This window comes from Streptomyces silvae (genome assembly GCF_016745505.1).
GTDB classification, from domain to species: domain Bacteria; phylum Actinomycetota; class Actinomycetes; order Streptomycetales; family Streptomycetaceae; genus Streptomyces; species Streptomyces silvae.
Window position 1 is genome coordinate 1 of sequence record NZ_JAERUC010000152.1, and the last position, 55,315, is coordinate 55,315.

Annotated in this window: 54 protein-coding genes and 1 tRNA gene (1 of these 55 cut by a window edge); 24 read left to right on the forward strand and 31 right to left on the reverse strand. The window is 70.6% G+C overall.

Annotated elements, in window-relative coordinates:
* Window positions 1-53 precede the first annotated feature (53 nt).
* The gene (locus tag JKV81_RS24065) at window positions 54-851 is read right to left on the reverse strand and encodes a carbon-nitrogen family hydrolase (protein ID WP_129264549.1); all 798 of its coding nucleotides are present in this window, start codon (window positions 849-851) and stop codon (window positions 54-56) included.
* A 200-nt stretch (window positions 852-1,051) separates the two neighbouring features.
* On the opposite strand from JKV81_RS24065, the gene JKV81_RS24070 reads away from it, so the two are divergent.
* Window positions 1,052-1,876: a maleylpyruvate isomerase family mycothiol-dependent enzyme gene (locus JKV81_RS24070; protein ID WP_147982233.1), complete on the forward strand. Its 825-nt coding sequence runs from the start codon at window positions 1,052-1,054 to the stop codon at window positions 1,874-1,876.
* A 60-nt stretch (window positions 1,877-1,936) separates the two neighbouring features.
* On the opposite strand, the gene JKV81_RS24075 is transcribed toward JKV81_RS24070, so the two are convergent.
* From JKV81_RS24075 to JKV81_RS24085, 3 genes are all read right to left on the reverse strand, one after another.
* The gene (locus tag JKV81_RS24075; protein WP_202077742.1) at window positions 1,937-3,244 is read right to left on the reverse strand and encodes an MFS transporter; all 1,308 of its coding nucleotides are present in this window, start codon (window positions 3,242-3,244) and stop codon (window positions 1,937-1,939) included.
* Window positions 3,241-3,900: a GntR family transcriptional regulator gene (locus JKV81_RS24080; RefSeq protein WP_129264551.1), complete on the reverse strand. Its 660-nt coding sequence runs from the start codon at window positions 3,898-3,900 to the stop codon at window positions 3,241-3,243. Before JKV81_RS24080 ends, JKV81_RS24075 begins: the two co-directional genes overlap by 4 nt.
* Before the next feature lie 95 nt (window positions 3,901-3,995).
* Complete coding sequence (locus JKV81_RS24085; RefSeq protein ID WP_202077744.1) at window positions 3,996-4,142, reverse strand: hypothetical protein; 147 nt, start codon at window positions 4,140-4,142, stop codon at window positions 3,996-3,998.
* A gap of 329 nt (window positions 4,143-4,471) precedes the next feature.
* Between JKV81_RS24085 and JKV81_RS24090 the strand changes: the two genes are divergently transcribed.
* Window positions 4,472-5,371, forward strand: coding sequence for a D-alanyl-D-alanine carboxypeptidase family protein (locus JKV81_RS24090; protein ID WP_129264552.1), 900 nt, complete (start codon window positions 4,472-4,474; stop codon window positions 5,369-5,371).
* A 105-nt stretch (window positions 5,372-5,476) separates the two neighbouring features.
* Here JKV81_RS24090 and JKV81_RS24095 read toward each other — a convergent pair whose 3' ends face one another.
* From JKV81_RS24095 to pdhA (JKV81_RS24105), 3 genes are read right to left on the reverse strand one after another with little or no spacing between them, the layout of a single operon-like run.
* Window positions 5,477-6,868, reverse strand: a complete 1,392-nt coding sequence (locus tag JKV81_RS24095) for a dihydrolipoamide acetyltransferase family protein (RefSeq protein WP_129264553.1) — start codon at window positions 6,866-6,868, stop codon at window positions 5,477-5,479.
* A gap of 10 nt (window positions 6,869-6,878) precedes the next feature.
* Window positions 6,879-7,859, reverse strand: a complete 981-nt coding sequence (locus JKV81_RS24100; RefSeq protein WP_099173332.1) for an alpha-ketoacid dehydrogenase subunit beta — start codon at window positions 7,857-7,859, stop codon at window positions 6,879-6,881.
* A 2-nt stretch (window positions 7,860-7,861) separates the two neighbouring features.
* Window positions 7,862-9,016 (reverse strand): pyruvate dehydrogenase (acetyl-transferring) E1 component subunit alpha, encoded by a 1,155-nt coding sequence (gene pdhA, locus JKV81_RS24105; protein ID WP_124277840.1) that lies wholly within the window; start codon window positions 9,014-9,016, stop codon window positions 7,862-7,864.
* A 346-nt stretch (window positions 9,017-9,362) separates the two neighbouring features.
* On the opposite strand from pdhA (JKV81_RS24105), the gene JKV81_RS24110 reads away from it, so the two are divergent.
* From JKV81_RS24110 to JKV81_RS24120, 3 genes are all read left to right on the forward strand, one after another.
* Window positions 9,363-10,022 (forward strand): response regulator, encoded by a 660-nt coding sequence (locus JKV81_RS24110; RefSeq protein WP_124277841.1) that lies wholly within the window; start codon window positions 9,363-9,365, stop codon window positions 10,020-10,022.
* Window positions 10,023-10,217: 195 nt separating this feature from the next.
* A complete protein-coding gene (locus JKV81_RS24115; protein ID WP_129264554.1) occupies window positions 10,218-10,709 on the forward strand; it encodes a pyridoxamine 5'-phosphate oxidase family protein in 492 nt (163 codons plus the stop codon).
* A gap of 25 nt (window positions 10,710-10,734) precedes the next feature.
* Window positions 10,735-11,790 (forward strand): phosphotransferase, encoded by a 1,056-nt coding sequence (locus tag JKV81_RS24120; RefSeq protein ID WP_129264555.1) that lies wholly within the window; start codon window positions 10,735-10,737, stop codon window positions 11,788-11,790.
* 14 nt (window positions 11,791-11,804) lie between these two features.
* On the opposite strand, the gene JKV81_RS24125 is transcribed toward JKV81_RS24120, so the two are convergent.
* Window positions 11,805-13,385 carry a protein kinase domain-containing protein gene (locus JKV81_RS24125; RefSeq protein WP_129264556.1) on the reverse strand — a complete coding sequence of 527 codons (1,581 nt, stop codon included), beginning with the start codon at window positions 13,383-13,385 and terminating at the stop codon, window positions 11,805-11,807.
* Between the two features lie 294 nt (window positions 13,386-13,679).
* Between JKV81_RS24125 and JKV81_RS24130 the strand changes: the two genes are divergently transcribed.
* The 3 genes from JKV81_RS24130 (at window position 13,680) to JKV81_RS24140 (ending at window position 16,677) form a co-directional block, all read left to right on the forward strand.
* Complete coding sequence (locus JKV81_RS24130) at window positions 13,680-15,308, forward strand: protein kinase domain-containing protein (protein ID WP_202077745.1); 1,629 nt, start codon at window positions 13,680-13,682, stop codon at window positions 15,306-15,308.
* Between the two features lie 438 nt (window positions 15,309-15,746).
* Window positions 15,747-15,989 carry a hypothetical protein gene (locus tag JKV81_RS24135; RefSeq protein ID WP_129264558.1) on the forward strand — a complete coding sequence of 81 codons (243 nt, stop codon included), beginning with the start codon at window positions 15,747-15,749 and terminating at the stop codon, window positions 15,987-15,989.
* 142 nt (window positions 15,990-16,131) lie between these two features.
* Window positions 16,132-16,677, forward strand: coding sequence for a bacterial proteasome activator family protein (locus JKV81_RS24140; RefSeq protein WP_124277847.1), 546 nt, complete (start codon window positions 16,132-16,134; stop codon window positions 16,675-16,677).
* Window positions 16,678-16,852: 175 nt separating this feature from the next.
* Here the strand turns inward: JKV81_RS24140 and JKV81_RS24145 are convergent, their stop codons facing one another.
* From JKV81_RS24145 to pdhA (JKV81_RS24175), 7 genes are all read right to left on the reverse strand, one after another.
* Entirely contained in the window at window positions 16,853-17,839 is a 987-nt protein-coding gene (locus JKV81_RS24145) for an NAD(P)H-quinone oxidoreductase (protein WP_129264559.1), read from the reverse strand.
* A gap of 72 nt (window positions 17,840-17,911) precedes the next feature.
* Window positions 17,912-19,054 (reverse strand): potassium channel family protein, encoded by a 1,143-nt coding sequence (locus JKV81_RS24150; RefSeq protein ID WP_129264560.1) that lies wholly within the window; start codon window positions 19,052-19,054, stop codon window positions 17,912-17,914.
* Window positions 19,012-20,625: a molybdopterin molybdotransferase MoeA gene (locus JKV81_RS24155; protein WP_129264561.1), complete on the reverse strand. Its 1,614-nt coding sequence runs from the start codon at window positions 20,623-20,625 to the stop codon at window positions 19,012-19,014. Before JKV81_RS24155 ends, JKV81_RS24150 begins: the two co-directional genes overlap by 43 nt.
* On the reverse strand, window positions 20,622-21,497 hold the full coding sequence (locus JKV81_RS24160; RefSeq protein WP_129264562.1) for an NTP transferase domain-containing protein: 876 nt from the start codon (window positions 21,495-21,497) through the stop codon (window positions 20,622-20,624). Before JKV81_RS24160 ends, JKV81_RS24155 begins: the two co-directional genes overlap by 4 nt.
* Before the next feature lie 91 nt (window positions 21,498-21,588).
* A complete protein-coding gene (locus tag JKV81_RS24165; protein ID WP_202077749.1) occupies window positions 21,589-23,019 on the reverse strand; it encodes a dihydrolipoamide acetyltransferase family protein in 1,431 nt (476 codons plus the stop codon).
* The gene (locus JKV81_RS24170; RefSeq protein ID WP_202077751.1) at window positions 23,019-24,050 is read right to left on the reverse strand and encodes an alpha-ketoacid dehydrogenase subunit beta; all 1,032 of its coding nucleotides are present in this window, start codon (window positions 24,048-24,050) and stop codon (window positions 23,019-23,021) included. The genes JKV81_RS24165 and JKV81_RS24170 overlap by 1 nt, the downstream gene beginning before the upstream one ends.
* Window positions 24,047-25,210, reverse strand: coding sequence for a pyruvate dehydrogenase (acetyl-transferring) E1 component subunit alpha (gene pdhA, locus JKV81_RS24175; RefSeq protein ID WP_129264565.1), 1,164 nt, complete (start codon window positions 25,208-25,210; stop codon window positions 24,047-24,049). The genes JKV81_RS24170 and pdhA (JKV81_RS24175) overlap by 4 nt, the downstream gene beginning before the upstream one ends.
* A 224-nt stretch (window positions 25,211-25,434) precedes the next feature.
* Between pdhA (JKV81_RS24175) and JKV81_RS24180 the strand changes: the two genes are divergently transcribed.
* Window positions 25,435-25,941, forward strand: coding sequence for an Lrp/AsnC family transcriptional regulator (locus tag JKV81_RS24180; protein WP_124278187.1), 507 nt, complete (start codon window positions 25,435-25,437; stop codon window positions 25,939-25,941).
* 16 nt (window positions 25,942-25,957) lie between these two features.
* Here the strand turns inward: JKV81_RS24180 and JKV81_RS24185 are convergent, their stop codons facing one another.
* Window positions 25,958-26,548 (reverse strand): TetR/AcrR family transcriptional regulator, encoded by a 591-nt coding sequence (locus JKV81_RS24185; protein ID WP_202077754.1) that lies wholly within the window; start codon window positions 26,546-26,548, stop codon window positions 25,958-25,960.
* Between the two features lie 123 nt (window positions 26,549-26,671).
* Between JKV81_RS24185 and paaN the strand changes: the two genes are divergently transcribed.
* Complete coding sequence (gene paaN, locus JKV81_RS24190; protein ID WP_202077755.1) at window positions 26,672-28,372, forward strand: phenylacetic acid degradation protein PaaN; 1,701 nt, start codon at window positions 26,672-26,674, stop codon at window positions 28,370-28,372.
* A gap of 149 nt (window positions 28,373-28,521) precedes the next feature.
* On the opposite strand, the gene JKV81_RS24195 is transcribed toward paaN, so the two are convergent.
* The 3 genes from JKV81_RS24195 to JKV81_RS24205 are packed head-to-tail and all read right to left on the reverse strand — an operon-like array spanning window position 28,522 to window position 31,393.
* Entirely contained in the window at window positions 28,522-29,268 is a 747-nt protein-coding gene (locus tag JKV81_RS24195; protein ID WP_129264568.1) for a TrmH family RNA methyltransferase, read from the reverse strand.
* Window positions 29,265-30,533: an HTTM domain-containing protein gene (locus JKV81_RS24200; protein ID WP_202077756.1), complete on the reverse strand. Its 1,269-nt coding sequence runs from the start codon at window positions 30,531-30,533 to the stop codon at window positions 29,265-29,267. Before JKV81_RS24200 ends, JKV81_RS24195 begins: the two co-directional genes overlap by 4 nt.
* Window positions 30,530-31,393, reverse strand: coding sequence for a DUF5819 family protein (locus JKV81_RS24205; RefSeq protein ID WP_129264570.1), 864 nt, complete (start codon window positions 31,391-31,393; stop codon window positions 30,530-30,532). The genes JKV81_RS24200 and JKV81_RS24205 overlap by 4 nt, the downstream gene beginning before the upstream one ends.
* 115 nt (window positions 31,394-31,508) lie before the next feature.
* Here JKV81_RS24205 and paaA point away from each other — a divergent pair, with 115 nt between their 5' ends.
* The 5 genes from paaA to JKV81_RS24230 are packed head-to-tail and all read left to right on the forward strand — an operon-like array spanning window position 31,509 to window position 35,078.
* Complete coding sequence (gene paaA / locus JKV81_RS24210) at window positions 31,509-32,537, forward strand: 1,2-phenylacetyl-CoA epoxidase subunit PaaA (RefSeq protein WP_202077758.1); 1,029 nt, start codon at window positions 31,509-31,511, stop codon at window positions 32,535-32,537.
* The gene (paaB, locus tag JKV81_RS24215) at window positions 32,534-32,824 is read left to right on the forward strand and encodes a 1,2-phenylacetyl-CoA epoxidase subunit PaaB (protein WP_069171673.1); all 291 of its coding nucleotides are present in this window, start codon (window positions 32,534-32,536) and stop codon (window positions 32,822-32,824) included. The genes paaA and paaB overlap by 4 nt, the downstream gene beginning before the upstream one ends.
* Window positions 32,821-33,522: a 1,2-phenylacetyl-CoA epoxidase subunit PaaC gene (gene paaC / locus JKV81_RS24220; protein ID WP_129264572.1), complete on the forward strand. Its 702-nt coding sequence runs from the start codon at window positions 32,821-32,823 to the stop codon at window positions 33,520-33,522. Before paaB ends, paaC begins: the two co-directional genes overlap by 4 nt.
* Window positions 33,516-34,016 (forward strand): 1,2-phenylacetyl-CoA epoxidase subunit PaaD, encoded by a 501-nt coding sequence (gene paaD / locus JKV81_RS24225; protein WP_124277861.1) that lies wholly within the window; start codon window positions 33,516-33,518, stop codon window positions 34,014-34,016. The genes paaC and paaD overlap by 7 nt, the downstream gene beginning before the upstream one ends.
* Window positions 34,017-35,078: a 2Fe-2S iron-sulfur cluster-binding protein gene (locus JKV81_RS24230; protein WP_202077760.1), complete on the forward strand. Its 1,062-nt coding sequence runs from the start codon at window positions 34,017-34,019 to the stop codon at window positions 35,076-35,078.
* A gap of 112 nt (window positions 35,079-35,190) precedes the next feature.
* On the opposite strand, the gene JKV81_RS24235 is transcribed toward JKV81_RS24230, so the two are convergent.
* The 4 genes from JKV81_RS24235 to JKV81_RS24250 form a co-directional block, all read right to left on the reverse strand.
* Window positions 35,191-35,535 (reverse strand): rhodanese-like domain-containing protein, encoded by a 345-nt coding sequence (locus JKV81_RS24235; protein ID WP_099173306.1) that lies wholly within the window; start codon window positions 35,533-35,535, stop codon window positions 35,191-35,193.
* Window positions 35,536-35,580: 45 nt separating this feature from the next.
* Window positions 35,581-36,642 (reverse strand): J domain-containing protein, encoded by a 1,062-nt coding sequence (locus JKV81_RS24240; protein ID WP_202077762.1) that lies wholly within the window; start codon window positions 36,640-36,642, stop codon window positions 35,581-35,583.
* A gap of 59 nt (window positions 36,643-36,701) precedes the next feature.
* Window positions 36,702-38,159: a DUF2252 domain-containing protein gene (locus tag JKV81_RS24245; protein ID WP_202077764.1), complete on the reverse strand. Its 1,458-nt coding sequence runs from the start codon at window positions 38,157-38,159 to the stop codon at window positions 36,702-36,704.
* A gap of 160 nt (window positions 38,160-38,319) precedes the next feature.
* Window positions 38,320-39,405 carry an ABC-2 transporter permease gene (locus JKV81_RS24250; protein ID WP_202077766.1) on the reverse strand — a complete coding sequence of 362 codons (1,086 nt, stop codon included), beginning with the start codon at window positions 39,403-39,405 and terminating at the stop codon, window positions 38,320-38,322.
* Between the two features lie 81 nt (window positions 39,406-39,486).
* Here JKV81_RS24250 and JKV81_RS24255 point away from each other — a divergent pair, with 81 nt between their 5' ends.
* Complete coding sequence (locus JKV81_RS24255) at window positions 39,487-39,939, forward strand: MarR family winged helix-turn-helix transcriptional regulator (RefSeq protein ID WP_124277865.1); 453 nt, start codon at window positions 39,487-39,489, stop codon at window positions 39,937-39,939.
* 58 nt (window positions 39,940-39,997) lie between these two features.
* Here JKV81_RS24255 and JKV81_RS24260 read toward each other — a convergent pair whose 3' ends face one another.
* Entirely contained in the window at window positions 39,998-40,342 is a 345-nt protein-coding gene (locus tag JKV81_RS24260; protein ID WP_129264576.1) for a winged helix-turn-helix transcriptional regulator, read from the reverse strand.
* 149 nt (window positions 40,343-40,491) lie between these two features.
* Between JKV81_RS24260 and JKV81_RS24265 the strand changes: the two genes are divergently transcribed.
* Window positions 40,492-41,103: an FMN-dependent NADH-azoreductase gene (locus JKV81_RS24265; protein WP_129264577.1), complete on the forward strand. Its 612-nt coding sequence runs from the start codon at window positions 40,492-40,494 to the stop codon at window positions 41,101-41,103.
* Window positions 41,104-41,359: 256 nt separating this feature from the next.
* Here the strand turns inward: JKV81_RS24265 and JKV81_RS24270 are convergent.
* A tRNA-Leu gene (locus JKV81_RS24270) sits at window positions 41,360-41,442 on the reverse strand.
* Window positions 41,443-41,756: 314 nt separating this feature from the next.
* On the opposite strand from JKV81_RS24270, the gene JKV81_RS24275 reads away from it, so the two are divergent.
* From JKV81_RS24275 to pknB, 6 genes are all read left to right on the forward strand, one after another.
* Window positions 41,757-42,617: an FHA domain-containing protein gene (locus JKV81_RS24275; RefSeq protein ID WP_129264578.1), complete on the forward strand. Its 861-nt coding sequence runs from the start codon at window positions 41,757-41,759 to the stop codon at window positions 42,615-42,617.
* 10 nt (window positions 42,618-42,627) lie between these two features.
* Window positions 42,628-43,143, forward strand: a complete 516-nt coding sequence (locus tag JKV81_RS24280) for an FHA domain-containing protein FhaB/FipA (RefSeq protein WP_099173299.1) — start codon at window positions 42,628-42,630, stop codon at window positions 43,141-43,143.
* Between the two features lie 129 nt (window positions 43,144-43,272).
* On the forward strand, window positions 43,273-44,763 hold the full coding sequence (locus JKV81_RS24285; protein WP_124277869.1) for a PP2C family protein-serine/threonine phosphatase: 1,491 nt from the start codon (window positions 43,273-43,275) through the stop codon (window positions 44,761-44,763).
* A gap of 21 nt (window positions 44,764-44,784) precedes the next feature.
* Window positions 44,785-46,185 (forward strand): FtsW/RodA/SpoVE family cell cycle protein, encoded by a 1,401-nt coding sequence (locus JKV81_RS24290; RefSeq protein ID WP_129264579.1) that lies wholly within the window; start codon window positions 44,785-44,787, stop codon window positions 46,183-46,185.
* Complete coding sequence (locus JKV81_RS24295) at window positions 46,182-47,636, forward strand: peptidoglycan D,D-transpeptidase FtsI family protein (protein ID WP_202077767.1); 1,455 nt, start codon at window positions 46,182-46,184, stop codon at window positions 47,634-47,636. The genes JKV81_RS24290 and JKV81_RS24295 overlap by 4 nt, the downstream gene beginning before the upstream one ends.
* A 171-nt stretch (window positions 47,637-47,807) precedes the next feature.
* Window positions 47,808-49,787 carry a Stk1 family PASTA domain-containing Ser/Thr kinase gene (gene pknB, locus JKV81_RS24300; protein ID WP_202077769.1) on the forward strand — a complete coding sequence of 660 codons (1,980 nt, stop codon included), beginning with the start codon at window positions 47,808-47,810 and terminating at the stop codon, window positions 49,785-49,787.
* 108 nt (window positions 49,788-49,895) lie between these two features.
* On the opposite strand, the gene JKV81_RS24305 is transcribed toward pknB, so the two are convergent.
* The 5 genes from JKV81_RS24305 to JKV81_RS24325 all read right to left on the reverse strand — a co-directional run bounded on the left by JKV81_RS24305 (window position 49,896) and on the right by JKV81_RS24325 (window position 53,913).
* Entirely contained in the window at window positions 49,896-50,624 is a 729-nt protein-coding gene (locus tag JKV81_RS24305; protein ID WP_129264582.1) for a class E sortase, read from the reverse strand.
* Window positions 50,625-50,659: 35 nt separating this feature from the next.
* Window positions 50,660-52,183: a class E sortase gene (locus tag JKV81_RS24310; protein ID WP_129264583.1), complete on the reverse strand. Its 1,524-nt coding sequence runs from the start codon at window positions 52,181-52,183 to the stop codon at window positions 50,660-50,662.
* On the reverse strand, window positions 52,180-52,818 hold the full coding sequence (locus JKV81_RS24315) for an aminodeoxychorismate/anthranilate synthase component II (protein WP_129264584.1): 639 nt from the start codon (window positions 52,816-52,818) through the stop codon (window positions 52,180-52,182). Before JKV81_RS24315 ends, JKV81_RS24310 begins: the two co-directional genes overlap by 4 nt.
* A complete protein-coding gene (locus JKV81_RS24320; protein ID WP_099173291.1) occupies window positions 52,815-53,003 on the reverse strand; it encodes a hypothetical protein in 189 nt (62 codons plus the stop codon). Before JKV81_RS24320 ends, JKV81_RS24315 begins: the two co-directional genes overlap by 4 nt.
* 142 nt (window positions 53,004-53,145) lie before the next feature.
* The gene (locus tag JKV81_RS24325) at window positions 53,146-53,913 is read right to left on the reverse strand and encodes a DUF881 domain-containing protein (RefSeq protein WP_202077771.1); all 768 of its coding nucleotides are present in this window, start codon (window positions 53,911-53,913) and stop codon (window positions 53,146-53,148) included.
* Window positions 53,914-54,050: 137 nt separating this feature from the next.
* Here JKV81_RS24325 and crgA point away from each other — a divergent pair, with 137 nt between their 5' ends.
* Window positions 54,051-54,305, forward strand: a complete 255-nt coding sequence (gene crgA, locus JKV81_RS24330; RefSeq protein ID WP_031090433.1) for a cell division protein CrgA — start codon at window positions 54,051-54,053, stop codon at window positions 54,303-54,305.
* A gap of 243 nt (window positions 54,306-54,548) precedes the next feature.
* Here crgA and JKV81_RS24335 read toward each other — a convergent pair whose 3' ends face one another.
* On the reverse strand, window positions 54,549-55,315 hold the 3' portion of the coding sequence (locus JKV81_RS24335; RefSeq protein WP_202077773.1) for a rhomboid family intramembrane serine protease. It continues 136 nt past the right edge of the window; only the last 767 of its 903 coding nucleotides appear in the window; its start codon lies beyond the right edge, outside the window; it ends in the stop codon at window positions 54,549-54,551.

A 55,315-nucleotide genomic window follows, 5' to 3' on the forward strand; every position in this document is an offset into this window, starting at 1 on the left:
CGAGGGCGCCGGTTTCACGTGAAACCGGCGCCCTCGGTCCGTCTACGTACGGCTCAGGCCAGGCGCCGTGGCGCGAGGCCCAGGCGGCGGTCCTTGAGGGCGGGGAACTGCTCCCGGGTGGTGGTGGCCTTCGCCGGGTCGAACTCCACGGAGAGCACCTCCTCGGCGGCACCGGCCTCGGCCAGCACCTCGCCCCAGGGGTCGACGACGATGCTGTGGCCCGCCTGCTCGACCCCGGCGTGGGTGCCGGACGAACCGACCGCCAGGACGTACGCCTGGTTCTCGACCGCGCGGGCCTGGGCCAGCAGCGTCCAGTGCGAGCGGCGGCGCTCCGGCCAGCCGGCCGCGACGATCAGGGTCTCGGCGCCCGCGTCGATCAGCCCGCGGAACTGCTCGGGGAAGCGCAGGTCGTAACAGGTGGCGAGGCCGAGCGTGGTCTCCGGCAGGGCGACGGTGACGAGCTCCTCGCCGGCTCCCATCATCACCGCCTCGCCCTTGTCGAAGCCGAAGCGGTGGATCTTGCGGTAGGAGGCGGCCCGCTCGCCCTCGGGCGAGAACACCAGCGAGGTGTTGTAGAGGGTGCCGTCCTCGGCGCGCTCGACGAAGGATCCGGCGTGCAGCCAGACACCGGCCTCGGCGGCCGCCTTCGCCATGATGTCGTGCGTGGGGCCCTGCAGCGGCTCGGCCTCGTCGGCAAAAGCGGTGTAGGCGAAGGCGCCGACCGGCCAGAGCTCGGGGAGGACGACGAGGTCCGCTCCCCGCTGGGCCACGACCAGCGAAGCCGCGCGCTCTCTACGGGAATTGACCGATTCATCCGGGTTTACTGCGATCTGGATGAGGGAGGCGAGCACACTACCACCGTCCTGGCATGGAAGCCGTCAACGCGGGCCTACGATCGTCACACGAAAGCACTGCCGGGGTGCCTGCTCGCAGCGTAACTTAGCGAGCGAACCTCCCACGCAGCCCGCAGACAGCACCGACGGTGCCGGCCCTCCCGCCGGCACTCCCCTGCTCTCCAGCCCATGCACCGCAGAACCGCACGAGGGGTCCCGTGACCGTCCATCCCAGCCTCCAGACCTATGCCGATGCCTGGACCCACTCCATCGAGTCGATAGCCGAGCTGGTCAAGCCACTCGCAGAGGGGGAGTGGAACCGCCGGACACCCTGCCCGGGCTGGTCGGTCCGCGACATCGTCTCGCACGTCATCGGCATGGAGTGCGAGCAGCTCGGCGACCCCCGTCCGATCCACACGCTGCCGCGCGACCTGTACCACGTGCAGAACGACCACCAGCGCTACATGGAGATGCAGGTCGACGTACGGCGCCACCACACCGCGCCGGAGATGACCTCGGAGCTGGAGTACACGCTCATCCGCCGCATGCGTCAGCTGCGCAACGAGTCGCGTGCCCCCGAGACCATGGTGCGGGCGCCCCTCGGCGCCGAGCAGACACTGGAACTGGCGCTGCGCATGCGGGCCTTCGACGTCTGGGTGCACGAGCAGGATCTGCGCACGACGCTGGGACAGCCCGGCAACCTGGACTCCCCCGGGGCCCTGATCGTCCGGGACACACTGCTGGTCGGACTGGCGAAGGTCGTCGCCAAGGACGCGGGCGCACCGCCGAATTCGGCCGTGGTCTTCGATGTGCACGGCCCGCTGGAGTTCCTGCGTACGGTCAGGGTCGACGGCGAGGGCCGCGGTTCGGTCGACGGCGCGCCGTCGCTCGGCCCCGCGGCGACCCTGGCCATGGACTGGGAGACGTACTACCGGCTGGCCTGCGGCCGGGTCCGGGCCCAGGCCGTGGAGGACCGGATCAAGATCGAGGGCGACCAGGAGCTGGCGGCCGAGATCCTGCGCCACTTCGCCGTGACCCCGTAGCACCGAGCCCGGCGGCGCCCGTCCGTGGCGGACCGGGACGGGCGCGCCGCCGGGGCGCTGTCAGGCGGGCACGTGCACCGCTTCGACCCGGCTGACGACGTGGTGGTCGCGTTCCCTGTGGGTGGCACTGGCGTGCAGCCGCAGGATCTGTACGACGCCGAGCGCCTCCAGGACGAAGACCGAGGCGAACGCGATGCGGTAGTTGTCCCCGGTCGCGTCCAGCAGCACACCGACCAGGAACAGGGTCGTCATCGAGGCGACGAAGCCGCCCATGTTGACGATGCCGGAGGCGGTGCCCTGGCGCTCCGACGGATTGGCCGGCCGGCCGAAGTCGAAGCCGATCATCGAGGCCGGGCCGCAGGAGCCGAGCACCACGCACAGGGTGACCAGCAGCCACATCGGCGCGTGGTCGCCGGGGTAGAAGATCGTGCACGCCCAGAGCAGCGCGGTCACCGCGACCGTGCCCAGGGCCAGCGGGGCGCGGGCCGCGTGGTGGCGGGCGATGACCTGCCCGTAGACGAGCCCCACCGCCATGTTGGAGAGCACGACCAGGGTGAGCAGCTCACCGGCGGTGCCCCTGCTCAGCCCCTGTGCCTCGACCAGGAACGGCATGCCCCACAGCAGCAGGAAGACCATGGCGGGGAACTGCGTGGTGAAGTGCACCCACATGCCCAGGCGGGTGCCCGGCTCCCGCCAGGACGCCGCGATCTGCTTCCGTACGTACGCCGCTCCGGCGTGCTCGGCGGGCGGCGGCTCGTGGCCCTCGGGGTGGTCCTTGAGGAAGAGCAGCAGCAGGACCAGCACCAGCACACCCGCGAGCGAGCTGCCGACGAAGGTCGCAGTCCAGCCGAACCCGTGCAGCGCGCGGGCGATCACGAGGGTCGAGACCAGGTTGCCCGCCATCCCGAAGAGCGCGGCCACCTGCCCGATCAGCGGGCCGCGCCGGGCCGGGAACCACCGGGCGCCGAGCCGCAGCACGCTGATGAACGTCATCGCGTCGCCGCAGCCGAGCAGGGCGCGGGAGGCGAGCGCCATGCCGTACGAGGGGGAGAGGGCGAAGCCCAGCTGCCCCAGCGTGAAGAGCACCACCCCGAGGGTGAGGACCTTCTTGGTGCCGAGCCGGTCGACCAGGAGCCCCACGGGTATCTGCATGCCGGCGTAGACGAGCAGCTGAAGGATGGAGAACGTCGACAGGGCCGAGGCGTTGACGTCGAACCGGTCGGCGGCGTCGAGCCCGGCGACGCCCAGGCTCGTACGGAAGATGATGGCGACGAAGTAGACGGCGACGCCGACGCCCCAGATCCAGACGGCACGCCGGCCGCCGGGCGGGTCACCGGGCAGGGAGAGGGTGGGGGCGGCCGAGGTCATCGGTCATCACCCCGGACCAGCACCTTGACCCGGCTGACATGGCGCCGTACGACGCCTGCGGCGCCCTCGGCGTCACCGGACCTGATGGCCTCCAGCAGCTCTCCGTGCTCGGTGATGTTGGCGGCGATCCGGCCGGGATGCGCCTCCATCACGGCGACGCCCATTCTCAACTGCCGGTCACGGAGCTGGTCGTAGAGGCGCGAGAGGATCTCGTTGCCCGCGTTCTTCACGATCTCGGCGTGGAAGCAGCGGTCCTTGACGGAGACCGCGGCCAGATCGCCCGCCTCGGCGAGTTCCCGCTGCTCCTCCAGGAGCTGTTCGAGCCGCGCGATCAGCTGCGCCGGGGCGGGCACCGCCTTGCGTGCGGCGAACTCCTCCACCAGCAGCCGGGTCTCCACCACGTCGGAGATCTCCTGCGCGGAGACCGCCAGCACCAGCGCGCCCTTCTTCGGGTAGAGCTTGATCAGCCCTTCGACCTCCAGGCGGAGCAGCGCTTCGCGCACCGGGGTCCTGGATACGCCGACGGCCTCGGCCAGGTCGCCTTCGGTGAGCAGCGTGCCGCCCTCGTAGCGGCGGTCGAGGACCGCTTCCTTGACGTGGGTGTAGACGCGCTCGGCTGCGGGCGGCGGCTTGGGGACGGCGGGTGCGGCAGGCATGCACACAGCATAGATACAAGATGGGTGCGTCCGCTCCCCCGTCCGCGATCCGGACCCCGCGGCCCTCCAAGGGCGGGCCTCGGCGCCGCGAGGGGCTACCTCCGCAGGGCCGCCCGCAGCACCCCGGCGGAGGCCGCGACGATCCGCGTCGGCTCCTCGTTGCCGCCCGTGGCGACCGGCGCGGCCCGCACGGTCCTGGCCTGTTCCGACGCGACGGTCCAGTAGCCCCCGGCCGCCCGCACCCCGTTGTCCCGAGTCGGGCGTCGGCGTCCTCGGGGAAGGAGTTGGCGGCCTCACCGGCATCGCTGCCGCCCGTGTCCTCGACGGTCACCTCGGTCGCCGTGAGGGTGTTGAAGCGCGAGTCGATCTGGGACGAGGTGGTGCGCACGTCCGGCCGTCACGGCGCCGGGGGACCGCATGTCCGGAGCCCCCGGCGCGACCCCCGGCCGGCCTCGCAGCCATGACGCGGTTCACTCTTACGGGTGTACAGCCATTCGGCACGGTCATGAGTCTCATGACAGGGCGGCACTCCCGTGCGACGGCCCCTTCAGGGACACTTGGAGCATCTACCTTGAAATACGGCATCACGGGCATCCGCCGCGCCTCCGTAGCGGCCACGGTCTCCCTGACGGCAGGGGCCGTCCTCGCGAGCGGGGCGTTCGCCTCGGCGGCCACGGCGGCGGCACCGCCGACACCCACGATCACCGCCAAGGGCGGCTTCGTGATGAACAACGGCACGGCCAGGACGCTCTACGGCAAAGCCGCGGACACCCGCCGCTCCACCGGTTCCACGACGAAGATCATGACCGCCAAGGTGGTGCTGGCGCAGAAGAACCTGAACCTCGACGCCAAGGTCACCGTCCAGAAGGCGTACAGCGACTACATCGTCTCGAAGAACGCCTCGTCCGCCCGGCTGATCGTCGGCGACAAGGTCACGGTCCGTCAGCTCCTGTACGGGCTCATGCTGCCGTCGGGCTGCGACGCCGCGTACGCCCTCGCCGACAAGTTCGGCTCCGGCTCCACGCGCGCGGCCCGGGTGAAGTCCTTCATCGGCAAGATGAACTCCTCCGCGAAGAGCCTCGGTCTGAAGAACACCCACTTCGACTCGTTCGACGGCATCGGCGGCGGCTCGAACTACTCCACGCCGCGTGACCTGACGAAGATCGCCAGCAGCGCGATGAAGAACTCGACGTTCCGCGCGATCGTGAAGACCAGGTCGACGAAGCAGAAGGTCACCACCAAGTCCGGTGGCTACCGCTACATGTCGTGGGCCAACACCAACGCCATGCTGGGCAGTTACACCGGGATGATCGGTGTGAAGACCGGCTCGGGCCCCACGGCCAAGTACTGCCTGGTCTTCGCCGCGACCCGTAACGGCAAGACCGTCATCGGGACCGTCCTGACGTCGACCTCCGCCACCACGCGGACGGCCGACGCGAAGAAGCTCCTGGACTACGGCTTCAAGAAGTAGCCCCCGCGCTCCAGGAAGTGGCCCGAGGCTTCGGGGAGCCTCCCGGAACCGTACGTACCGAAGGGGCCCGTCGCATCGCGCGACGGGCCCCTTCCGTGCGGTTCGTCAGCCCCAGGTGATCAGACGCTTGGGCTGTTCCAGGATCGCCGCGACATCCGCGAGGACCTTGGAGCCGAGCTCGCCGTCGACCAGCCGGTGATCGAAGGAGAGCGCCAGCGTGGTCACCTGGCGGGGCTTCACCTTGCCCTTGTGGACCCACGGCTGGAGCTTGATCGCCCCGACCGCGAGGATCGCGGACTCGCCCGGGTTGAGGATCGGCGTACCGGTGTCGACGCCGAAGACGCCCACGTTGGTGATGGTCACCGTGCCGCCGGCCATGGCCACGGGGGACGTCTTGCCCTCGCGTGCCGTGGACACCAGATCGGCCAGCGCCTCGCCCAGCTCGGGCAGGGTCTTGTCGTGCGCGTCCTTGATGTTCGGCACGATCAGACCGCGCGGGGTGGCGGCGGCGATGCCCAGGTTGACGTAGTGCTTCTGCACGATCTCCTGGTTCGCCTCGTCCCAGGCGGCGTTGACCGCCGGGTTCCGCTTGATCGCGACCAGGAGGGCCTTGGCGATGACGAGGAGCGGGTTGACCCGGACCCCCGCCATGTCCTTGTCCTCCTTGAGCTCCGCCACGAGCTTCATCGTGCGCGTCACGTCGACGGTCACGAACTCGGTGACGTGGGGAGCGGTGAAGGCGCTGCCGACCATGGCCTGCGCGATGGCCTTCCGCACGCCCTTGACCGGGATGCGGGTCTCCCGGCCCACCGGTGCCACCGCCTCCACGGGTGCGGGGGCCGCGACGGCCTCCTCGGCCCGTACGGGCGCCTCGGCCGGAGCCGGAGCGGCAGCCGCGTGGACGTCCTCGCGGGTGATGACGCCGCCCTCGCCGGTCGGGGTGACCGTGGCAAGGTCGATCCCCAGGTCCTTGGCCAGCTTGCGCACCGGCGGCTTGGCCAGCGGACGGCTCTCCGCCACCTTCGCGCGGTGGCCGTTGATCTCGGCCTGGGCCGCGGCCGCGGCCGGACCCGGGATCTCGGCACCCTTGCGGGCCCGGCGCTTGGTGGAGCTCTCGGCCACGCCGTAGCCGACGAGCACCGGCTGACGGCCCTTGGGCGCCTCCTCGGCCGCGGGTTCCGCCACGGCCTCCTGCACGGGCTCCGGCTCGGCCGGGGCGTCACCGCTGCCGGGCGCCACGTCCACCGCGATGATCACCTCGCCGACGTCGACGGTGGTGCCCTCCGGGAAGCGCAGCTCGTGCACCACCCCGTCGAACGGGATCGGCAGCTCCACCGCGGCCTTCGCCGTCTCGACCTCACAGACGACCTGGCCGTCGGTGACGGTGTCGCCGGGCTGGACGAACCACTTGAGGATCTCCGCCTCGGTCAGTCCCTCGCCCACGTCGGGCATCTTGAACTCACGGAAACGCGCGGACGTTTCGGTCATCGTCGTCACGACCCTCTCCTCAGTACGCCAGCGAGCGGTCGACGGCATCGAGCACCCGGTCGAGACCCGGCAGGTACTCGTCCTCCAGCCGGGCCGGCGGGTAGGGGGCGTGGTAGCCGCCGACCCGCAGCACGGGCGCTTCGAGGTGGTAGAAGCAGCGCTCGGTGATCCGGGCCGCGATCTCGGCCCCGGACCCGTAGAACACCGGTGCCTCGTGGACCACCACCAGCCGGCCGGTCTTCTCGACCGAGGCCTGCACGGCGTCGAAGTCGATCGGGGACATCGACCGCAGGTCCAGGACCTCGACCGACTTGCCCTCCTCCTGCGCGGCGGCGGCCGCCTCCAGGCAGACCTTCACCATCGGGCCGTACGCGACGAGCGTGAGGTCGGAGCCCTCACGGGCCACGGCGGCCTTGTGGAGCGGGCCGGGGATGGACTCGGTGTCGAGCTCCCCCTTGTCCCAGTAGCGCCGCTTGGGCTCGAAGAAGATGATCGGATCATCGCTCTGGACGGCCTGCTGCATCATCCAGTACGCGTCGCTCGCGTTGGACGGCGAGACGACCTTCAGGCCCGCCACATGCGCGAACAGTGCCTCGGGCGACTCGCTGTGGTGCTCGACGGCACCGATGCCGCCGCCGTACGGGATGCGGATGACGACCGGCATCTTGACCTTGCCGAGTGCACGCGCGTGCATCTTGGCGAGCTGCGTGACGATCTGGTCGTACGCGGGGAAGACGAAGCCGTCGAACTGGATCTCGACGATCGGGCGGTAGCCGCGCAGGGCGAGGCCGATCGCCGTACCGACGATGCCGGACTCCGCGAGCGGGGTGTCGATCACCCGGCCCTCGCCGAAGTCCTTCTGGAGCCCGTCGGTGATCCGGAAGACCCCGCCGAGCTTGCCTACGTCCTCACCCATGATGAGGACCTTGGGGTCGGTGTCCAGCGCCTTGCGCAGCGACTCGTTGAGCGCCTTCGCGAGGGACATCTTCTCAACGGCCATGGCTAGTTGCCCTCCTCGGCGAACGATGCCTGGTAGGCGGCGAACTGGGCGCGCTCCTCGTCGACGAGGGGGTTGCCGTCGGCGTAGGCGTGGTCGAAGATCGCCAGCCGGTCCGGGTCGGGCATGGCCCGCACCGCTTCACGCACCCGCTTGCCGAGGGTCTCGCTCTCCTCCTCCAGCGCGGTGAAGTACGCCGCGTCGGCGAGTTCCTGCTTCTCCAGGTATGTACGCAGCCGGAGGATCGGGTCCTTGGCCTCCCAGGCCGCCCGCTCCTCGTCCGCCCGGTACTTCGTCGGGTCGTCGGAGGTGGTGTGGGCACCCATCCGGTACGTGAACGCCTCGACGAGGGTCGGCCCCTCGCCCCGCCGGGCCCGCTCCAGCGCCGAGCGGGTGACGGCCAGGCACGCGAGGACGTCGTTGCCGTCGACCCGTACGCCCGGGAAGCCGAAGCCCTGCGCGCGCTGGTAGAGCGGCACGCGGGTCTGCTTCTCGGTGGGCTCGGAGATCGCCCACTGGTTGTTCTGGCAGAAGAACACGACGGGGGCGTTGTAGACGGCGGAGAAGGTGAACGCCTCCGCGACGTCGCCCTGGCTGGAGGCGCCGTCCCCGAAGTACGCGATCACGGCCGAGTCCGCGCCGTCCTTGGCGACGCCCATGGCGTAGCCGGTGGCGTGCAGGGTCTGCGAGCCGATGACGATCGTGTACAGGTGGAAGTTGTTGGTGTTCGGGTCCCAGCCGCCGTGGTTCACGCCGCGGAACATCCCGAGCAGATTGGTCGGGTCCACGCCCCGGCACCAGGCGACACCGTGCTCCCGGTAGGTCGGGAAGACGTAGTCGTCGTCGCGCAGCGCCCGGCCGGAGCCGATCTGCGCGGCCTCCTGGCCCAGCAGCGAGGCCCACAGGCCCAGCTCGCCCTGGCGCTGGAGCGCGGTGGCCTCGGCGTCGAAGCGGCGGGTCAGGACCATGTCCCGGTAGAGACCGCGGAGCTCGTCCGCGCTCAGGTCGATCTCGAAGTCCGGGTGCTCGACGCGCTCGCCCTCGGGCGTCAGCAGCTGTACGAGCTGGGGGCCCTCCGGTGCCTTCGCGGGCGTCTTCGCGGCGCTGGTCCGCTTACTGCTGCGTCGCGGTTTGCTCGCGGCAGTGCTCTCCACGGTCACGTGCGTGCTCCTCCGTCGGTCCGGCCCCCGGGATGGCCGGGAACCAGTGCGGCTCGCCTGTGTCCGGACCCGTGCACGGGGTGGGTGCCACTCGGCCGGGAACAGGCGTGACAGGTGCCCCGGCGAGCGTCCTGTCATACGCACGTTACCCAGTGCACCGCATAACTGCGAAACACCTTGTGACCTGCGATTTTGCTTGGATTTCCAAGTAAATCCAGAAAAGCGCGAACTCCCGCTGGTCACAGCACTGGTAACAGCCTGGCAGGCGGCCGGAACAACGGCACGTTATCCCGGCCCGGAGTCGCAGGGAAGGGCGGACGACAAAGGAGTGTGTGAGACTTCGAATGTGCGCGAAGAAGGAAAAATCACGGTATTCCTGCTCGATGATCACGAAGTCGTCCGGCGCGGGGTTCACGAGCTGCTCTCAGCCGAGGAGGGCATCGAGGTCGTGGGCGAGGCGGGGACGGCCGCGGACGCGCTCGCACGCATCCCGGCGACCCGGCCCGACGTCGCCGTCCTGGACGTGCGGCTGCCGGACGGCAGCGGGGTGGAGGTCTGCCGCGAGGTCCGCTCGAAGGACGAGAACATCAAATGCCTGATGCTCACGTCGTACGCCGATGACGAGGCCCTTTTCGACGCGATCATGGCCGGCGCCTCGGGGTACGTCCTGAAGGCCATCCGCGGCAACGAGCTGATCGGCGCCGTACGCGACGTGGCGGCCGGCAAATCCCTGCTGGACCCCGCGGCCACCGCCCGTGTGCTGGAAAGGCTGCGCGAGGGCAAGGACAGCAAGGGCGACGACCGTCTCGCCGGGCTGACCGAGCAGGAGCGCAAGATCCTCGACCTGATCGGCGAGGGGCTGACGAACCGGGTGATCGGCGAGCGGCTGCACCTCGCCGAGAAGACCATCAAGAACTACGTCTCCAGCCTGCTCTCGAAGCTGGGCATGGAGCGGCGTTCGCAGGCGGCGGCGTACGTGGCGAGGCTGCAGGCCGAGAAGCGCTGAGGTCGGGAAGCGCCGAGGACCGGGATCGCCGGCCGCCGGTCGCTGGTCACCGGTAGCCGGCCGTCGGTTGCTCGTCGCCGGTAGCCGGCCGTCGGTTGCTCGTCGCCGGGTGAGCGGGGGCAGGGACTTTGGTCCCCGGCCGGTCGGGGCGGCGGACCCTTACACGGCTCCTACCTCTGCCGGAGAGTGGAGGGCATGCTTTCTCCCCGCCCCTCCGGCCGCCTGTCCGGGACCGAAGCCGCGCCAGGTTCCGGAATCTTCGGCTCCGTCGGCTCCTCCGTCACGGACAAGCTCCGGGCCATCGAGCTGCTCGCCAGCGTCCGCTACGGCCGGCTGGCCATGAGCATGCGGGCCCTGCCCTTCCTGGCGGTGGCCCGGCACCTGGTGGTCGAGGGCCGGGTCGTCCTGCGGATGCACCGGGGGCTCGGCTTCCACGAGTCCTGCGACGGAAGCGTCGTCGCGTACGGGGCGGACAACTTCAACTCCCCCGCCCCCGACGGCGCGGAGGACCTCTGGTCGGTGCAGTTCACCGGCCCCGCCGAGATCGTGCACCCGGCCTCCGACCAGCGAGAACGCTTCGGAACCGGCCCGGCCGAGGTGAACGGCGAGCACTTCGATCCGGTGTATCTGCGGCTCGATCCCCACCTCGCCCACATGCACACTCTGGCCTTCGACGCAAGTCCGTAAAACCAGCCACTCAGCGTCACCTAACATGTGTCGCGTGCTGCGCTCATCTGTGACCCTTCCGCCAGTCCCACCGGTCGGCGAGGTCCTGCGCCGCTACCCGGACGCCGGTGAACCCCTCGCGTGCGAACCCATCGGCAAGGGCCTGCTCAACCACGGTTACCGCGTGTCCACCACCCGCGGTGCGTACTTCCTCAAGCACCATCTCGACAAGCACCACCTCGACGACGCCAGTGGCGATCACGCCACGATCGTCCGGCAGCACCGGGCGACCCAGCAGCTGCACTCCCTCGGTGTGCCGGTGGCCCCGCCGCTCTCGGACACAGAGGGTGACACGGTCACCGTGATCAACGGGCAGCGGTACGCCCTGCACCGCTGGGTGGACGGTCTCCACCGGGACGGCACCCAGCTGACCACCTCCCAGTCGCGCCGGCTCGGGGCGCTCCTCGGAGCCGTACACATGGGCCTGGAGCAGGTCATGGAGGCGGACCCGCCGCCTCCGGTACGGGGGCAGAGCCCCGATCCCGCCGATACGTTCACGCTGATCGACGAGCTGCTGACGGCCGCGCGGCGCATGGGCCCCCGGGACGCGTTCGACGAGCTCGCCGTGCACCGTCTCGTCGAACGCCGCGCCCTGCTGGAACAGCACGCGCACCGCCGCCCGCCCACGCCCGGGGGCTCGGCCCGGGGCTGGGTCCACGGCGACTTCCACCCGCTGAATCTGCTCTACCGGGGCGCCGACCCCGTCGCCATCGTCGACTGGGACCGGCTCGGCGTGCAGCCGCGCGCGGAGGAGGCCGTCCGTGCGGCGGCGATCTTCTTCGTCCGGCCGGACGGCAAGCTGGCGCTGGAGAAGGTGCGGGCGTACGCCCGCGCCTACCGGCGCTCTGCGGGCGCCGGGGCGGCCGAGCTGGCGGCTGCGGTCCACCGGGTGTGGTGGGAGCGCCTCAACGACTTCTGGATACTGCGCTGGCGCTACCGCCTGCACGACCGCAGGGCCGACCCGCAGTTCCCTGCGGTGTCGGCCCTGGCGGTGTGGTGGACGCGCGAGTACGAGGCGGTGGGCGAGGCCTTCACGGGGTGAGGGCCGGGGCGCTACTAGCCGGTGGTACCGGTCGGCCCTGCGGCGGTGCCGGCCGCGGCGCCGGCTGCGGCTCCCTCGCTGCCCCCGTTGTTCGCCCCCGGGTCCGTGGGCTCACCGGTCGGTTCGCCGGTGTCACCCCCGTCGTCGCCCTCGGTCGTGCCGCCGTCGGACGTTCCGCCCGTATCCGGGTCGGAGGACGTCGGCGTGTCCGTCGGCTCCCGGGTCGGCTCGGTCGGCTCGTTCGTCTGGCTCCACGTGGGTTCGCTGGTGGGCCACGTCTGGCCGCCCGAGGAGTTGTTCGGCTCCTCGGTCTCCTCGGTCTCCTCGTCCGTCGGCTCCGGTGAGGACGGGGTCGGCGAGGGGGTCACGGAGGTGGAGGGCGATGCCGGTGACTTCTTCTTGCCGCCGTCGTCGTTCGCCGCCTGGAGGGCGAACGCGACGCCCGCGCCGATGGCGATCAGCGCGAGCAGGACGAACAGCCACATCTTCCCGCGGCCGCCGCCGTTGTGCTGACCGCCCGCGTACGCCCCGTCGTCGGGGTTCATGGGCGGCAGGATCGGGCCCTGCGAGGTGTCCCCGTGCATGGGGTGACCCATGGCCGCCGTGCTGCCGCCGATGTTCATCGCGGCCGTGTGGCCGCCGTCGTGCACGTTGACCGGGCCGGTGTTCCACGTGCCGGTGTGCCCGCCCTGGACCTGCAGCATCTGCAGGCTGTACTGGACGAGGCCGCGCATTTCCTCGGCGCTCTGGAACCGGTCGTCCGGGTCCTTCGCGAGGGAGCGCATGACGAGCCCGTCCAGCTCCGGCGGGACTGCCGCGGCGGCCTGGGAGGGCGGCACCGGGATGTCCTGGACGTGCTGGTAGACGACGGAGAGGGGGGTCTCGCCGGTGAACGGGGGCCGCAGGGCGAGCAGTTCGTAGAGCAGGCAGCCCGTGGCGTACAGGTCGGAACGGTGGTCGACCGCCTTGCCGAGGGCCTGCTCGGGGGAGAGGTACTGGGGTGTGCCCATGACCATGCCGGTCTGGGTCATCGTCGACTGGGCGCCGTGCAGCGCGCGGGCGATGCCGAAGTCCATCACCTTGACCGCGCCGGAGTGCGTGATGATCACGTTCGCCGGCTTGATGTCCCGGTGCACGATGCCGTGCTGGTGGGAGTAGGCCAGGGCTTCGAGGACGCCGGCGACGATGATCAGCGCCTGCTCGGGCGGCGGGGCCTCGGCCTCGAGCAGCAGATCGCGGATGGTGTTGCCCTCGACGAGCTCCATCACGATGTACGGCACGGTCGAGCCGCCCACGACGTCCTCGCCGGAGTCGTACACGGCGACGATCGCGTGGTGGTTGAGGCCCGCGACCGACTGTGCCTCACGCGTGAAGCGGGCCTTGGAGACCGGGTCCTCGGCGAGGTCGGAACGGAGCAGCTTCACCGCCACCGTGCGCCCCAGACGGACGTCCTCCGCGGCGTAGACCTCGGCCATGCCGCCGCGGCCGAGCCGGTGGGTCATGCGGTAACGGCCGTCCCCGACCACACCGCCGACACCCCAGGAGTCGGTGCCATCCGAAACTCCGCCGCCGTTTGCTTCGGATTCGGGTGCCATCAGTCCTCGCCGTCGTATCTGTCCGCGCGTCCGCGGGTTCTCACGGTGCCTTGCTGCATTGCCACGTCACGCTACAGCCTCTGTGCGACACACCGGTTCCCAGAGTGACGGGCCATCCAATCGGCTCGCGCGCCGTCCACGCAAATTCCATGCGCTTCCTGTAACGCTTCCGAGACGCTTCTTGTGCGTAGGGTCACGGAACGGGCACCCGGCTTGACGTGTCGTACCCCTCGGGCAGACTTGGGCCGTAATAGGGATGATCGCGTCCGTCGGGCGCCTAGGGGGATGCAAGTCATGAGCCACGACGGGGCACACGGCGCACAGGGGCGTTACGCGGGCGGTTCCGTGGCCGGCGGCCGCTACCAGCTGCGCGACCTGCTCGGTGAGGGCGGCATGGCGTCCGTCTACCTCGCGTACGACTCCGCCCTGGACCGCCAGGTGGCCATCAAGACGCTGCACACGGAGCTGGGGCGCGAGCAGTCCTTCCGCGAGCGGTTCCGGCGTGAGGCACAGGCCGTCGCCAAGCTCCAGCACACCAACATCGTCTCGGTGTTCGACACGGGCGAGGACGAGCTCGGCGGCGCGCTGATGCCGTACATCGTCATGGAGTACGTCGAGGGGCAGCCGCTCGGCTCCGTGCTCCAGTCGGACATCCAGCAGTACGGCGCGATGCCGGCCGAGAAGGCGCTCAAGGTGACGGCCGATGTGCTCGCCGCCCTGGAGACCAGCCACGAGATGGGCCTGGTCCACCGCGACATCAAGCCCGGCAACGTGATGATGACCAAGCGCGGCGTCGTCAAGGTCATGGACTTCGGCATCGCCCGTGCCATGCAGTCGGGCGTCACCTCGATGACCCAGACCGGCATGGTCGTCGGCACCCCGCAGTACCTCTCCCCCGAGCAGGCCCTCGGCCGTGGCGTCGACGCGCGCTCCGACCTGTATTCGGTCGGCATCATGCTCTTCCAGCTGCTCACGGGCCGTATCCCGTTCGACGCGGACTCCCCGCTCGCCATCGCGTACGCGCATGTGCAGGAGGAGCCGGCCGCCCCGTCCAGCATCAACCGGTCGATCACGCCCGCGATGGACGCCCTCGTCGCCCGCGCGCTGAAAAAGAACCCGAACGAGCGCTTCCCGAGCGCCGCGGCGATGCAGGACGAGATCGCACGCGTGCTGAACGCGAGCGGTCCCGCGGGAGCCCCGGTGATCATCGGCGGCGGCGCCCCGGCGAACAGCGGCTCGGGAGTGGGCTCGGCGGTCTTCCCGCCCGTCGACCAGGCCACCCCGGCCCCGCACAGCGTGCAGACGCCGTACCAGCCGCACCCGCACCAGCCCGGCCCGTACGGCGCACCGACCCCCGCCCCCACGCCGGGCTACGGCTACCCGCAGGCGCCCCAGCCGTACGGGACCCCGGCACACCTGGCGCACCAGACCCCGCCGCCGTACACGATGTCCCCGCAGACGGCGACGGGCACCGCGGGTGGCGGCTCCAAGCGCAACATGCCGGTCATCGTGGGGTCGATCGTGGTCGCCCTGGTCGCGATCGGCGGTCTCGTCGCCTTCCTGAACATGGACGACGACCCGGGGAACGGCAAGGGCGGCGACCCGGGCTCCAGCGAGTCCTCCGTCGCCGGCGAGCACAAGCCGCCGGAGCGGAACCGCACGATGGAGACCACGCAGTGCACGGACGCCCGGGAGGACACGGACGACCCGGCCAAGGTCCAGGCCCCGAACTTCGTCTACAAGGACATCCTCTCCGCGAAGGCGTGCGCCCTGGCCGCAGGCTGGACCGTCAAGGTCATCGAGGTGGAGGGCAACACCTACGCCGAGGACCAGGTCATCGACCAGTTCCCGACCTCGGGCACGGCCGTGGCGGAAGAGGGCGCGCACTTCGAGCTGCGCATCGCCACGGGCGACCCGGCCTGACCGGTGGCCTCCGGGACTGATCCCGCGAGCGGCTGAAGTCCGGCCTACGGCCGCACTCGGAATGCCGGACATATCGGGCCGTGTGACTCTGGTCTCATGCCTCCAGGACTCCCGGCTTCACGGCCGTCACGGTGTGTCGCCTGTCTGGTGATGGCGGTCGGAGTGGCACTCGGACCCCCCGCCTGGGCATCCGGCGACAGCAGTCCCACCGTGTCCGTACGCGCGGGACATGCGGCGACCGTACGTGCGGGGAATGCGGCGACCGTACGTGCGGGAGATCCGGTGTCCGTACATGCGGGGAATGCGGTCCCGGCGAAGGCCTCGGGCCCCGCTTCTCCCGCCCCTTCCGCCTCCGCGAGCTCGACCGCCGCCGAGTCTCCCCTCGCAGGGCGGCAGGCCGCTGAGGGGCGGGCGCGGCCGGGGCGGTCGCTGTCGCCCATGGAGGTCGCGGACTCGGAGGCCGCGGCGGACGAGATGCCGCCGGAGCCGGACCCCGCGAAGGTCCCGGCGTTCACACCGCCGCCCGAGGCGTTCCCGGAGCCCGGGGAGACGGCCCGGCAGCGAAAGGCGCTGGACGAGCCCGCCCTGAATCAGGTGCGCGACGTGTCGCTGGGCAGCGGCATCGCCCTGGTGGGGCTGGGCCTGGGGTTCCTGGGGATCCGCATGCGCCGCACGAACTGACCGGCTGCCCGGGCGGTACCCGATGCCGCGCGGGGTGAGGGCCAGCCGCTGACAGGCGATTCCGGTGCCCCCGGGGAAGGTGGATCATGCTTTTCCGGGGGCACCACCGTGATGTGCAGCAGGTGTGCGAGACAATGGCGGCATGGAGATGCCGAGGAATGACCGGTCGCAGGAGCACCCACAAGTCCTCGTGGTGGGGCAGGACGGAATGGCTATCGGCGGTGGCGGTGACGACGAGTCGCGCGAGGTCCCGGTGACGGAGATGGTCGAGCAGCCCGCGAAGGTCATGCGCATCGGCAGCATGATCAAGCAGCTTCTGGAGGAGGTCAGGGCGGCTCCTCTCGACGAGGCGAGCCGTGTCCGGCTGAAGGAGATCCACGCGAGCTCGGTGAAGGAGCTCGAGGACGGTCTGGCGCCGGAGCTCGTGGAGGAGCTGGAGCGGCTCTCGCTGCCGTTCACCGAGGAGTCCGTCCCGTCGGAGGCCGAGCTGCGGATCGCGCAGGCCCAGCTGGTCGGCTGGCTGGAGGGCCTCTTCCACGGCATCCAGACGGCGCTGTTCGCCCAGCAGATGGCGGCCCGTGCCCAGCTGGAGCAGATGCGCCGCGCCCTCCCTCCGGGCGTGGGCCACGAGGACGAGGAAGGCGGGGTCGACCCGCACGGACCGGCGCGCTCCGGCCCGTACCTCTGATGATCTGAGTCCACACCGACAGCGGAACGCACCGGGGCCCGGCACACGTCATGTGTGCCGGGCCCCGCGTCTGCGGCGTGGTGCTGGGTCAGGCCCTGGAGTGGGTGTGCTGCCGGGGGGCATGCCTCCGGAGCGGCGCCCCAGAGGTCAAGCCTCGGCTCGGCGCCGTCGTGGGTCAGGCCTTCGGCGCGGCCAGGAGGATCTTGCCGATGTGGCTGCTGGACTCCATCAGCCGGTGGGCTTCGGCCGCGTCCGGCATCGGGATCGTGCGGTCCACGATCGGCTTCACGACGCCCTCCGCGAGCAGCGGCCACACATGCTCCCGTACCGCCGCGATGATCGCGGACTTCTCCGCGAGCGGCCGCGCGCGCAGCGACGTCGCCGTGACGGCGGCCCGCTTGCTCAGCAGGGCGCTCAGGTTCAGCTCACCCTTGGCACCGCCCTGGAGGCCGATGATGGCGAGCCGGCCGTTCACCGCCAGCGCCCGTACGTTCCGGTCCAGGTACTTCGCCCCGACGATGTCGAGGATCACGTCCGCTCCGGCGCCGTCCGTCGCCTGCCGCACCTCCTCGACGAAGTCCTGCTCGCGGTAGTCGATGAGGATGTCGGCGCCGAGTTCCTTGCAGCGCGCCAGCTTCTCGGGACCCCCGGCCGTCACCGCGACCCGGGCGCCGACCGCCTTGGCGAGCTGGATCGCCATCGTGCCGATGCCGCTGGATCCGCCGTGCACCAGGAGGGTCTCGCCAGGCCGCAGGTGGGCCACCATGAAGACGTTGGACCAGACCGTCGCCGCCACCTCGGGCAGTGCCGCGGCCTCCGCCAGGTCCAACCCGTCGGGCACCGGCAGCAACTGGCCGGTGGGCACGGCGACCTTCTCCGCGTATCCGCCGCCCGCGAGCAGTCCGCAGACCTCGTCGCCGACGGACCACCCGGTCACCCCGGGGCCGAGCGCCGTGATGCGGCCCGCGCACTCCAGGCCGGGGTAGGGGGAGGCGCCGGGCGGCGGGTTGTAGAAGCCCTGCCGCTGCAGGACATCGGCCCTGTTGACCGCGCTGGACACGACCTCGACGAGAACTTCGCCCTCGCCTGGTACGGGATCGGGGACCTCGGCCCATACGAGCGCTTCGGGGCCGCCGGGTTCGGGGATCGTGATCGCATACATGGCCGCGAGGCTACTCCGTACAGCGTCCCGGACGGGCCCGGACGGGCCTGTGCCGCGCCCGGACCCTCTTCCCTAAGGCCACTGGTTGGGCTGCTGCGAGGGGTTCACCGGCGGTGTCGGGGGCCGAGAGGCACGCACGATGGTGATCACCCGGTCCGTGAGCTGCAGGGGGCTGGCCGCCGGATCGTCGTAACCGAGCAGCCGATGGCCACGCACGACGGTGACCACCAGGTCGTCGGTCTCCCGGACGCTCTTGCCCACCTCGGCCTTTATCACCGGCCGTTCGATGAGATCGAGCCCGCTGCCCTGCTGGATCAGGTCCTCCATCACCGTGCCCGCGCTGGGGCTGAGGACGGAGAGGCCGAGCAGTCGGCCCGCCGCACTCGCGCTGGTGATCACGGCATCCGCGCCGGACTGCCGCAGCAGAGGAGCGTTCTCCTCCTCGCGCACGGCGGCCACGATCTTCGCGCCCCGGTTGAGCTGCCGCGCGGTCAGGGCGACCAGTACGGCGGTGTCGTCGCGCTGGGTGGCGATGATGATCTGACGGGCCTTCTGGACCTCGGCCCGCAACAGCACATCGCTGCGTGTCGCATCGCCCAGCACGCCCACGAACCCCTCGGCGTTGGCTGCCTCGATCACCTTGCCGGCCGGATCGACGATGACGATCTGGTCCTTCTTCAGCCCGGTGGCACAGAGCGTCTGGATCGCCGAGCGGCCCTTCGTGCCGAAGCCGACGACGACGGTGTGTTCACGCAAGTTGGTTCTCCAACGGTTCAGCCGGAAGTCCTCGCGGGTCCGTTCCGTGAGGACCTCGAGGGTGGTGCCGACCAGGATGATCAGGAAGAGCACACGCAACGGCGTCACCAGGATCACGTTGACGAGGCGCGCCGGATCGCTGTACGGGACGATGTCGCCGTAGCCGGTCGTCGACAGGGTCACCGTCGCGTAGTAGACGGCGTCGAGGAAGTCGACCTTGCCGTCGGCGTTGTCGTGGTAACCGTCCCGGTCGGCCCAGACGATGAACACCGTGGCGGCCAGCACCGTGAGCGCCATCGCCAGCCGCTTGGCCACCTGACGGAGCGGTCGGTCGACCACCCGCCTCGGCAGAAGCACCCGGGTCGGCACCACATGTTCGTCTGCGTGCCGGGCCATCGCATCGTGGCCGGGAAGTTTCACGTGAAACACCCTTCCGTCCACGGCGATGCCGAGGCCCACGGTAGATCGAGGATCTCCACCTCGGTGCCGGACCGTACCCCGCCGGGCGGGACCACGGCCAGCCCGTCCGCGGCGGCGATGCCGCGGAGCATGGCGGGTCCGTTGTAATGCAGGGGCACCACGCTGTCGTCGCGGTGGACCACGGGGATCAGCCGAGTGTCGTGCGGGTGCGCGTGCACCTCCTCGTGGACGGGGGCGCGGTAGCGGTCCTGGGCGGGCCGGCCGGCGATTCCCCGGAGCAGCGGCTCGGCCAGTGTCAGCAGTCCGGACACCGCGGCGAGGGGGTTTCCGGGCAGGCCGACCAGGCAGGGGCCGCCGTCGGGGAGCTGCGCCAGGAGCATGGGGTGCCCCGGGCGTACGGCCACGCCGTCGATCAGCAGCTCGGCACCGATCCGGGCCAGGACCGGGTGGACATGGTCCACCGGGCCGGCGGCTGTCCCGCCCGTGGTGAGGATCAGGTCGGCATCGGAGGTGACGAGCGCCTCACGCAGGGCGTCGGCGTCGTCGCCCAGCCGCCTGGGCTCGGCGACCTCCGCCCCCAGGGAGCGGAGCCAGGGGGCGAGCATGGGGCCGAGCGCGTCCCGGATCAGCCCTTCGCGGGGGAGCCCCGCCGTGAGGAGCTCGTCACCGAGTACGAAGACGTCCACGCGGGGCCGGGGCACGGCGACGAGAGCGTCGTACCCCGCGGCTGCCGCCAGTCCGAGGACGGGCGGGGTCACCACGGTCCCGACGGGCAGGAGCTCGTCGCCGGACCTGCACTCCTGGCCCCGGGGCCGGATGTCCTGGCCCGGTACGACGTCACGGGTGGCGTGCAGCAGGCCCTTGGCCTCGTCGCAGTGTGCGTGCTCGCTGCGGATCACGGCGGTGGCGTCCACGGGAAGGCGCGCGCCTGTGGCGATCCGCAGGGCGTGCCCGTCGGGGAGCGGCTCGGAGGATCCGCGTCCGGCGAGCAGCCCTTCCCCTTCCCGTACGGTCCAGGGTCCGGGCCCCGCGACGACCCAGCCGTCCATGGCCGAGGTGTCGAACGACGGCAGGTCGGTGAGCGCGACGACGGCCTCGGCGAGGACATGCCCGAGGGCGCGGTCCAGGGGGAGGCGGTGGGCGGCCAGGGGGGCGGTGCGACCGAGCCGCTCGGCCAGGGCGCGCGCTGCGTCCCAGGCGGCGGCCCGGGGCCGGTGCGCGTGGGTGGAGGCCGAGCGACCGTGGGCCGGAGCGGGGGTGGGGTCGTGGGTGGGGACGTGAGTGGGGCCGGTGCCGTGGACCGGCGCGGTGTCGGCCGGCCCCGCGTCGGCCGAGGCGGATCCGTTACGGCTGACAGGGCCCGGGGGCCGGCAGCCCGGCTCCGGCGCTTCCGGGCGTGGCTCGCCCTGGGCCGGGGCCGAGCTAGTGGGCGCCCCCGGCTCCGTGCGCGTGCCGGGCTCCGTGCGCGTGCCGGATTCCCCGGACCGGTCCGGCGGGGGGTAGGGGGCCTGCGGCCGGCGCGCGACGAGAGCGAGTGCTTGCTCGACGGCCCGCTCCTCCTCGGCCGCCCGCTCCTCGGCCTCCCGCGCATCGCCTCGGTGGGGGGTCATGGCGTGCCGGGCCCGCTTCCCGCCGCCGTCTCCTCCTCCCACCGGAGCGCGAGGGCGGTGGCCTTGCGGGAGGCCTCGGCCACCGCTTCAGCCGCGTCCGCCGGGCTCTTGCCGCTGCTCGCCAGCGCCGCCGCGTACCCGACCAGGAAGGTGGTCAGCGGCGCGGCGGGCCGGGCGACACCGTGCGCGGCGTCACGGGCGAGGTCCAGCAGGACGCCGGTATCGACGTCCAGCTCGATGCCCAGTTCGTTCTTGACTGAGGTGATCCATTCGTCCAGCACGGCCCCATGCTCCCTGATCCTCGCCCTGGCGGCAGCAATGTCTTCCCAGGTGTCGCAGTCGAACGAGGCCAGCGGGCCGGCCTGCACCCGGGCCAGGTCCAGTTCGGCGGTCAGCAGCCGCAGGGGGAGACCGGCGAGACCGCCGTGTTCGGTGGCGAGAAGGGCGAGTTCACGGCGGAGCGGCTCGGCGCGGTAGACCGCGACCAGCGGCTGGTCCCGGCCGTCCTGGTCGGTGCACAGGGCGCCTTCCCGCGCCCCCGGCTCCGCGGCGGCCAGCAACGAGCGGACCGTCGCCTCCCCCAGGAACGGCAGATCCGCGGAGAGCACCAGAACACGCTCCGCGGCCGTGTGCCGCACCCCTGCGCCGAGGGCGGCCAAGGGGCCGCCGCCCTGGGGCACTTCACGTGTCCAGGTGACCGGACGCACGGTGGGCCTGCGCCCGCCCACCACCACCGTGGACCCGGCGTCGGCACATACGGCGAGCACCCGGTCGAGCAGCGCACGGCCGCCCACGCGGAGCCCTGGCTTGTCGGCTCCCCCGAGGCGCTTCGCAGCCCCTCCGGCCAGAACGATGGCGTCATACGCGGTCATGCCCCGAGTATGCGGGCCGCCCGCCCAGGACGGCCCCCCGGGGACCGAACTCACAGGCCGCCGGGCCCGGGGGTGCCGTGGGCGCTCTCGGCTACAGCGTGCGCAGCAGCACCACCGGCTGTTCCACACAGTCGGCGACGTACCGCAGGAAGCCACCGGCCGTGCCACCGTCGCAGACCCGGTGATCGAAGGTGAGCGAGAGCTGGACGACCTGGCGGACCGCCAGCTCACCCTCGTGCACCCATGGTTTGGGCACGATCCGGCCGACGCCGAGCATGGCCGCCTCCGGGTGGTTGATGATCGGCGTCGACCCGTCGACCCCGAACACCCCGTAGTTGTTCAGCGTGAACGTCCCTCCGGTGAGCTGCGCCGGGGTCAGCTTCCCGTCCCGTGCGGCCTCGGTCAGCCGGGCGATCTCCGCCCCGATCGACTCCGCGTTGCGCGTGTGCGCGTCCCGGACGACCGGAACGACCAGACCTCGCTCCGTCTGGGCGGCGAAGCCCAGGTGGACCCCGGTCAGCCGCACGATCTCCCGGGCCTCCGCGTCCACCGTCGAGTTGAGCTCGGGGAACCGCGCGAGGGCCGCCGTGCAGATCCGGGCCAGCAGCGCGAGCACGGAGACCTTCGGCCCTGCGGCGTTCATCGCGGCCCGCGCCGCCATCAGCCCGGTGGCGTCGGCGTCGACCCAGCACGTGGCATCGGGAATCTCCCGCCGGCTGCGCGAGAGCTTCTCGGCCACCGCGCCCCGGACCCCGCGCAGCGGGATCCGCTCGCCCGAGGTGTCGGGCTCCGGCCGGGCGGGCGTGGACAGGACGGCAGCGGCGTCCTCATCGGCGGCCCTGATCGCGGACTCCACGTCGGTACGCAGAATCAGCCCGTCCCGACCCGACCCGGCGACCTGCCGGAGATCGAGGCCGTGCTGCCGCGCCAGCTTCCTGACCAGCGGCGAAATGACGGCGACGGGCCCCTGAGGATCCACAGCTCCGAGTACCGGAACCGAGGTCGGCGCCGGGGCGGAAGCCCTGACCGGCGCCGAACGCGCAGCCGTGACGGGGGCCGGGTCGGCAGCCGTGGCGGGGGCCAGGTGGGCAGCGGTGGTGGGGGCCGGGTGGGCAGCGGTGGTGGGGGCCTGCCCGACCGGGGTGGGCCTGACCCGGCGCCGCCGCGCGGCCGGCGCGCCCGTGCCGTAACCGACCAGCACATTGCCCGACGCCTCGCTCCCGGCGCCGTCATCGGAGGGACCGCCGGAGGCCCCCCGGCTCTCCGTGGCCTCCGCCGAACCGACAGCCACCGTCAGCAGCGGTGCGCCGACGGGGAGTTCCGTGCCCTCCTCGCCGAAGCGCGCCGTCACGACACCCCCGTAAGGACAGGGCACCTCCACCATGGCCTTGGCCGTCTCGACCTCGACGACCGGCTGGTCGACGGCGACGACATCGCCGACCTCCACCAGCCAGCGCACGACCTCGGCCTCGGTCAGGCCCTCACCCAGGTCCGGCAGCTTGAATTCGAGCACCTGCGCCATCAGCTCTCGGCCTCCCACTGAAGACGGGCGACCGCGTCGAGCACCCGGTCCACGCCCGGCAGATGGTGCCGCTCCTGCATCGGCGGCGGATAGGGGATGTCGAACCCGGCGACGCGCAGGACCGGCGCCTCCAGATGGTGGAAGCACCGCTCGGTGACCCGCGCCGCGATCTCACCGCCCGGACCGCCGAATCCGGAGGACTCGTGGACGACCACCGCCCGCCCCGTACGGCGCACCGACGCGGCGACGGTCTCGTCGTCGAAGGGCACCAGCGAGCGCAGGTCGACCACCTCGAGGTCCCAGCCCTCGGCCGTGGCGGCCTCGGCGGCCTCCAGGCACACCGGGAGGGACGGTCCGTAGGTGATCAGGGTCGCGCTGCGGCCGGGGCGGCGGACCACGGCCCGCCCGATCGGCTCGACCGGGGCCGGCGCCTCCGGCGACCAGTCGGCCTTGGACCAGTAGAGCCTCTTCGGCTCCAGGAAGACCACGGGATCGTCGGAGGCGATGGACTCCCTCAGCAGCCCGTACGCGTCCTCGACCGTGGCCGGCATGACGACGTGCAGGCCCGGGGTCGCCATGTAGTACGCCTCCGAGGAGTCGCTGTGGTGCTCGACCCCGCCGATCCCGCCGCCGTACGGCACACGCACCGTGATGGGCAGGGGCATGGCGCCCCCGGTCCGGTTGCGCATCTTGGCGACGTGACTGATCAGCTGCTCGAACGCCGGGTACGCGAAGGCGTCGAACTGCATCTCCACCACGGGCCGCAGCCCGTACATCGCCATGCCCACGGCCGCACCGAGGATGCCCGCCTCGGCCAGGGGCGTGTCCGTACAGCGGTCGTCGCCGAACTCCTTCGCCAGGCCGTCGGTGACGCGGAAGACGCCCCCGAGTGTGCCGACGTCCTCACCGAGGACATGCACCGCAGGGTCCTCGGCCATCGCGTCGCGCAGCGCCCGCCCGAGGGCCTGCGCCATCGTGGCCGGCCTGGCCCTGGCCGTCCGTTCACCGGCCGTCGCGGCAACGGTGCTCATCGTCCCTCCTCTGCGGGGCTCTCGCCGTCCGCACCGTGCTCGGCGTCCAGCTCGGCCCGCAGCCGCGCCGCCTGCTCCCGCAGCTGGCCGGTCTGCTCCTCGTAGACATGGGAGAACAGGTCCATCGGGTCGAGTGCCGGGTCGGCGTTCATCTGCTCCCGCAGTCCCTCCGCCATCCGCTCGGCCGCCTCCCGCACCGTCCCGATGCCGTCCTCGTCCAGCAGCCCGCGCCCGGTCAGCTCCCGTTCGAGAAGGCTGATCGGGTCGTGCGCACGCCAAGCCTCCACCTCACCGTCGCCGCGGTAGCGGGTGGCGTCGTCGGCGTTCGTGTGGGCCTCCATGCGGTACGTGACAGCCTCGACCAGCGTCGGGCCGTCGCCCCGCCGGGCCCGCGCCACCGCCTCGCTCAGCACCTGGTGCATCGCTGCCGCGTCGTTCCCGTCGACCAGGCGGCCCGGCATCCCGTACCCGACGGCCTTGTGGGCCAGGGACGGGGCCGCGGTCTGCTTGGCCAGGGGCACCGAGATCGCGAAGCCGTTGTTCTGCACGAGGAACACCACCGGGGCCCGCCAGACGGCCGCGAAATTCAGCGCCTCGTGGAAATCTCCCTCGCTCGTCCCGCCGTCGCCGACCATCGCGAGGGCCACCACGTCATCGCCCTTGAGGCGGGCCGCGTGCGCCAGGCCCACGGCATGCGGCAGCTGGGTGGCCAGGGGGGTGCAGAGCGGGGCGATGCGGTGCTCACGCGGGTCGTACCCGGTGTGCCGGTCCCCCCGGAGCAAGGTCAGCGCCTCGACCGGGTCCAGGCCACGCGCCACGGCGGCGAGGGTGTCGCGATAGCTGGGGAAGAGCCAGTCCCGGTCCTCCAGCACGAGCGCGGCCGCGATCTCGCAGGCCTCCTGGCCGGTGCTCGACGGGTACACCGCGAGCCTGCCCTGCTTGGTCAGCGCGGTGGCCTGCGCGTTGTACCGGCGGCCGCGCACCAGCTCGGCGTAGAGCCTCAGCAGCAGCTCGGGGTCCACGTCGGCCACGGCGTCCGTACCGAGCACGCGGTACGGCTCGGGGTCCGGGAGCAGCGGCGCGGGATCGGTGAGCGGCTTCCAGGCCGGGGGCGGCGTGGGCCGGTAGGCGGCTGCGCCGGGCAGCTCCTGAACCGTCATGACAAGCACCTCCTGGCATCGAGATATATCGAGGGGTGTCGAAATCTGCAGGAATCGGGGCATGGACGGGGCGCCGGTGTGGTGCGCCTCACCTACCGATTGTTCGGTCGCGGAGGCAATTTGGCTACACGCACCTTCAGCCTGTGGACAAACGGTTCTCCACAGCCTGGGATAGGGGCAGGTCGTCCACAACAGGGAGGCGCGGGCAGATGGCAGCTGAACAAATGGCCGACGGGGCCGGCGGCCCGGACCGCACTCCGCCCGCACGGCCGCTGGACTCCATCGACCGCGCGATCCTGCGCATCCTCCAGACGGACGGCCGCGCGTCGATACGGGCCGTCGCGGAACGCGTCCATGTCTCGCGGGCCAACGCCTACGCCCGGATCAACAGGCTCGTCGAGGACGGGGTGATCCGTGGCTTCAGCGCGCGCGTGAACCACGAGCGGGCAGGGCAGGCCGCCTCCGCCTACATCACACTCAAGATCGTCCAGAACTCTTGGCGCACCGTGCGGGAGCAGCTCCAGGCACTTCCCGGCGCCACCCACATCGCGCTGGTCAGCGGCGACTTCGACGTGCTGCTCCTGGTGCACACCCCGGACAACCAGGCACTGCGCGAGCTGGTCCTGACCAGGATCCAGGCCATTCCCGAGGTGCTGTCCACCCGCACGCTGCTGGTGTTCGAGGAGACCGATCTGGGCCCGCGCCCGGACCGTCCGGCCGAGCTCGCCTAGGGCCGTCCGGCCCGGCTCAGGCGGCCCGCATCCCCTCGAAGGCGAGCCGGACGACGGTGTCGGCGAGCTGTTCCGCCTCCGGGGAGCCGCCCGGCTGCGGGCGGTACCACTCGACCAGCGAGTTCACCATGCCGAAGAGCAGCCTGGTCGCCAGGCGTATGTCCACGTCCGCGCGCAGGTCCCCGTCCGCCACCGCGGCCTTGAGCAGCTCGGACACCCGCTGGTCGAACTCACGCCGGCGCTCCAGGGCCCAGCGCTCCGTGGTCGTGTTGCCGCGCACGCGCAGCAGCAGCGTGACGTACGGGACCTCCGCCGTGAGCACCTCGACCGTCCGGCGCGTGACGTACTCGACCCGGGTGATCGCCCGCCCCTGGGTGGCCCCCGCCTCGTCGAGAATGCCGAAGAGCCCGTCGAGCGCCCGGCTCACCGCACGCTTCAGGAGCTCTTCCTTTCCCGCCACGTGGTGGTAGATGGACGACTTGGAGATGCCCGCCGCCTTGGAGAGGTGCTCCATGGACGTGCCGTCGTATCCGCGCTCGTTGAAGACACGGACGGCAACGGTCAGGAGTGTCTCCGGGGTGTACGTGTCCCGCTTGGCCGTGGTCATGACCGCGATCCTCCCCCATGAGTTGTCCACAGGTCTCTCGGGGCCCCTTGTCCCGACCGATCGTTCGGTTACTCTAACTCCGTCAGCACATCCCTGCCCGGCTCGACGAGGAGTTGGTCCGTCATGGCCGCCGAGCTTTCCCCCGAGAAGCTGTCCGAGATCCACCGCCCGACGCTCGACCAGGCCCTCGACGCGATCCGTACGCGCGCCTACTGGTCCCCGCATCCCGAGCACCCGAAGGCCTACGGCGAGGGGGGCCTCCCCGGCAGCCTCGGCGCGGCCGAGGGCAAGGCCGCGTTCGACGCCGTGCTCGGCACCAGGCTGGATCTCGGCCAGCCCGGCACCGACGGCTGGACCGGCGGCGAGGTATCGCCGTACGGGCCGGAGCTCGGCGTCGAGTATCCGCACGCCGATCCGGACGTCCTGCTCCCCGCGATGGGTGCCGCCATGGGTTCGTGGCGCGCCGCGGGACCGGAGACGCGGGCCCTGGTCTGTCTGGAGATCATCGCCCGGATCAGCGCGCGTACGCACGAGCTGGCGCACGCCGTGATGCACACCAGTGGTCAGGCCTTCGTGATGGCCTTCCAGGCGGGCGGCCCGCACGCCCAGGACCGCGGCCTGGAGGCCGTGGCGTACGCGTACGAGGAGCAGACGCGGACCCCGCGCAGCGCCGACTGGTCGAAGCCCCAGGGAAAGCGGGACCCGCTGCGGCTGCACAAGTCGTACACGGCGGCGGGGCGCGGGATCTCCCTGCTGATCGGCTGCAACACGTTCCCCACGTGGAACGGCTATCCGGGCCTCTTCGCCTCGCTGGCGACCGGCAACCCCGTTCTGGTCAAGCCGCATCCGCGGGCGGTCCTGCCGCTCGCGCTCACCGTGCAGCTGGCGCGCGAGGTGCTGACCGAGGCGGGCTTCGACCCGAATCTCGTCGCGCTGGCGGCCGAGCGACCCGGCGAGGGCATCGCCAAGACCTTGGCCATCCGCCCCGAAATCAAGATCATCGACTACACGGGCTCCACCGCCTTCGGCGACTGGCTGGAGACCAACGCCCGGCAGGCCCAGGTGTACACGGAGAAGGCCGGCGTCAACACGATCGTCCTCGACTCCACCGACAACTACCGGGGCATGCTCTCCAACCTGGCCTTCTCGCTCTCCCTCTACAGCGGCCAGATGTGCACGACCCCGCAGAACCTGCTGATCCCGCGTGACGGCATCACGACGGACGCGGGCGCCAAGTCGTACGAGGACGTGGTGGCGGACATCGCCGAGGCGGTGAACGGGCTCCTCGGTGACGACGCCCGGGCCAACGGCCTGCTCGGCGCCCTGGTCAACCCGGATGTGAAGGCCAGGCTGGAAGGGGCCGCGGCCCTGGGTGACGTCGCGCTCGCCTCACGCCCGGTGGTCAACCCCGACTTCCCCGATGCCGTGGTCCGCACGCCGGCCATCGTGAAGCTCGACGGCACCAAGCCCGACGACGGGGCGGCCTACCTCTCGGAGTGCTTCGGCCCGGTCTCGTTCGCGGTCGCCGTGGACTCGACCGCCGACGCGCTGGACCTGCTGCGCCGCACGATCCGCGAGAAGGGTGCGATGATGGTCGGCGCGTACACCACCTCCCCCGAGGTGGAACGCGCGGTGGAGGACGTCTGCTTCGACGAGTCGGCGCAGCTCTCGCTGAACCTCACGGGCGGCGTGTACGTCAACCAGACCGCGGCCTTCTCCGACTTCCACGGGTCGGGAGGCAATCCGGCCGCCAACGCGGCGCTCTGCGACGGGGCGTTCGTGTCCAACCGCTTCAGGGTGGTGGAGGTCCGCCGCCAGGCCTGAGCGAGGACTGTCCGACGGCAGCCGGTGGAGCGGGATCCCTACGGGCAAGCCCGCTCCACCGGGCATCGGCGCCACCGGCCACCCGTCGCACCGGTCAGCCGGCCGCCGATGCCTGTCACGCGTCGATGCCTGTCACCCGTCGGCGCCTGTCATGCCTCTCGCGGGTCCGGGATGTCCGCGTAGCGCTGCACCCACGCGTGCATCGCGATGGCGGCCGCCGCGCCGGCGTTGATCGACCGGGTCGAGCCGAACTGGGCGATCGAGCACACCATCGAGGCGTGCTTGCGCGCCTCCTCGGTCAGCCCGGGCCCCTCCTGGCCGAACAGCAGCACACACCGGCGCGGAAGCTCCGTCCGCTCCAGCGGGACGGCCCCGGGGAGGTTGTCGATCCCGATGATCGGCAGCCCCTCGGCCTCCGCCCAGGCGGTCAGGTCCGCCGTGTCCGGGTGGTGCCGTACGTGCTGGTAGCGGTCGGTGACCATGGCCCCCCGCCGGTTCCAGCGCCGCCGCCCCACGATGTGGATCTCCTTCGCGAGGAAGGCGTTGGCGGTGCGTACCACCGAGCCGATGTTGAAGTCGTGGCCCCAGTTCTCGACCGCCACATGGAAGTCGTGCCGCCGCAGGTCGAGATCGGCGACGATCGCCTCCCGCGTCCAGTACCGGTAGCCGTCGCCCACGTTGCGCCGGTCGCCGTGGGCGAGGAGCTCCGGGTCGTAACGCTCGCCCTCGGGCCAGGGCAGCGGGTGCGGGCCGACCCCGATCACGCCGCCGTACCCGTCGTCGTACTGGATCGGTTCCTCGGGCGGAACGGACGCGGCCGCCGCCCGCGGCTCTTCCGCACTGCCCGGCTCTGCTGTACTGCCGGTCTCATCTGTACTGCCGGTCTCGCTGGTCACCCGACGAGCGTATGGCCACCGCTGCCGTCTCCGCGCAGGGCCTCCTCGTCGTCCTGCCCCGCCCGTCGCTGTCGGGGGAGACGGAGCCGCCCCGCCGTCCGGGAGAACAGGAGACGCCGACCGAGCAACACCCTGCCTTCCAGCCACAGCAGGAAGACGGTCGGCAGGAAGACGGCGTCAGCGGCGATCATCGCCATGGAGAAGAAGGGGAGCCCCAGCAGGACGGAGATCCCCGCGTGCTCACCGATCATGAGGACCAGCAGGACGTTCTTGACGCGCCGGTTGAACAGCGTGAAGGGGAACGCGACCTGCACGATGACCGTGGCGTACGTCAGCACCATGACCAGCAGCGCGCTGGACGCGACCAGGCCGGAGAGCCCGGTCCACGGGGTGAAGTAGTCCAGCTTCAGCGGGTAGTAGACCGCGGTGCCGTCCTGCCAGCGGGAGCCCTGGATCTTGTACCAGCCGGCGGTCGCGTAGATCAGGCACACCTCGGCCATGATCACGAAGAGGGTGGCGTTGTGGGCGAGGTTGGCCAGGACGTCGAGGAAGGCGCGCAGCTCATGGTCCGGGGCGCGCCGGACCAGGACCCACCGGACGCCGTTCCCCAGCCACAGCACCCACAGGAGGGACGGCAGCCACCAGGTGCCGCCTAGTCCTTCCATGAAGGTGGCGGGCAGGAGGACGCAGCCGAGCACCACCCACAGGACGGGGCCCGCGACATCGTGGACCGGCCGGCCCCCTCCCGCGAGGCACGCGGCCTCCCGCGACGCCCGGCGCGCGTCCAGGGACCAGACCCGCGCGCACCGGGTCAGCACCAGGTAGACCGCCATGAGGTGGATGACGTTGTCGCCGCCGTCGCCCATGAAGATGCTGCGGTTCTGCAGGGAGAGCACGCCGACCATGAAGACGACGGACGTGGCCCGGGTCCGCCAGCCGGTCAACAGCAGCGCGGCCGACACCAGCGTGAGCGCGTACACGGTCTCGAACCAGAACGAGCTGTCCGACCACATCAGGACGGTGAAGGCGTCGTTGTTGGAGATGAGCCGGCGCGCCATGTCCCAGCTCCACGGCCCGTCGGGGCCGTACAGCTCGTGGCGGTGAGGCAGCTCGCGCAGCAGGAACAGCAGGCAGGTGGCTGAGACGCCGATCCGGACGACGGCGCTCTGATAGACGCCGAGGGGAGCAGCCGTGACCCGCTGGACGGCATGGGCGAGTGATCGGCCGACGGACCCGGCGCCGCCGACCGGGGCGGGAGTGCTCATCGCTCCGCCGTTCCGGCCCGCGCGGCCTGGTCCGTGGTGGCCGCCCCCGGGCGGTCCGACGGCGTGACGGTCCACCATGGGAGCTCCCTGTACTCCAGCTGGGTGTTGATCTTCTCGTCGCTCCAGGCCGGGGCGCCGACGGAGCGTACGGCGGATCGCACCTGGATGCGCTCGACGGTTCCTCCGTCGTAGCCGTGCTCGGCGAGGCGCAGCATGACGATGCGGCGGATGTACCGCTCGGACAGCTCCCCGCGCAGGCCGCTGGGGCGGTTCTCGCCGTCGTGGGAGCCGGTGTAGAAGTCCCAGGCGCGGCGCAGCTCGTTCTGGTCGACGTGGCTGGGGAGGAGGTTGCCGCGTATCGCCTCGCCGTCATCACGCGAGAGGTTGATCCAGCGCGTGACCTTGCTGCCGTCGGCACCGTTGTCGGCCACCTCGGCGCGGACGTGCACGGAGATGTTCTGCTGGAGCGGATTGGGGGCGAACAGCTTCCAGTTCTGCTCGAACTCCGGGAAGACCCAGTCGTCGACCACCTCGCCGTGCTGCTTCGTCAGCGTGTTCGACGGTGCGACGTACAGAAAGATCATGGCTATGTGGGCGCAGGCCAGGAGCCCCAGGCCGGAGAGCGCGAGCGCGGCGGCGATCTGGTACGGGAGCGAGAGCGCGGCCATACCGCCGCCCTGACGCCTTCCGTCCGCGACGGGGCCCGGTATACCCGCGGGGGCGGCCTCCGCGTCAGGTGCCGTTCCGGCGTCCTGACCGGCGCCCCGGCCCGTCTCCTGATCGGCGGGCGGGCGGCTCGTCACGTCGGGCCAGGGGGACTTCTTCTCGTTTCCGGTGCGCCCACCGTGGTCCGCATCCATCCTGCCCCGATCACCGTCGATCACCACTCAGTTATCCACAGGGTTGACACCCTACGGGCCTCCGACTCACCATTGAAGCCAAGGAACCGAACGATCGGTCGGTAGGGAGCCCGGGATGGCGGCAGTGACTGCGGACCAGACGACGCAGGGGACAGCAGGCACGGCGGACGACGCGGAAGCGGAGCGTCTGGCGGCGTTCGACGCCGCGGTGGCGGCCGACGACCGGATCGAGCCACGGGACTGGATGCCCGACGCCTATCGCGCCTCACTGATCCGTCAGATGGCCCAGCACGCCCATTCCGAGATCATCGGCATGCAGCCCGAGGCCAACTGGATCACCCGGGCACCCTCGCTCCGCCGCAAGGCGATCCTGATGGCGAAGGTGCAGGACGAAGCGGGGCACGGCCTCTACCTGTACAGCGCGGCGGAGACGCTGGGGGCCAGCCGCGAGGAGCTGCTCGACAAACTGCACGCCGGCCGTCAGCGCTACTCGTCGATCTTCAACTACCCCACGCTGACCTGGGCGGACGTGGGTGCGATCGGCTGGCTCGTCGACGGCGCCGCGATCACCAACCAGGTGCCGCTGTGCCGCTGCTCCTACGGCCCGTACGCGCGGGCGATGGTCCGGGTCTGCAAGGAGGAGTCCTTCCACCAGCGCCAGGGGTACGAGCTGCTGCTCGCCCTCAGCCGGGGCACCCCCGCCCAGCACGAGATGGCGCAGGACGCGGTGAACCGCTGGTGGTGGCCCTCCCTGATGATGTTCGGCCCGCCCGACGACTCCTCCGCCCACTCGGCGCAGTCGATGGCCTGGAAGATCAAGCGGCACTCGAACGACGAGCTGCGCCGCCGCTTCGTGGACATCTGCGTCCCGCAGGCGGAGGCACTGGGACTCACCCTCCCCGACCCGGACATCCGGTGGAACGAGGAGCTGGGACAGCACGACTACGGAGCGATCGACTGGACGGAGTTCCAGGAGGTCCTCAAGGGCAACGGCCCCTGCAACGAACAGCGGCTCACCCAGCGGCGCACGGCCCACGAGGAGGGCGCCTGGGTCCGCGACGCGGCAGTGGCATACGCAGAGAAGCACGCGGCACGGCCCGGCTCCGCCGGCGCGGCCGCCCAGCCTGTGGAGGCGACCGCATGAGCAGCTCGACCGACTGGCCTCTGTGGGAGGTGTTCGTGCGCTCCCGGCGCGGACTGTCCCACACCCATGCCGGCAGCCTGCACGCGCCGGACGCCGAGATGGCCCTGCGCAACGCCCGCGATCTGTACACCCGCCGCTCGGAGGGCGTCTCCCTCTGGGTGGTGCCCTCGACGGCGATCACCGCCTCCTCCCCGGACGAGAAGGACTCCTTCTTCGAACCCGCCGGTGACAAGCCCTACCGCCACCCCACGTTCTACGAGATCCCGGAAGGGGTGAAGCACCTGTGACCGCGGCCCTCGCCCTCGGCGACGACGCGCTGGTGCTCTCGCACCGTCTGGGTGAGTGGGCGGGCCACGCCCCCGTGCTGGAGGAGGAGGTGGCCCTCGCCAACATCGCCCTCGACCTGCTGGGCCAGGCCAGGACGCTCCTCTCGTTCGTGGGCGACGAGGACCAGCTGGCCTACCTCCGTGAGGAGCGGGCCTTCCGCAACGTCCAACTGGTGGAGCAGCCGAACGGCGACTTCGCCCACACCATCGCCCGCCAGCTCTACTTCTCCGTCTACCAACACCTGCTGTACGAGGAGCTGGCCGCCGGTGAAGGCGAGTTCGCGGATCTCGCCGCCAAGGCCGTCAAGGAGGTCGCGTACCACCGGGACCACGCGGAGCAGTGGGTCCTGCGGCTCGGTGACGGCACGGCAGAGAGCCATGAGCGCATGCAGAACGCCTTGGACGCCCTGTGGCGGTTCACCGGCGAGCTGTTCGAGCCGGTCGAGGGTGTGGACGTCGACCGGCACGCCCTGCGCGACCGCTGGCTGACCGCTGTCAGCTCCGTGGTGGAGCGGGCGACCCTGACTCTGCCGACGGGCCCGCAGTCCGGGGCCTGGACGGCCGGGGCCGGCCGGCAGGGCCTGCACACGGAGCCGTTCGGGCGGATGCTCGCCGAGATGCAGCATCTGCACCGCAGTCACCCGGGGGCGTCATGGTGACCACCGAGACCCCGCTGGAGGCGGAGCTGCACCGGCTGGCGGGCTCCGTGCCCGACCCCGAGCTTCCGGTCCTCACGCTGGACGAGCTCGGCGTGCTCCGCGGTGTGCAGGCGGACGGCCCCGACAAGGTCACGGTGCGGCTCACGCCGACGTACACCGGCTGCCCGGCCATCGAGAGCATGTCCGCGGACATCGAGCGCGTGCTGCACGAGCACGGCGTCACCGAGGTGTCCGTGGTCACGGTCCTCGCCCCGGCCTGGTCGACCGACGACATCAGCGACGAGGGGCGCCGCAAGCTCGCGGAGTTCGGCATAGCGCCCCCGCGTCCGGGGGGCGGGTCCGGCGGTCCGGTCCCTCTGACGTTGTCGGTGCGCTGTCCGCACTGCGGTTCCACGGACACCGAGCTGCTGAGCCGGTTCTCCTCCACGGCGTGCAAGGCACTGCGCCGCTGTGTGGCGTGCCGTGAACCGTTCGACCACTTCAAGGAGTTGTAGATGTTCCATCCGCTCCGGGTCAGCGCGATCGAACGGATCACGGACGATGCGGTGGCCGTCACCTTCGCCGTGCCGTCCGAACTGCGCGAGACCTTCCGCCACACCCCCGGGCAGCACCTCAATGTGCGCTACCGCGTCGACGGCGAGGAGATCCGGCGGTCGTACTCGATCTGCGCACCGGCCACCGAGCAGCCGGGCGAGCCCGCGCTGCGGGTGGGCATCCGCATGGTCGACGGCGGCGCGTTCTCGACGTACGCCCTCAAGGAACTGGCCGTGGGGGACCAGCTGGAGGCGATGGCCCCGATGGGCCGTTTCGTCCTCGCCCCGCGCCCGGGCCGCTTCGCCGCGATCGTCGGCGGCAGCGGCATCACCCCGGTGCTGTCCATGGCGGCGACGCTGCTGGCCCGGGAGCCCTCGGCGCACTTCTGTCTGATCCGTAGCGACCGGACGGCCGCTTCGACGATGTTCCTGGACGAGGTGGCGGACCTCAAGGACCGGTATCCGGACCGCTTCCAGCTGGTGACCGCCCTGTCCCGGGAGGAACAGGCCGCCGGGCTGCCCTCGGGCCGCCTGGACCGCGAGCGCCTCACCGGCCTGCTGCCCGCGCTGCTCCCGGTGCCCGAGGTGGACGGCTGGTTCCTGTGCGGGCCGCTCGGCCTGGTGAAGGCCGCGGAGGGTGCCCTGCGCGAGCTCGGCGCCGCCCGGTCACGCATCCACCAGGAGATCTTCCACGTCGCCGACGAGGGTGCGGCTCTGCCGGCAGCCGCCCGGGTGGCCGCCCCGTCGGACAGCAGGCTCACGGCGACGCTCGACGGGCGGTCGGGCAGCTGGCCGGTCCAGGACGGCGAATCGCTCCTGGACACGGTGCTCCGGAGCCGCGCGGACGCCCCGTACGCCTGCAAGGGGGGAGTCTGCGGGACCTGCCGGGCCTTCCTGGTCTCGGGGGAGGTGCGGATGGACCGCAATTTCGCCCTGGAACCGGAGGAGACCGGGGCCGGCTTCGTGCTGGCCTGCCAGTCGCACCCTGTCACTCCGGAAGTCGAACTCGACTTCGACCGCTGACGGGCCGCGCGGCCCCGCTCGCCCGAACGCCCCCACCCCTCGCAACTCACGCCTCGCGCCCCCAGCCTCATGCCTCATGCCTCATGCCTCACGGCGGTAGAGGGCGGATGCGTCAGAGGACGAAAGCCGAGCTCCCGTTGTCCGTGACCATCGGGCGCCCGGCGCCGTCCCAGGCGAGCATGCCGCCGTCGATGTTCACGGCATCGAGACCCTGCTGCACCAGATACTGGGTGACCTGCGCGGACCGGCCGCCGACGCGGCACATCACATGCACGCGCCGGCCGTCGTCGGCCGCCTCGGTCAGCTCACCGAAGCGGCCGACGAAGTCGCTCATGGGGATGTGCAGCGCGCCCTCGACATGCCCGGCCGCCCACTCGTCGTCCTCACGGACGTCCAGCACGAAGCCGTCCGACGGAACCGCCGCGGCGTCCACGGAGGGCAGCGGAGCGAAATTCATGGGTAAGCCTTCTCTCGTACGTACGCGCCAGGGTCATCCGGAACGCTACTGCACCAGCCCTGCCAGCTCGTCCTCACGCTTGGCCACATCGGCCAGGAGCTTCTCGCCGATGTCGTCCAGCAGACTGTCGGGGTCGTCCGGAGCCATCCGGAGCATCGAGCCGATCGCGCTCTCCTCCAGCTCCTTGGCCAGGACCGTCAGCAGCTCCTTACGCCGGCTGAGCCACTCCAGCCGCGCGTAGAGCTCCTCGCTCTCGCTCAGCCGCAGCTCCGGCGTCACAGGCCCCGCCGCCCACTCGGCGGCCAGCTCCTTCAGCAACGCCACATCCCCGCGCCCGTACGCCGCGTTCACCCGGGCGATGAACTCGTCGCGCCGTGTCCGCTCCGTCTCGTCCGGTGCCAGATCGGGGTGGGCCTGACGAGCCAGCTCCCGGTAGAGCTTGCGCGCCTCCTCACTGGGCCTGACCCGCTTCGGCGGCCGGACGGGCTGCTCGGTGAGCATCGCCGAGGCCTCGGGCGAGAGCCCGTCCGAGTCCATCCAGTCGTGGAAGAGCTCGTCGACACCCGGCATCGGCATGACCATCGCCCGGGCGTCCTGGGCCTTGCGCAGGTCCTCCGGATCGCCGGTCCTCGCGGCCCGCGCCTCCGCGATCTGAGCGTCGAGCTCGTCGAGGCGGGCGTACATCGGGCCGAGCTTCTGGTGATGCAGCCGGGAGAAGTTCTCCACCTCGACCCGGAAGGTCTCCACCGCGATCTCGAACTCGATCAGCGCCTGCTCGGCCACCCGGACAGCCTTGGCGAGCCGCTCCTCGGGCCGCGGGGCACCGCCCTCAGCCGCCGCGTCGCCACCCACTTCACCGGTCGCGCCATCTTCCGGATCGCCTGCGGGACCGCCGGTCGCGTCGCCGGTCGCGCTGCCGGTCGCTCCACCGGCGGCGGGACCCGCCTCCGGCGCGGGGCCGGGATCGGCTCGCACGCCGTCGTCCTGCGACGCTTCCTGCGCCTGCCGCCGTGCATCGTGCGCAGGCTGCGGCTCGGCCTGCCGGTCCTGGTTCTGCCGGTCTTCGTCGTTCCGGGTGGTCGGCACCCCGGCGGCTTCGTGGGTCACCCGTCCAGCGTATGGCCATGGCTCGCGCCCCTGGAACACACGGTGGCCGCAAGATCCGCTCAGACGCCGAGCTCGGCGGCTATTCGCCCGGATCGGACGGCCCGGACGAGCTCGGCGTGATCCGCCTCGGTCCGGTCCGCGTACGTCACGGCGAAGTCGGCCACCGCCGCGTCGAGCTCGGTGTTCTTCCCGCAGTAGCCCGCGAGCAGCCGGGGATCGGCGCTGTGCGCATGGGCCCGGGCCAGCAGCGCACCGGTCATCCGCCCGTAGTCGTCCACCTGGTCCGCCGCGAGCGCGGCCGGATCCACACTGCCCTTGCGATTCCTGAACTGACGCACCTGGTACGGCCGGCCCTCGACCTCGGCCCAGCCGAGCAGTATGTCGCTGACGACCTGCATCCGCTTCTGCCCGAGCACCACCCGGCGTCCCTCGTGCACCACGTCGGGAACCTCGAAGCCGACCTGCCGGAGATAGGGGGAGAGCGCGGAGGGACGGGCCTCCTTCACCTGCAGGACCAGCGGCTCACCGCGGTGGTCCAGCAGCAGCACCACGTACGACCGGGTCCCGACACTTCCGGTGCCGACGACCCGGAACGCCACATCGTGGATCGCGTAGCGGGCCAGCAGCGGGAGCCTGTCCTCCGAGATCGTCCCGAGGTAGGCCTCGAGCCCCGCGGCGACGGCCGCCGCCTCCGCGTCGGGGACGCGGCGCAGCACGGGCGGGGCGTCGACGAAGCGGCGACCGCCGTCCTCGCACTCCTCCGTGGACCTGGCGGCGAAACGGGCACTCGTGTTGTTCCGCGCCTTGGCGGAGACCCGCTCCAGCGTCCCCAGCAGGTCCCGCGCGTCGGTGTGGGAGACGAGCTCCTCGTCCGCGATGGCGTTCCACGCGTCGAGTGCGGGCAGCCCGGCCAGCAGGCGCATCGTGCGCCGGTACGCGCCCACCGTGTCGTAGGCGCCCTGACGACAGGTGTCCTCGTCCGCCCCGGCCTCGCGGCCGGCCAGGACCAGCGAGGTGGCGAGCCGCTTGAGATCCCACTCCCACGGGCCGAACACGGTCTCGTCGAAGTCGTTGAGATCGATGACCAGGTTGCCGCGGGCGTCGCCGTACAGTCCGAAGTTGGCCGCGTGCGCGTCACCGCAGAGCTGGGCGCCGACCCCCGTGACCGGGGTGCCCATCAGGTCGTGCGCCATCAGTCCGGCCGAACCGCGCAGAAACGCGAACGGTGTCGCCGCCATGCGCCCGACCCGTATGGGTGTCAGGCCGGGCACCCGCCCCTGGTTCGACTCCTCGACCGCCTGCACGGCGTCCGGCCTTCCGGCGGGCAGCGCCAGAGAACTGTGCGCGGACCTGGGCACCTCGCGCCGCAGCGCCTTGCCGGCCGCCTTCGGGGACACCGCCCCGGCCCCGGACGGCCGCACCCCGCCGGCCACGCGCCGCGCGAAACCGGGAACGACCGGGATACGCCCGTCCCCCGCCGCCCGCTGTGCCGGCACCATCGTCTCGACTTCGCCCATGGAGCGCCGCCTCCCCCGCCCTCGTCCAGCTGTTCCGCCCGACCAACATCAACTGCGGACGACGGTACAACCGACCCTCGGCGATCGTCTGCCCTGTGGACAACTCGGGACCGGCCTGTGGACAACCTCCCGGTGCAGCAGGGCGTCAGGCGCCCGGCCGTCAGACGCCGACGGCCTCTTCCATCTCTTCCTCGGCCTCCTCGTCGGCACCGCCCGCCGACCGCACCGCGGCCGCTCCGGACGCCTTCTCGGCCGCGCCATGACGCCGCCTCGCCTCGGCCAGGCCCGCACACCCCACGGAAACGAGCCCGGCCACGAACCACAGCGCCAGCACCAGCAGATGCCCGCCCAGGGCATGGCCTCCGAAGTACACATGGCTGCGGACTCCTTCGACGAATCCCGCACCGTTCCAGAAGGAGTGCAGGGATCCGAAGAAGCCCGGCTGGAGTTCAGGCCGGAAGATGCCGCCGGAGCTCGTGAAGTTGAGCATGACGAAGAGCAGCATCACGCCGAACGTGGTCCACCGCTTGAGGAAGGTGTGCAGCCCCACACCGATCAGCAGGACGCCCGCCGAGTAGAGCCACGCCATCGCCCAGAGGCCGCCGAGACCGTGATCCACCAGGCCGAACACCGGCCCCGCGAACGCGGCGCCGATCACACTCACCAGGAACGAGGTGCCGATGGCCAGGGCCGCCCTGATCCGCAGAGCGAGCACCGCCCCCGCGCCGCCGATCACCGCGACCGACGCGTACGACCCGATACTGACCGCCACCAGCAGGAAGAAGATCCCCTGGCCGGTCGGATCACCGTCGGCCGTGGGCGCCACGTCCGTCACGTCGAGCGGGGCGCCCTGCTCCGCGGCGACGTCGGTGAAGATCTTCTGGACCACCGTCGCGCTGGTGTCCGACGAGGCACTGGCCACCATGAGCTCCGGGCTGCCGCCCGGCACGTAGGCGCCGTAACTCTGCTGCGTCCTCAGGTGGTTCACCGCGATGTCGCGGTCCGCTACGGTACGCACACTCAGCGCCCCGTCGCCCTTGTCCTGCAGGGTCTGGGCAAGCACCTGCGCGCTTGCTCCCGAGCCGACGACATCCACCCTCAGGTCATGCGGCTCCGGGGCGTGGAACGCCCCCAGATAGGCAAGCCCCATACCGATGCACATCAGCAGTGGCGTGACGAGATGACTGAGCACATGACGCAGCTCACCGGCGGTTGAGCCGGAGGCGGGGCGTGGGCCTGCGGACATGCGACCGCTCCTCCAATAGTTGGCTTTTACAACTCCTACACTCGTTGTACCATACAACTAAAGTTCGAGAAGGTGATTCACGTGGCAGACGCCCCCCGGGAACGCGAGGAGTCGCTGGATGTCATCCAGCGCGAACTGACCGCTTTCGCACGCCGTGCACGCTCGGCCGCGGCACGACTCCACCCGGATCTGCCGCTGGTCTCGTACACGCTGCTCGCCCATATCGACCACCGGCACGGGTGCCGCGCGACCGACCTGGCGGCGCACTACATGCTGGACAAGTCGACGGTCAGCCGACAGGTGGCGGCCCTGGAGAAGCTCGGCCTGGTCGAGCGCCATCCGGACCCGGACGACCAGCGCATCCAGGTACTGCACCCCACCGCCGCGGGCACCAAGGCGCTCGCCTCGACGCAGGCCAGCCGACGTGCCGCCTATCGCGAGCGGCTCGGGACATGGACGTCGGACGATCTCGAACAGTTCGCGGAGTATTTGCTGCGCTACAACGCGGCGGGCGAGGACAGCCCGCCGCAATAAGGCCGAGCCCGGTCAACCACCGGCCACCGACAGACCCGCCGCGATGAAGGCCGGCCGGTCAGCAGCCCCCCGGCCCCGCCAGATGCGCGTCCGCCCACCGCCCGAGCTCCTTGAGCGCGGGCTCCAGGGCCGCCCCGGCCTCCGTCAACCGGTACGCGACTCTCAACGGGGGCCCCTCGTCGACCTGCCGCACCACGAGACCGGCCGCCCCCAGCTCCGACAGCCGGTCCGAGAGCATGCGCTCACTGATGCCCGGGATCGCCCGTCGCAGATCCGCGAAGTACACCGGCTGCTGCATCAGCACCGAGACGATCGGGCCGGTCCAGCGCTTCCCGAACAGCTCGAAGACGCGAGTGATGCTCGTATCCACCTGCCGACAGGCCTGTTCGCTGTGATCCGCCATGACCCCAGAGTACTGCTCCGACGTTCGGGGCTTATTAAAAGTAAGGGACTATGCTATTACTAGGTACGTACTCAAAGGCCGGGTCGCGCTCACGGTTGTCACCCGTGGGACCACGCCGGGCCACCGCCTGATTCCTATGGAGAACCCCCATGGCCACGCTCCTGCACCTCGACTCCGCAGTCTTCCCCCAGGGCTCGACGTCTCGTGAGGTCACCGCCGCGTTCGTCACGGCCTGGCGCGAACAGCACCCCGACGGCGAGGTCGTGTACCGCGACCTGGCCGCCGACCCCCTGCCCCACCTGGACGCCACGGCCGTCGCCGCCGGCGCCGAGGACGCGCTGCGCGGGCAGTTGGCAGCCGAACTCGCAGCCGCGGACGCCGTCCTCATCGGCGCACCGATGTACAACTTCTCCATCCCGTCGACCCTCAAGGCATGGCTCGACCAAGTGATCATCGTCGGCCACAACGCCGGGCCGGACAGCCCCGTGGCCGGCACGCCCGTCACCGTCGTGGCCAGCCGTGGCGGCTCGTACGCCCCCGGGACCCCGCGCGAGGACTTCGAGTTCGTCCAGAACTACCTGGAGAAGGTGCTGACGGGCATGCTGGGGGCCGAAGTCGACTTCATAGTGCCCGAGTTGACGCTGGCGCACTCGAAGCCGGAGATGGCCGAGCTGATCCCCCTCGCGGACGCCTCCCGCACCCAGGCGTTCACGGACGCGGCAGAGAAGGCCAAGGCGCTCGCGGCGCGGCTCGCCGCCTGACGCAGCCCGCCTGAACACCTGGGCGCCTGGACGCGACCCCTTACGGGCGACCCGTACGAAGCGCTTCATTGGTGCGGATCCGACGTTTCACGTGAAACAGAGCCCCCTCGGGCCGCGCTTCCGCACCGGATGCGGGCTTCGCCACAACACCCCCAGCGCGCCGCCGATCCAGCACACAGCGAAGAACCCCCGCACCGGAGATCCGGTGCGGGGGTTCTGTCGAACCAACCCGGCAGTCGCAAGCGACTGCCAGTTGTGCGCGAGGGGGGATTTGAACCCCCACGTCCCTAAGGACACTGGCACCTGAAGCCAGCGCGTCTGCCGTTCCGCCACTCGCGCATGAGTGGTGTTTTCAGACTCTCCCACCGAGTGGTGTGAGCGCCTGGCGACATCCGAAGATTAGCACGCTGGACAGGGTGGATTCACATCCGTTGTTTCCCCGGACCCACGACGGGAACCGGGAACGCACAAAGCCTGGCCCCACTCCTCCTGAGTGCACCCGGAGTGCGGGACACTGTCAGGAGGGCACCTCTACGATCCGTGTGAGAGGTGACACTCATCCACTGTGCAGACAAGGGGAACCAGCCGATTTCCCGACGCGTGGATACGATCAGTAAGCAGTACAGGGATGACGACACCGGAGGAGGTGCCCCATGGGAGTCATGAAGCGTTTCGAGCAGCGTCTCGAAGGTCTGGTCAATGGCACCTTCGCCAAGGTCTTCAAGTCCGAGGTGCAGCCGGTCGAGATCGCCGGAGCCCTCCAGCGCGAGTGCGACAACAACGCCTCGATCTGGAACCGCGAGCGGACCGTCGTGCCCAACGACTTCATCGTCGAGCTCAGCACCCCGGACTACGAGCGGCTCAGCCCGTACTCCGGCCAGCTGGGGGACGAGCTGTCCGGCCTCGTACGTGACTACGCCAAGCAGCAGCGCTACACCTTCATGGGACCGATCAAGGTCCACCTGGAGAAGGCGGACGACCTGGACACGGGTCTCTACCGCGTGCGCAGCCGGACCCTGGCGTCGAGTTCGTCACAGCAGGGCCAGCAGAGCGGCCCCGCTCCCCACTCCCCGCCCAACCGCCCCGCCGCCCCTCAGGGCCAGGGCGGCTACGGCTACCCGCCGGCCTCCGCCCCTCCCATGCCCCCGGCCCCGCCGCCGGGCGCAGGGCGCTCCGGAAGCCCTTCCAGCGACTGGCGCCCGCCCGCCGCGTCCGGCCCCATGCCGGACGCCCAGGTGCGGCGCTGGATCGAGATCAACGGCACCCGCCATCAGATCTCCCGCCCGACGTTGGTGATGGGACGAAGCACCGACGCCGACGTGCGGATCGACGACCCCGGCGTATCGCGCCGGCACTGTGAGATCCGGACCGGAACGCCCTCGACGATCCAGGATCTCGGGTCCACCAACGGCATCGTGGTGGACGGGCAGCACACCACCCGCGCTACGCTCCGCGACGGCTCGCGGATCGTCGTGGGCAGCACCACCATCGTTTACCGGCAAGCCGAAGGGTGAAGCGGGGGCAATGTCAGAGCTGACCCTGACGGTCATGCGGCTAGGTTTCCTGGCTGTTCTGTGGCTATTCGTAATCGTGGCCGTCCAGGTCATTCGCAGCGACCTGTTCGGTACGCGTGTCACGCAGCGCGGCTCACGCCGCACTGCCGCCGACACACGCCCGCAGCAGGGGCGCCAACAGCAGGCAGCGCCGCCTCAGCAGCGCCAGCAGTCCGGGCGCCAGCGCCGCGGGGCACCCACCAAGCTGGTCGTCTCCGAGGGCACGCTCACCGGCACCACCGTCGCCCTCCAGGGCCAGACCATCACCCTGGGCCGGGCGCACGATTCAACGATCGTGCTGGATGACGACTATGCGTCCAGCAGGCATGCCAGGATCTACCCGGACCGTGACGGCCAGTGGATCGTCGAGGATCTCGGGTCCACCAACGGCACCTATCTCGACCGGACCCGGCTCACCACCCCGACACCTGTTCCGCTGGGCGCGCCGATCCGCATCGGCAAGACCGTCATCGAGCTGCGGAAGTAGTACGACAATGAGCGAGCGGAGCGAGCGAGCCGCCGCGGTCCTGACGACGGACGCGGCCCGGCTCCCGACCGGAGGGTGGGCAGTGTGGCTCGAGACCGGCTGTACCCCGAACCGACGGGCGAGGTGCGCATGAGCTTGTCCCTGCGCTTCGCCGCCGGATCGCACAAGGGCATGATCCGGGAAGGCAACGAGGACTCCGGCTACGCCGGCCCCCGCCTTCTCGCCATCGCCGACGGCATGGGCGGCCAGGCGGCCGGAGAGGTCGCCAGCTCCGAGGTGATCTCCACGCTCGTGCAGCTCGACGACGACGTCCCGGGCTCCGACATCCTCACCTCGCTCGGCATGGCGGTGCAGCGGGCCAACGACCAGCTGCGCGTCATGGTCGAGGAGGACCCTCAGCTGGAGGGCATGGGCACGACGCTCACCGCCCTGCTCTGGACCGGTCAGCGCCTCGGCCTCGTCCACGTCGGCGACTCCCGCGCCTACCTCCTGCGTGACGGCGTCCTGACGCAGATCACCCAGGACCACACGTGGGTGCAGCGTCTCGTCGACGAGGGCCGGATCACCGAGGAAGAGGCCACCACCCACCCGCAGCGCTCCCTGCTGATGCGGGCGCTGGGCAGCGGCGACCACGTGGAACCCGATCTCTCCGTCCGGGAGGTCCGTGCCGGTGACCGCTATCTGATCTGCTCGGACGGTCTCTCCGGCGTCGTCTCCCACCAGACGATGGAGGAGACCCTGGCCAGCTACCAGGGCCCGCAGGAGACCATCCAGGACCTCATCCAGCTCGCCCTGCGCGGCGGCGGTCCCGACAACATCACCTGCATCGTCGCGGACGTCCTGGACGTCGACAGCAACGACACCCTGGCCGGACAGCTCAACGACACCCCGGTCATCGTCGGCGCGGTCGCCGAGAACCAGGCCGCCCAGGCGAACGACGGCCGTGCCATGGAGACCCCGGCGGGCCGTGCGGCCGGCCTCGGCCGCCCCGTGCCGCCGCCGGCCGGAGGCTTCGGTCCTCCCGGCAGCGGGGACGACATGGGCTACGGCTCCGGCCCGGACGGCGGCGCCTTCGACTCGTACACCGACGACGACTTCGTCAAGCCCCGCGGCGGCCGCAGGTGGCTGAAGCGGTCGTTCTACATCGTGCTCGCGCTGGCCGTCATCGGCGGTGGCGTCTACGGCGGCTACCGCTGGACCCAGACGCAGTTCTACGTGGGCACGAAGGGCGACAACGTCGCGCTGTACCGGGGCATCAGCCAGGACCTCGCCTGGGTGTCCCTCTCGAAGGTCGAGGAGAACACCAAGATCGAACTGAAGTACCTCCCGCCGTACTGGCGCAAGAAGGTCGAGGCCACGATCTCCCAGGGCAACCTCTCCGATGCCCACAAGAAGATCGGCGAACTCGAAGCACAGGCCTCCGCCTGCAAGAAGGACGCGCAGCGCCGCGCGGCCGAGGCGGACGCCAACGCCGCCAAGGAGCAGAGCACGACCGACAACGCCTCCGACAGCACGTCAGCCACGACTCCCGCCAAGGGGACCAAGACCGCGACTCCCACTCCCGGCCCCAGCCTCTCGGAGGAAGAGAAGAAGCTGGCCCTGCAGTGCGGTAAGCAGTAAGCCGTAGGGGGCCTTCAGCACATGAGCGTTGTCACCAACACGACCACCATCGGCGCGATCGACGCGCCGAGCCGCCGTAACACCGAGCTGGTGCTGGTCGCGTTCGCCGTTCTGATCTCGGTGTTCGCGTACGCCAACGTGGGCCTCGCCCTCAACGGCGAACTGCCCGCCGGCATGCTCGGCTACGGGCTGGGCCTCGCGCTGCTCGGAGGCGTGGCGCACATCGCCGTACGGAGATTCGCCCCGTACGCGGACCCGCTGCTGCTGCCGCTGGCGACGCTGCTGAACGGGCTGGGCCTGGCCATCATCTGGCGGCTGGACCAGTCGGAGCGCTTCCAGGCGACCCCGAACTTCGCGGCGGCGGCCTCCAAGCAGCTGATGTTCTCGGCCGTGGGCGTAGCCATCATGGTCGTCGTCCTCATCGCCCTCAAGGACCACCGGATCCTGCAGCGCTACACCTACATCTCCATGCTGGTCGCGCTGTTCCTGCTGATCCTGCCGATGTTCTTCCCGGCCGTGAACGGCGCCAAGATCTGGATCAAGATCCCCGGCGTCGGCACGATCCAGCCGGGAGAGTTCGCCAAGATCATCATCGCGGTGTTCTTCGCCGGGTACCTCATGGTCAAGCGTGACGCCCTGGCCCTCGCCAGCCGCCGCTTCATGGGCCTCTACCTGCCCCGCGGCCGTGACCTCGGGCCGATCCTCATGGTCTGGGCGTTCTCGATCCTCATCCTGGTCTTCGAGACCGACCTCGGATCGTCGCTGCTGTTCTTCGGCATGTTCGTCGTCATGCTGTACGTCGCCACCGAGCGCACCAGCTGGATCGTCTTCGGGCTCCTGATGTCCGGAGCGGGCGCAGTAGGCGTGGCCATGTTCGAGCCCCACGTGCAGCAGCGTGTCACCGCCTGGCTCGACCCGTTCGCGGGATGGGGCAAGCTGGCCGCCAGTGAGCAGATGGCCAAGTCCCTGATGGCCTTCGGCTCCGGCGGAACCCTCGGCACCGGCCTCGGCCAGGGCAACTCGGACCTGATCGGCTTCGCAGCCAACTCGGACTTCATCCTCGCCACCGTCGGCGAGGAACTCGGCCTCGCCGGAATGATGGCCGTCCTGCTCATCTACGGTCTGATCGTCGAGCGCGGCGTCCGTACCGCCCTCGCGGCCCGTGACCCCTTCGGGAAGCTCCTCGCGATCGGCCTCTCCGGTTCCTTCGCCATCCAGGTCTTCGTCGTCGCCGGCGGCGTCATGGGGCTCATCCCGCTGACGGGTATGACCATGCCGTTCATGGCGGCCGGTGGTTCGTCCGTCATCGCGAACTGGGCACTCATCGGGATCCTGATCAGAATCAGCGACACCGCCCGACGCCCAGCCCCGGCCCCCGCACCATCCCCGGATGCCGAAATGACCCAGGTGGTCCGACCGTGAACAAGCCGCTCCGCAGGATCGCGATCTTCTGCGGCGTCCTCGTCCTGGCCCTGCTGGTCCGCACGAACTACATCCAGTACGTCCGTGCCGACGAGCTCAACGCGAACGAGCACAACCGTCGCGTCCAGATCGAGCGCTACGCCCACGAACGCGGCAACATCATCGTCGATGGCGAACCCGTCACGGGCTCCGTCGAGACCACGGACAGCGATTTCAAGTTCAAGCGCGTCTGGAAGGACGGCCCCATGTGGGCCCCCGTCACCGGCTACTCCTCGCAGGCCTTCGACTCCTCGCAGCTGGAGAGCATCGAGGACGGCATCCTCACCGGCAACAGTGACGACCTGTTCTTCGACCGCACCCTGTCGATGTTCACCGGGGAGAAGAAGACCGGCGGGAACATCGTCACCACCCTCAACGGCGCCGCCCAGAAGGCCGCCTTCAAGGGGCTGGGCGACAAGAAGGGCGCCGTCGCCGCGCTGGACCCGCAGACCGGCGCCATCCTGGCTCTGGCCAGCACCCCCTCGTACGACCCCTCGGTCTTCGCCGGCAACTCCATGAAGGACTCCGACGCCCGTCAGAAGCTCCTGGAGGACAAGGACAAGCCGATGCTGAACCGGGCCCTGCGGGAGACCTACCCGCCCGGCTCGACGTTCAAGGTCGTCACGGCCGCCGCGGCGCTGGAGAACGGCCTCTACACGGACATCGACGCCAAGACGGACTCCCCCCTGCCCTGGCGGCTCCCGCAGTCGACCAACCTGCTGCAGAACGAGGGCAACATCCCCTGCAAGGACGCCTCGCTCCGGGAAGCCCTGCGCTGGTCCTGCAACACGGTCTTCGGCAAGATGAGCGACGACCTCGGCAACGAGAAGATGATCGAGCAGGCCGACAAGTTCGGCTTCAACGAGGAAGTCTTCACCCCGGTCCGGGCCGACGCCAGCGTCTACCCCAAGGACAACCCGCCGCAGAACGCCATGGCGGGCATCGGCCAGGCGTCCAACCGCACCACTCCGCTCCAGATGGCCATGGTGGCCTCGGCGATCGCCAACGACGGCAAGCTCATGCAGCCGTACATGGTCGCCCAGCGCCAGGCACCCAACCTGGACGTCATCTACACCCCCGAGAAGGAGCAGCTCAGCGAGCCGCTCTCGGCGGAGAACGCCCAGAAGGTGCAGCAGATGATGGAGACCGTGGTCAAGGACGGCACGGGAACCAACGCGCAGATCGACGGCGTCACCGTCGGTGGCAAGACCGGCACCGCGCAGCACGGCCTGAACAACAGCGAGAAGCCGTACGCCTGGTTCATCTCGTACGCCAAGACCGACAACGGTTCACCGGTCGCGGTCGCCGTGGTGGTCGAGGACGGCAACGCCAACCGGGACGACATCTCCGGTGGCGGTCTGGCCGCTCCGATCGCCAAGAACGTGATGAAGGCGGTACTCGACGGAAAGTAGTGACACCCGTCACAACTTCTGTCCACACCAGCACATTGGGATACCGGTCGGATATCAGCTGACGGGTGCGGGCCGATCACGCCGGGAGCGCCCGGTAGCGTATGCGCGAGCAGCGCACCGCCGGACCACACACGGGTGCGGTCGGGACTGACGGAGAGGGCTGGATCAGTTATGGAAGAGCCGCGTCGCCTCGGCGGCCGGTACGAGCTGGGCTCGGTGCTCGGCCGTGGTGGCATGGCCGAGGTCTACCTCGCGCACGACACCCGGCTCGGCCGCACCGTCGCTGTGAAGACGCTGCGGGCCGACCTCGCCCGCGACCCGTCCTTCCAGGCACGGTTCCGCCGTGAGGCCCAGTCGGCCGCCTCGCTCAACCACCCCGCGATCGTCGCCGTCTACGACACCGGCGAGGACTACGTCGACGGCGTCTCCATCCCGTACATCGTGATGGAGTACGTCGACGGATCGACGCTCAGAGAGCTCCTGCACTCCGGCCGCAAGCTGCTGCCGGAGCGGACCCTCGAGATGACGGTCGGGATCCTCCAGGCACTGGAGTACTCGCACCGCGCCCAGATCGTCCACCGCGACATCAAGCCGGCGAACGTCATGCTGACGCGTACCGGCCAGGTCAAGGTCATGGACTTCGGCATCGCCCGCGCCATGGGTGACTCCGGCATGACGATGACGCAGACCGCCGCGGTCATCGGCACCGCTCAGTACCTCTCCCCGGAGCAGGCCAAGGGCGAGCAGGTCGACGCGCGTTCCGACCTGTACTCCACCGGCTGCCTGCTCTACGAACTGCTCGCGGTGCGGCCCCCGTTCGTGGGGGACTCGCCCGTCGCGGTCGCGTACCAGCACGTACGTGAGGAGCCGCAGCCGCCGAGCAACTTCGACCCCGAGATCACGCCCGAGATGGACGCCATCGTCCTGAAGGCGCTGACCAAGGACCCCGACTACCGCTACCAGTCGGCCGACGAGATGCGTGCTGACATCGAGGCGTGCCTCGACGGCCAGCCGGTCGCGGCAACGGCGGCGATGGGTGCGGCGGGCTACGGCGGATACGACGCCTACGGCAACGACCAGCCCACCACCGCCCTGCGGGCGGCGGACCAGGGCGGCGCCCCGACGTCCATGCTGCCCCCGGTCAATCCGGACGACGGCGGCTACGGCTACGACGACCGCCCGGGCCGCCGGCGCCAGAAGAAGAGCAACACCTCGACGATCCTCCTGGTCGTCGCCGGCATCCTGGTGCTCATCGGCGCGATCCTGATCGGCCGTTACATCTTCAGCTCCAACGACAGCGGTAACGGCAAGGTCGACGTGCCGAACATGGTCGGCTCCACGGTCGAAGAGGCGCAGAGACTCGCGGAGAACGCCGAGGTCACCCTGAAGGTCGGCTCCAAGGAGCCGTGCGAGACCCAGGAGAAGGACAAGATCTGCAGCCAGACCCCGGGCTCGGACGCGCAGATGGAGACGGGTGAGACCGTCACGGTCGTCGTCTCCACCGGTGCTCCCAAGGTCGAGGTCCCGGACGTCGTGGACGAGCCCGCGGACAGCGCCCGCAAGGCCCTGGAGGACAAGGGCTTCACGGTGAACGTCAAGACGGCCGAGTCCGACAAGTCGCCGGACACGGTCATCTCGCAGGATCCGGCGGGCGGTTCGAAGGCGGAGAAGGACACCGAGGTCACGATCACCGTGGCCAAGGAGGCCACCCAGAACGTGCCGGGCGTGGTCGGCAGGTCGTTCGCCGACGCGGAGGCCCAGCTGAAGGGCGTCGGCTTCGCGAACGTCTCCAGGACCGACGTCGACTCCGACCAGGCCGCCGGCACCGTGATCGAGCAGACGCCCGAGGCGAACAGCAAGCAGCCCAAGAACGTCCAGATCGTCCTGAAGGTCTCCAAGGGCCCCGCCGAGCCGGAGCAGGTCACCATCCCCGGTGACATCGTCGGCAAGCGGTACCAGGACGCGAAGGGGGCGCTCGAAGGCCTGGGCCTCGTGGTCGCACTCGCCCCCAACTCGCCGGACAACCCGAACGCCCTGGTGATGAGGGCCGATCCGGGGGCCAACTCCCAGGTGCCCAAGGGCCAAACGGTGACTCTGACCACCATCGGTGGGGACGGCGGCGGCAACATCTTCGGGGGCCGGAACGGCTAGCCGAACCGACCCGCGCGACGCCACCCGCGTAACGCCGTACCGACGGACACAGCACAGGGCCCCGGCCACCTCCACGGTGACCGGGGCCCTGTGCTTTCGTCCGTGGTGCTACCGCAGCTCCTCCGGCTTCGTACGGTCCCTGTCGACCTTCTCGGTCCGCACCAGCTCGCCCCACACGATGTAGCGGTACTTCGACGTGTAGACCGGAGTGCACGTCGTCAGCGTGATGTAGCGGCCGGCCTTCTTCACGCCCGACTCCTTGGGTACCGCGGCGATCGCGTCGACGTTGAACTTCGACGTCTCCGGCAGCTCGGCGAAGACCTTGTAGACGTACCAGGTGTCCTGGGTCTCGAAGACGACCGCGTCGCCCTTCTTCACCTTGTCGATGTTGTGGAACTTGGCGCCGTGCCCGTCGCGGTGGGCGGCGAGCGCGAAGTTGCCCTGGGCGTCCGAGGGGAGCGCCGACTTCACGGGGTCCGTGTAGTAGCCGGCGATGCCGTTGTTGAGCGTCTCGGTGTCTGTGCCCTTCTTGACCAGCACCTCGCCGTTCTTCATGGCGGGGACGTGCAGGAAGCCGATGCCGTCCCTGGTGTCCAGGGCCCCCGGCCCGCCCGCCCAGCGGTCGCGGACGGTGTTCCCCTGCTTGTCCGCCTCACGGTCGGCCAGCACGTTGGTCCACCACAGCGAGTAGACGACGAACAAACCCAGCACCAGCCCGGCGGTGATCAGCAGTTCGCCGAAGAGGCTCACCGCCGTGGCGACGGGGTGGCGGCTCCTGCGCCGCACCGGGGCCGCCGGCTCGTCGGTGCGCTCTTCGTGATCGGTCCTCGCTGCCACCGCACCCGTCCCTGTCGTGATGTCGTCCAGCCCGCTCAGCCGACGAGCGCGTCGGGCTTCCCCTTGCTGCGCGGCCGTTCCTCGACCATTTTGCCCCACACGATCATTCGGTACGTACTCGTGAATTCCGGCGTGCAGGTCGTCAGCGTGATGTACCTGCCCGGGCCGGTGAAGCCGGAACCCGTGGGCACTTCGTCGATCACGGCCACGTTGGACGGCGGCGTCTGCGGAAGGATGCTGGTCATCTCGTACGTGTAGTAGGCGTCCTGCGTCTCGACCACGATCGGATCGCCCGGCTTCAGCTTGTTGATGTAGCGGAAGGGCTCACCGTGGGTGTTGCGGTGACCCGCCACCGCGAAGTTGCCCTGCTTCTCCGACGGCATGGCCGTCTTCAGCTTGCCCTCGCCGTAGTGACCGACCATGCCGCGGTCGAGGACCTTCTCCTTGCTGATGCCCTCGGCGATCGGGGCGACCACATCCAGCTTGGGGATGTGCATGATGGCGAAGCCCTGGCCGGGTTCGAAGGCCCCGGGGCTGCGCGCGCCGTTCGCCCAGTCGTCCTGGATCTTGCTGGTCTCCCGGCCGGCGATCTGGTCGGCGCGGACGTTCGTCCACCACAGCTGGTACGTGACGAACAGGAGCATCAGCACGCCGAAGGTGATGAACACTTCGCCGATGACGCGGCTGGCGACCACGGCCGGACTGTCCTTGGCGGCACGGGCAGCGCGCCGGGCCTCGAGCCGTGACATCGGGGCGGCGGGCTCAGCCGCCCCGGACTCCGTCGCGCGGCGGGGCTCGACCCGCCGTCTCCCGCGCCCCTTAGCCGCGCGCCGGCGCTCCGCCCGGCCACCTGTGGGCGACTGTTCGGAGGTGGCGGACTCCGAGGTTCCGGATCCGGCCGCACCCGACGCACGCCGCGTGTCCGCGGTCCGCAGAGCGACGGTCTCGTCGTTCAGGACCGGCAGGACATCGGTGACGGGCTCCTCGCGCTCCACCGGCACCACGGGCTCATGACGGGCCCCGGAGTCCACCGGCACCACTGGCTCATGCCGGGCCGCGGACTCCACCGGCACCACTGGCTCATGCCGGGCTGCGGACTCCACCGGCGCCACAGGCTCGGCGTACGCCCCGGACGGGGTCTGTACGGGGCCCGGTCCAGGAGCCGTCCGCACCGGGGGAGGCGCACCGTGGCCGGATATGACCGCCGTCCCCTGCACGGTGCCCGCGGCAGGAGCCGCTCCCGGCCCCTGCTGCCCGTACCAGTCCCTCTGGTAGCCCTCCGGGTCGTACCACTCGCCCGGGGGCTCCATGGGCCCCTGAGCCGTCGTCCGGGGCATCTGCGGCGCCCCGCCGTCGGCCGGGGCTTCCTCCGCCCGGAACCAGGGTGAGGTGTGCCCTCCGGGCAGCGGATCGTTCAACGGGTCCGCGAACTGTCCCGGCAAGGGGTCGTTCAGCGGATCCGCGAGCTGCTCCACCGCCGCCTCGAACGTGCCGTCGGGCTCGTACGCTCCCTGCGCGTACGGGCCTTCCTGCCCGGCGTCGGGGCGGAGTGAGGTCACGCCGCGGCCTTGCCCACCACCGGGGCGAGCCCCGCCGATCTCCCGACCGCGCCCGCGTCACCGCACTGCTCCAGCCAGTTGGCGAGCATCAGGTGGCCGTGCTCCGTGAGCACCGACTCGGGGTGGAACTGCACACCCTCCACCGCGTGTTCGCGGTGGCGCAGCCCCATGATGATGCCGTCGGCCGTGCGCGCGGTGACTTCGAGCTCGGGCGGGACCGTCGCCGGCTCGGCGGCGAGCGAGTGGTACCGCGTCGCGGTGAACGGGGAGGGCAGACCGGCGAACACGCCCTTGCCCTCGTGCAGGACGGGGGAGGTCTTGCCGTGCAGCAGCTCCGGCGCCCGGTCCACCACACCGCCGTACGCGACGGCCATCGACTGCATCCCCAGGCAGACGCCGAAGACCGGGAGCCCGCTCCCCGCGCAGTGGTGCACCATCTCGATGCAGACGCCCGCCTGCTCGGGAGTGCCCGGCCCGGGCGACAGCAGGACCCCGTCGAAGCCGTCGTCGGCGTGCGCCGTGGTCACCTCGTCGTTGCGGACCACCTCGCACTCGGCGCCGAGCTGGTAGAGGTACTGGACGAGGTTGAAGACGAAGCTGTCGTAGTTGTCGACGACGAGAATGCGTGCGCTCACTGGCCGGACCCCGCTCCGCTGGTGCCTTCGCCGTCCACCGTCACATCACCGAACGGGAGCAGCGGCTCCGCCCAGGGGAAGACGTACTGGAAGAGCGCGTAGACAACGGCCAGGACGAGCACGAGCGAGATGAAGCCCCGCACCCATGCGTTGCCCGGCAGGTGCCGCCAGATCCAGCCGTACATGCTGTTGCCTCCATTCGGTACGGCACCAGACTAAACGGCCGGGGCACAGGCGTGGGTCAGCTGTGGAAAGCCGCTTGCCGGGGCGTCCGTCACAGTCCCGCGCGCGCCTCCCGGAGGGCGCCGGCCGGCAGGTCCCCGGGGGCTACTCCACAGGCTGTGCGTAATGGAGGTCGACCGTGCCCGAGTAGCCGGGGAGCGTCAGCTTGTCGGCCTCCTCGGCCTTCCATCCCAGCCCGTACGCCTTCACGTACAGCTGGTAGTTCTGGATGGCCGTGGAGTCGTTGAGCGCCTGCTTCAGCTTCCCCCGGTCGCCGACGGCGGTGACCTTGTACGGAGGCGAGTAGACCCGCCCCTGGAGGATCAGCGTGTTGCCGACGCAGCGCACCGCGCTGGTGGAGATCAGCCGCTGGTCCATCACCTGGATCCCGCGCGCCCCGCCCTGCCAGAGGGCGTTGACGACGGCCTGCAGGTCCTGCTGGTGGATCACCAGGTCGTTGGGCTGCGGATCCGGGTATCCGGGGTTGGCGGTGGCGTTCGCCGGAGCGTCGTTCAGCGTGACGGAGAGCGCCTCGCCGGTGATCTCCGTGGTGCCCGCGGCCTTCTCCAGCGCGTCGAGCTTCGCGTCCTCGGCGCGGGTGCTCCCGTCGTCGCGGCGGGCGAGGGTGTCGATGTCCTCGCGCACGGAAGCGGTCGATTCGTCCAGCTCCGCGTTCTTCTCGCTGCGCTGCTGGATGAGGTCGGAGAGCTTCAGCAGGGAGGAGTCGGTCCGGATATCGGTCCCCTTGGCCGTATTGGCACTGGTGACGAAGATCAGTCCGGCCAGTGCGAAGACGGCGGCGGTGAGGCCCTGGACCGGCCACCGGGACAGGCGCCGGGCAGGGCGTCGAGGAGATTCGGCAGAATTGCTCAACGTACCCTTATCTCCTTAGGCGCCACGGAAGCACTACGCTAACGGACGCCCCGGGGAGGCAGCATTCCCCCTCGCGCCCCGGCGCCAGCCACAAGATCACTGCGCGGTCACGCAGCGCATCGACAGGAGAGTCCCTCGTGCCGAAGTCACGTATCCGCAAGAAGGCAGACTTCACGCCTCCGCCGGCGAAGCAGTCGACGAGCATAAAGCTGACCAACCGCAGCTGGGTCGCGCCGGTGATGCTGGCGCTCTTCCTGATCGGTCTGGCCTGGATCGTGGTCTTCTACGTCACCGAGGGCGATCTGCCGATCGACGCCCTCGGCAACTGGAACATCGTGGTGGGCTTCGGCTTCATCGCCGGTGGCTTCGGCGTCTCCACGCAGTGGAAGTAGCTCTGCCCTGAAGTTACCCACAGAGTTATCCACAGGTAGGGGAAAAGGTCTGACGATCTGTGGATAACTTCCCTCGAAGTTGACGCCGGTGTGACTACACACTTACGCATCGCGCGAGGGTACGCCCCTTGTTCTGACTGGAAAAATCCAGTTCAGCGACAAGGGGCACACCTGTTCCCCACGTCATGCACAAGATCCGGCACCCTCTGTGGACAACCACACCCCTGGAGCAACGGATTCCGCTCAGGTGAGTGCCGCGGTCCTGAGGACGACGACCAGCACGACCACCAGAAGGACCAGCCCGCAGGCGCCGTACTGCACGAGATTCCGGCGCTCGCGCGGCGCGTGGACCATGGCGACCGCGATCAGCGCCCCGGCCACCAGTCCACCGACATGCGCCTGCCACGCGATCCCGCTCCAGGTGAAGGTGAAGACCAGGTTCACCACGAGCAGCGCGATCACCGGCCGCATGTCGTAGTTCATCCGGCGCATCAGCACGGCGGTGGCCCCCAGCAGGCCGAAGACGGCGCCCGAGGCGCCGAGCGTCCCCTGCGCGGGGGCGGCGATCCAGTAGGTGAGCGCGCTGCCGGCGAGTCCCGAGAGCAGGTAGAGCGCCAGATACCGGACTCTGCCGAGCGCGGCTTCCAGCGGCCCGCCGAGCCACCACAGCCCCAGCATGTTGAACGCGATGTGCAGCACCTCCTGGTGCAGGAACATCGACGTCAGCAGCCGGTACCACTGGCCCTCCGCCACCCCTTCGACGCCGGCCGACGGATCGCCCGAATAGGCCCGGCCGAACAGCAGCAGGTCGTCGAGCAGCCAGCGGCCGGAAACCGAGACCGCGATGAAGACGGCGAGGTTGATGCCGAGCAGGATCTTGGTGACCAGCCTGGGGTCGGCGGCCACGCCCCCGCCCGCCAGGGTCCGCGGCCGGTTCGCCGCGGGGTGGTGGCCCGTGCCGGACCCTTCGCGGACGCACTCCGGGCAGTGGAAGCCCACCGACGCCTCGA

Excerpts from the sequence above, each read along its gene's own strand:
- JKV81_RS24135 (WP_129264558.1), top strand. The coding sequence starts at position 15,747 with ATGGAGGTCGCGGACTCGGAGGCCGCGGCGGACGAGATGCCGCCGGAG.
- JKV81_RS24075 (WP_202077742.1), bottom strand. The coding sequence starts at position 3,244 with ATGACCTCGGCCGCCCCCACCCTCTCCCTGCCCGGTGACCCGCCCGGC.
- JKV81_RS24130 (WP_202077745.1), top strand. The coding sequence starts at position 13,680 with ATGAGCCACGACGGGGCACACGGCGCACAGGGGCGTTACGCGGGCGGT.
- JKV81_RS24170 (WP_202077751.1), bottom strand. The coding sequence starts at position 24,050 with ATGAGCACCGTTGCCGCGACGGCCGGTGAACGGACGGCCAGGGCCAGG.
- JKV81_RS24100 (WP_099173332.1), bottom strand. The coding sequence starts at position 7,859 with ATGGCCGTTGAGAAGATGTCCCTCGCGAAGGCGCTCAACGAGTCGCTG.
- JKV81_RS24125 (WP_129264556.1), bottom strand. The coding sequence starts at position 13,385 with ATGGCACCCGAATCCGAAGCAAACGGCGGCGGAGTTTCGGATGGCACC.
- JKV81_RS24120 (WP_129264555.1), top strand. The coding sequence starts at position 10,735 with ATGTGTCGCGTGCTGCGCTCATCTGTGACCCTTCCGCCAGTCCCACCG.
- JKV81_RS24280 (WP_099173299.1), top strand. The coding sequence starts at position 42,628 with ATGTCAGAGCTGACCCTGACGGTCATGCGGCTAGGTTTCCTGGCTGTT.
- JKV81_RS24080 (WP_129264551.1), bottom strand. The coding sequence starts at position 3,900 with ATGCCTGCCGCACCCGCCGTCCCCAAGCCGCCGCCCGCAGCCGAGCGC.
- JKV81_RS24185 (WP_202077754.1), bottom strand. The coding sequence starts at position 26,548 with ATGACCACGGCCAAGCGGGACACGTACACCCCGGAGACACTCCTGACC.
- JKV81_RS24200 (WP_202077756.1), bottom strand. The coding sequence starts at position 30,533 with ATGAGCACTCCCGCCCCGGTCGGCGGCGCCGGGTCCGTCGGCCGATCA.
- JKV81_RS24290 (WP_129264579.1), top strand. The coding sequence starts at position 44,785 with ATGAGCGTTGTCACCAACACGACCACCATCGGCGCGATCGACGCGCCG.
- paaD (WP_124277861.1), top strand. The coding sequence starts at position 33,516 with ATGGTGACCACCGAGACCCCGCTGGAGGCGGAGCTGCACCGGCTGGCG.
- paaN (WP_202077755.1), top strand. The coding sequence starts at position 26,672 with ATGGCCGCCGAGCTTTCCCCCGAGAAGCTGTCCGAGATCCACCGCCCG.
- JKV81_RS24230 (WP_202077760.1), top strand. The coding sequence starts at position 34,017 with ATGTTCCATCCGCTCCGGGTCAGCGCGATCGAACGGATCACGGACGAT.
- JKV81_RS24275 (WP_129264578.1), top strand. The coding sequence starts at position 41,757 with ATGGGAGTCATGAAGCGTTTCGAGCAGCGTCTCGAAGGTCTGGTCAAT.
- pdhA (WP_129264565.1), bottom strand. The coding sequence starts at position 25,210 with ATGACGGTTCAGGAGCTGCCCGGCGCAGCCGCCTACCGGCCCACGCCG.
- JKV81_RS24320 (WP_099173291.1), bottom strand. The coding sequence starts at position 53,003 with ATGTACGGCTGGATCTGGCGGCACCTGCCGGGCAACGCATGGGTGCGG.
- JKV81_RS24260 (WP_129264576.1), bottom strand. The coding sequence starts at position 40,342 with ATGGCGGATCACAGCGAACAGGCCTGTCGGCAGGTGGATACGAGCATC.
- JKV81_RS24140 (WP_124277847.1), top strand. The coding sequence starts at position 16,132 with ATGGAGATGCCGAGGAATGACCGGTCGCAGGAGCACCCACAAGTCCTC.
- JKV81_RS24160 (WP_129264562.1), bottom strand. The coding sequence starts at position 21,497 with ATGACCGCGTATGACGCCATCGTTCTGGCCGGAGGGGCTGCGAAGCGC.
- JKV81_RS24205 (WP_129264570.1), bottom strand. The coding sequence starts at position 31,393 with ATGGATGCGGACCACGGTGGGCGCACCGGAAACGAGAAGAAGTCCCCC.
- paaB (WP_069171673.1), top strand. The coding sequence starts at position 32,534 with ATGAGCAGCTCGACCGACTGGCCTCTGTGGGAGGTGTTCGTGCGCTCC.
- JKV81_RS24265 (WP_129264577.1), top strand. The coding sequence starts at position 40,492 with ATGGCCACGCTCCTGCACCTCGACTCCGCAGTCTTCCCCCAGGGCTCG.
- pknB (WP_202077769.1), top strand. The coding sequence starts at position 47,808 with ATGGAAGAGCCGCGTCGCCTCGGCGGCCGGTACGAGCTGGGCTCGGTG.
- JKV81_RS24180 (WP_124278187.1), top strand. The coding sequence starts at position 25,435 with ATGGCCGACGGGGCCGGCGGCCCGGACCGCACTCCGCCCGCACGGCCG.
- JKV81_RS24165 (WP_202077749.1), bottom strand. The coding sequence starts at position 23,019 with ATGGCGCAGGTGCTCGAATTCAAGCTGCCGGACCTGGGTGAGGGCCTG.
- JKV81_RS24155 (WP_129264561.1), bottom strand. The coding sequence starts at position 20,625 with ATGACCCCCCACCGAGGCGATGCGCGGGAGGCCGAGGAGCGGGCGGCC.
- JKV81_RS24145 (WP_129264559.1), bottom strand. The coding sequence starts at position 17,839 with ATGTATGCGATCACGATCCCCGAACCCGGCGGCCCCGAAGCGCTCGTA.
- JKV81_RS24235 (WP_099173306.1), bottom strand. The coding sequence starts at position 35,535 with ATGAATTTCGCTCCGCTGCCCTCCGTGGACGCCGCGGCGGTTCCGTCG.
- JKV81_RS24245 (WP_202077764.1), bottom strand. The coding sequence starts at position 38,159 with ATGGGCGAAGTCGAGACGATGGTGCCGGCACAGCGGGCGGCGGGGGAC.
- JKV81_RS24115 (WP_129264554.1), top strand. The coding sequence starts at position 10,218 with ATGCTTTCTCCCCGCCCCTCCGGCCGCCTGTCCGGGACCGAAGCCGCG.
- paaA (WP_202077758.1), top strand. The coding sequence starts at position 31,509 with ATGGCGGCAGTGACTGCGGACCAGACGACGCAGGGGACAGCAGGCACG.
- JKV81_RS24285 (WP_124277869.1), top strand. The coding sequence starts at position 43,273 with ATGAGCTTGTCCCTGCGCTTCGCCGCCGGATCGCACAAGGGCATGATC.
- JKV81_RS24250 (WP_202077766.1), bottom strand. The coding sequence starts at position 39,405 with ATGTCCGCAGGCCCACGCCCCGCCTCCGGCTCAACCGCCGGTGAGCTG.